This is a genomic window from Tsukamurella sp. 8F, assembly GCF_029167375.1.
Taxonomy (GTDB): domain Bacteria; phylum Actinomycetota; class Actinomycetes; order Mycobacteriales; family Mycobacteriaceae; genus Tsukamurella.
The window spans coordinates 57672-111799 of record NZ_JARFTP010000014.1 but is presented as its reverse complement, the minus strand read 5'-3'; the positions used below and the strand labels follow the sequence as shown (position 1 = coordinate 111799).

Sequence of the window (54128 nt, the reverse complement as noted above, 5' to 3'; positions counted from 1 at the left end):
GCACGTCTCGTTGTGGGGACGGGCCCGGTGGAGGTTTCGTCGGTGGCTGAGGTGCCGCCCGGCCTGCGCACTGCGGCCCCGGCGCTCGCATGTCCGCACTGCGGGGCCGCGCTCGAACCCGACGAAGCGACGCTCATCTGCGCGGCCGGCCACTCGTTCGACGTTGCGCGCCAGGGCTACGTGACGCTGCTGGGCGGTGGGGGTGCCGCTGTGGTGGCGGATGACGCCGCGATGATCGATGCGCGCGGTCGCTTCCTCGAGACCGGCCACTACTCGGCGTTCTTGTCGGCGGTCGCCGACGGGGCCGCGGCAGCGGAGGACGCCGCGGCCGGAGCCGGCTCGCCGTTGATCCTGGACTGCGGTGCGGGTGAGGGATCGTATCTTTCGGCCGCCGTCGAGCGCACCGGAGCCCGGGTGGGCATAGGCCTCGACCTCTCGAAGCCCGCCGCGCGCAGGCTCGCCCGCCGCGGCCCGCGTAGCTGCGGTGTCGTGGCCAACGGATGGGACCGGCTGCCGGTGGGCGACGGTGTCGTGTCCGCCGTGCTCTCCGTCTTCGCTCCGCGTAACGCCGCCGAGTTCGCGCGTGTGCTGGCGCCGGGCGGCGTGGTCGTCGCCCTGACACCCGGACCGCGGCACCTGCACGAGCTGGTCGGGCCGTTGGGCATGATCTCGGTCGAGGAGGGCAAGGTCGCGCGGCTCGACTCCGTGCTGGGTCGTCACCTCGAGCTGGTGGGCCGCGAGAGCCTGGACTGGGTAATGGATCTCGGGCCGGATGCCGCCTGCGACCTGGTGGCGATGGGCCCGAGCGCCCACCACACCGAACCCGAGGCGCGCAGACGCGCAGTCGAGGCGTTGCTCGGTGCGGATGACACGGTTCCGGTCTCGGCGTCGGGGTTGGTGAGCGTGTATCGCAAGGCGTGATCTGGCGTCCGCGAACCGCGGGCTCGTCGGGAGTACAGCGCAGACCGGGCGCGCGCGGCGTCAGCGCGTGGCGGCGACGAGCACCAGTACGTACGCCGCAACGATTATCGCCACACGGGCGTAGTGCAGGCGGTCCCATCGCCGCTGCTGTTCGCGCCAGTCCGCGGGGTGGTCGTCCGCCGTCCATTGCGCCGAACGGTTGTTGATGGGCACCAGCAGTGCGATCGACATCGCGACGCTGATCGCCAGCAGGATCGCCGCGGCCGCGGCTGCAGAGGTTCCGGCTCGATCGGCTACGGCCAGCGCGATCGTCAGCAGTAGGGAACCGAAGTACCAGAACGGCATCGCACGACCGAGCATCCGGGCGCCGTCGGCCCGCCCTTCGAGCGAGGGGCCCGCGGGCAGGCGCAGCAGGATCGGGTTGATGACGAACGCGACGGCGATCTCGACGCCGACCATCAGGCCGACGACGGTCGCGGTCGCGACGGCGAGAACAGAGACCATGACCCGACTCCTCAGAATCTAGCGTTGCTAGTACATCTAGCAACGCTAGACTAGAGCGCATGGCGGAACGAGGCAAGGGGAAGAGCGATTCGCGGGACCGTCGTATCGAGGAGCGTCGGCGTCGCATCCTCGATGTCGCGCGCGAGTATTCGGAATCGGAAGGGTGGGCAGCGGTGACCACGCGGCGGCTCGCCGACGCGATCGGGTACACCCAGCCCGTGCTCTACGGGCATTTCCCGGGCGGCAAGTCTGAGATCATGCGCACCGTTGCTCTGGAGGGCTTCGAAGAGCTGGCCCGGATGTGCCGCGCCAGCGCCGGAGGGGCGGGTGGGCGCCCAGTCCTGCAGGCGGTGTCTACGGCTTATCTCGACTTCGCCGAGCGGAATCCCGCACTCTACGAGGCCATGTTCCGGCTGCCCATCGACGCGCATTTCGCCGCGGACGACAGCGAGGTGGAGCTGCAGGCGGGCTTCAGCGCCCTTGCCGACGCGATCGGCGACGGCGGCGACGGGACCGCGACCGAGGTGCTCTGGGGTGCACTACACGGGCTCGCCGACCTCGCGCGGTCCGGGCGCGTGCGGCCGGAGCAGCGGGAGCGGCGGATCACCGAGATCGCAACGCGCTTCGGCGAGGGCGACGGGCGGGGGCGGGGCTAGGAGGCCCCGACCGAGCGGTAGACGTCCAGGGTCTGGGCGGCGATGGACTCCCATGAGAACTCGTCGATCGCGCGGGCCCTGCCGGCCGCGCCGTACGCCGTGGCGCGCGCTGGATCCGCGCACAGCGCGTTGACGCCGTCGGCGAGCGCCGCCTCGAACGTCTCAGGGTCGTTCTCGTCGTAGTGGACCAGCGTGCCGGTCACGCCGTCGTCCACCACCTCGGGGATCCCGCCCACGTCCGAGGCGACGACCGCGACCTCGCACGCCATCGCTTCGAGGTTGACGATCCCTAATGGCTCGTATACGGAGGGGCATACAAAAACCGTTGCGGCGGACAGGATCTCGCGTACCTGATCGGTCGGCAGCATGTCCTGCACCCAGAACACGCCGGAGCGCTCCTGAGACAGGGCCGCCACGGCGGCCTCGGTCTCGGCCGCGATCTCCGGTGTGTCGGGCGCGCCGGCACACAGCACCACCTGGACATCGGGGTCGAATCGGTGGGCCGCGGCCACGAGGTGCTTCACGCCCTTCTGCCGCGTGATACGGCCGACGAACGCGGCGATCGGCCGGCCCGGATCCACGCCGATACGGCTGAGCGTGCTGCCCTCGCCGAACACGTCGACGGGATGCCATGCCTGCGTGTCGATCCCGTTGCGCACCACGTGGACCCGTTCGGGGGCGAGGTTCGGGTAGCACGCGAGGACGTCGTCGGCCATACCCCGGCTGACGGCGATCACGGCGTCGGCGTACTCGACCGCGTTGCGCTCGATCCAGGACGACAGCCGGTAACCGCCGCCCAGTTGCTCGGCCTTCCACGGGCGACGCGGCTCGAGCGAATGCGCGGTCAGGACGTGTGGGACGCCGTACAGCTGCCCCGCTACGTGGCCCGCGAGGCCGGTGTACCAGGTGTGGCTGTGGATCACGTCGACGCCCGCGGCGGCGTGCGCCATGCGCAGGTCGGTCGACATCATCGACAGAGCCGTATTCGCATCTGCGAGAGCCGGATCGGGTCCGGTGACGGTGACGCCCTCGGCGTCCGGACGGGGCACGCCCATGCAGTACACGTCGACGGCGCACAGGTCGCGCAGGCGGGCGACCAGCTCGGTCACGTGAACGCCTGCGCCCCCGTAGACCTCCGGCGGATACTCCCTGGTCATCATTGCGACGCGCATAGCACCAAACCTAGATCGTCGCTGGGGTGGACGCATCATCTTCGTCAAGGCTGGATACCCCACCACCTTTGCGGCTAGCGTGGGCGGTGTGAAGAGCCAGCCACGAGTATTGGGATTGGTCCTGGCCGGGGGCGAGGGCAAGCGGCTGTACCCACTGTCGGCGGACCGGGCGAAACCCGCGGTGCCCTTCGGCGGGTCCTATCGGCTGATCGATTTCGTGCTGTCGAACCTGGTGAACGCCGGGTACCAGCGACTCGCCGTTCTGACCCAGTACAAGTCGCACTCGCTCGATCGTCACATCAGCCAGGTGTGGCGCGTGGCCGGCTTCCGTGGCGAGTACATCACCCCCGTGCCCGCGCAACAGCGCCTCGGTAAGCGCTGGTACACCGGGAGCGCGGACGCGATCCTCCAGTCCATGAATCTCGTCTACGACGACGATCCCGACTACATCGTGGTGTTCGGCGCCGATCACGTCTACCGCATGGATCCGTCCCAGATGGTGGAGGCGCATATCGCATCCGGCGCGGGGGTCACTGTCGCCGGCATCCGCGTCCCGCGGCGCGAGGCGAGCGCGTTCGGCTGCATCGACGCCGACGAGTCGGGACGCATCACGCGCTTCCTGGAGAAGCCGTCCGAGCCGCCCGCCACCGCCGACGATCCCGAGTCCACCTTCGCGTCGATGGGCAACTACGTCTTCACCACCAAGGCGCTCATCGACGCGATCACCGCAGACGCCGAGAACCCGGATTCGGACCACGACATGGGCGGAGACATCATCCCGGCCCTCGTCGAGCGCGGCGAGGCGGCGGTCTACGACTTCAAGGACAACGAGGTGCCGGGCGCGACGCCGCGGGACGCCGGCTACTGGCGGGACGTCGGCACCATCGACGCCTTCTACGACGCGCATATGGATCTGGTGTCGGTGCACCCGATCTTCAATCTGTACAACCGCCAGTGGCCCATCCGCTGCGAGAACGACAATCTGCCGCCTGCCAAGTTCGCGAAGGGCGGTCTCGCGCAGGAGTCCATGGTGGGCGCCGGCAGCATCGTCTCCGCTGCGACCGTGCGGAATTCGGTGATCGCGGCGGGGGTGTCGATCGGCGACGGCGCTACCGTCGAGGGCAGCATCCTGATGCCCGGCGTGCGCGTCGAGCCGGGGGCCGTCGTACGGCACGCGATCCTGGACAAGAACGTCCAGGTCGCGCGTGGCGAGATCATCGGAGTCGACCTCGACCGCGAGCGCCAGCGCTTCAACGTCTCCGCGGGCGGCGTCGTGACCGTCGGGAAGGGCGTACGCGTCGGAGGCTTCTAGTCCCCCCGCCGGACGGGACGCACCGTCCGGGTTCCGTGGCCGCCGTGCCGAGCGCAGCCGCGATGGAGGGCGACTTCAGGAGCGGGCGAGCGCGGCGCGTACCTGGTGCGCGACGGTGGTGCGCTCGGCGGAGTCCGGGAGCGCGTCGACAGGCCACCAGCGCAGGTCGTTGGACTCGTCGCTGATCGCCAGATCGGGGAGCACGCGCCCCCCGGCGACGGCGAGGAAGCGCAGGTCCAGATGCCGCGTCGGAACGCCGAGCGAACAGGTTATGGGGTGCGTGTGCAGCGTCAGCAGGTCGTCCGACACCTCGATGTCGTCGAGGCCGGACTCCTCTCGGGCCTCGCGTAGGGCCGCGCCGGCGATCGTGGAGTCGACGTCCTCGCAGTGACCGCCCAGCTGCAGCCATTCGCCGACGCGCGGATGGTGCGTGAGCGCGACGTGTGTGCGGGCGGCGTTCAGCAGCACGACCGACGCAGTGATGTGCCCGGGCACATTGGCGCGTGCACACGCGTTCGGCTGCGCGTCGAGGAACGCGAGCACGGTGTGGCGCAGGGAGTCGTCGGCGTCGGTGCGGGCATCGAAGCGAGCGAGGGCGTCGACTGCGGTCGTGTGCAGGGTCGTGAAGGACACGGTTACCTCTCGATGAGCATGTCGCCGGGCGCGAGCGGTTCGCGCGGCGCCGAGGGCGCGAGCGGGTATCCGACGGCGATCGACCCCGCGGGCCGGTAGTCGTCGGGCAGGTCGAGGTTCGCGCGCACCACGTCGGGCGCGAAGATCGTCGAACCGATCCAGCAACTGCCCACGCCGCGCACGGCCAGCGCCACCAGCAGCGACTGCACCGCCGCGCCGACGGCGACGGTGAACATGGCCTCCTCGGCGGCGGTGCGGGCGTCGTCGGGATAGGTGTGGGCACCGTCGGGAACCATGAACGGCAGGATCAGTTCGGGCGCGTCGTACAGCAGCCGGCCGCGCGCGATCCTCTTCGCGATGGATCCGGGCGAGCGTCCGTCGCCTGCGAGGTCGCGCTCCCACCGCTCCTTCATGGCGTCCAGCAGCGCGAGCCGGCGCTCGTTGTCGCGCACCCAGACGAAGCGGATCGGGTGCGTGTGATGCGGCGCGGGCGCTGTCAGCGCCTCGGCGACCGACGCGGTGATCAACTCGGCGGGCACGGGATCGGGCGCGAACTCGCGGACGGAGCGGCGTAGCAGCAGCGCCTGCCGCCGTGCCTCGTCGACGCCGGTGTGGAACAGGTCGTCCTCGCCCGGGCGGACGAGCCCGCGCGCGGTCGCGAGCGGTGAGCCCGGTTCGGGCGGCTGGACTGTGAAGCCGCGCACGACCGCGACGGGAGTCTGTCCGAGCTTGCCCTTGACGAGATCCGCGGCGGCGGCGAGCTCGTCCGCGACGGCGATCTCGGTGACGACCAGGTCGTTGCCGTACGCGTCGACGGCCCCGCCGTAGCCGTGCAGCACCGACATGCCTGCCGCGCCGATCGCGGCGTCCGTCTGCCCCGTGCGCCACGCGCGCCCCATCGTGTCGGTGACGAGGACGGCTACGTCTACGCCCAGCCGTTCGGCCAGCCCGGCCCGGACGGCGGCGGCGCTGCCGTCGGGGTCCTCGGGGAGCAGGGCGATGGAGTCCGATGCGATGTTCGACGCGTCCACGCCCGACGCGGCCTGCACGACGCCGAGGCGGTTCTCCGTGATCCACGTGCGCCCCCTGGTGGCGAGGATCCGGACGGACTCGTCGGCGACGAGGCGCCGCCGGAGCGCGTCCCGCTCGTCCGCATCCGACGGTGCCGGGACGACGCGGCCCTCTGCCTTGGAGAAGATCTTCGACGTGGCGACCACGATGTCGCCGTCGGCGAGCCAGGGGGCGGCCCCGGCGAGCACGGCGGCGATGTCGGTGCCCTCGGTGATCTCGCCGATGCCCGTCACTGGCAGCACTTCGAGGCGAGCGGCGCCGTGGTCGACGGTACCTCCGGCGGTGTAGGTGATCTCGGGGGCGATCGGTTCCCCGCCGCCGTGTCGACCCGGCTCGCTCGTGCGCGGGGCCGTCATGCGAGACCCACCAGCTCTAGCCCGGCGTCGATCATCGCGGCGGTGTGCGTGGGCGTGGTCATCAGCAGCGGGACGGCGGCGACGGGTACACCGTCGACGGCTGTGTCCGCGTCCTCCTCGGCGACGAGCCAACCGTCCAGGAGGCCGTTGCCGGAGCGCGCGCCGAAGTGTGCGCCGATGGCCTGGGCGGAGGTCTCGAGCCCGACGACGTCGAGGCACCGGTCGGCCATGCCGCGCAGCGGTGCGCCGCCGATGACGGGGGAGACCCCGACGACCTTCGCCGAAGTCCGCCTCAGCGCGCCGCGGATACCTCCCACGGATAGCACGGCGCCGACCGAGACGATGGGATTCGACGGTGCCAGGAACACGACGTCGGCCTCCTCGATCGCGCTGAGGACCGCGGGTGTCGCCTCGGCCCGCCCGGTTCCGTCGGGCCCGGAGCCCACTTGTGCGAAGCCGAAGGTCGGGACATCCGCGCGATAGCGGACCCACCACTCCTCGAAATGAATTGCACGCTTGCGGATTCCATCTCCCGCCGCGTCGCCCGCCCTGTCTCCGTCGTCGTCGGCGATCACCACGTGCGTCTCGTGCCGCGTGTCCGACGCGGGTAGCAGGCGCACGCCGGGACGCCACCGGTTGCACAGCGCGGCGGTGACCTCGGTCAGCGGGTAGCCGGCCGCGAGCATCTGCGTGCGGATGAGATGCGTTGCCAGGTCGCGGTCGCCCAGCCCGAACCAGTCCGGATCGGCGCCGTAGGCCGCGAGCTCCTCCTTGGCGTGCCAGGTCTCGCCGGCGCGGCCCCAGCCCCGTTCGGGGTCGATGCCGCCACCGAGGGTGTACATGCAGGTGTCCAGGTCGGGACAGATACGGACGCCGTGCATCCATGCGTCGTCGCCCACGTTCACCACCGCGGTCACGGAGTGCTCGCCGGGGTCGCCGGTAGCCTCGGGGAAGGGCGTGGATCCGAAGCGCTCTCGCGCGCCCTGCAGGAACTTCGCTCCGCCGACGCCGCCTACGAGGACTGTCACCTTCACCGTGACGAGCCTAGTCATCACCGCGGTGTGACACGGATTACAGCTCGAGTTCGTGTCGAGACCGGGTGCACGGTCTGGGGAGTGGTAATAGGCGATTTGCTCTACGGCTTGACCTGGCGGCCTTTCACGTGTGTAATCACAACTGTGTCATTAACTGCGACGCGGATTCGACATCACGAACTTCCTTGTCGCGACGGGGCACTCGACGACCACCGACCACCACGAATGACTGCACAGGATGAGGGAGGCGGGGCCCGATGACAATCGACCATCATCGTGATCCCTTCACAGACTTCACCGGCGGTGCAGGACGCGGCGTCCTCTCCGATGTGGGGGACTCGTCCCCGGCGGAGGACGGGCAGCGTGCTCACCTGAGCCTGGTGGCCACTGAGTTCGACGACCTCTTCGAGGCGGTCGAGGAACAGTGGCAGGACCGTGCGCTCTGCGCCCAGACCGATCCCGAGGCGTTCTTCCCCGAGAAGGGCGGCTCGACCCGCGAAGCCAAGCGCATCTGCCTCGGATGCGAGGTGCGTAACGAATGTCTCGAGTACGCGCTCGCGCACGATGAGCGCTTCGGCATCTGGGGCGGTCTGTCCGAGCGTGAACGGCGGAAGCTCAAGCGCGGCATCATCTGAGCGCCGGAGGCGGCGAACCGGCAATCACGCGAGCGACCGACACTCACCGCTCCACCCGAACCTCTCGGGTGGAGCGGTGAGTGTTTTGAGGGGCGGCCACTGCGCGCCGAGCCGCTACAACGCGTCCGGCCCCTCGGTGAGGATGTCCTCGGTGACGCCCAGGTAATCCGCGATCTGGTGGATGAGGATCTCCAGCACGAGCTCGATCAGCTCCGCGTCCGACTTCGACCTCTTGAGCAGGGGCCGCCGGAACAGCACGAGCCGCGCTCGGGTGTGGTCGCCGCGCCTGTCGATGCCGGCCGGGATGAGCCGCGCCAGGGGGATCGGGCCCTCGGCCACGATCTCGTCGGGCCACGTCGTCACCGAGGCGTCCTTGGGCAGGATGCCGGGCACATCATCGACTGCGATGTCGAGCTCCGACAGACGGGAGTGCCACATCGCGTCGATCTCCGCGTACGCGTCGAGGACGATCTCGTCGAACTCCTGCGTGCGGGTGCGGTGAGCGGGCACGCTCCGCGGCACGAGCGGCCCGCGCATACCGCGCTCCCGGCGGTCACGCGCCGCGCGCCGCCGCCTCGTTCCGGGGTCCATCGCCCGCCGCTTGCTCATCGCCATCGCCTCGCCAGTGTAGGGGCGGGGGAGCGTGCAAGGCGCGACGCGCTCGGTGTGTCCCGTCCCGGGGCGAGGCGATGGCACGTTAGTCTTCTCGTGTGAATCCCCTACGTCAGTGCTGCCGCCCCGGCTGCCGCAACAGCGCAGTCGCCACGCTGACGTTCGACTACTCGGAGTCCACCGCTGTCCTCGGCCCGTTGGGGCTGACCAGCGAGCCGCACTCCTGGGATCTGTGCGAGTTCCACGCTGGCCGGATGACCGCCCCGCGCGGTTGGGAGATGCTGCGCAACGTGCCGGCGTTCGCGGCGCCCGCGGCAGCCGTGGGTGGCGGGCTCGACGATGATCTCACGGCGCTCGCCGACACCGTCCGCGAGCGCGAGCAGCCGATGGGGGCTCTCCCGCGCATCCGCCCGGTCGGGGCCGCGCGGCGCCCACGGTTCGAGCCCGGTCCCGCGTTCACCGACCATCCCGATCCGGTGGCGCCGCCGACGCGAGGTGCGCACTCCCGACCCGATGGCACGCCCCCCGCGGCACCGCCCGGGCAGGGAGGCGAGACGTCGAGCAGAGGGCCCAAGCACGCCGCACCGACCCGGCGCGGCCACCTTCGGGTCCTCCCGGACCCGGTCGACTGACCGATCCCACCGGCGTTTTCCATGCGCTAACGTAGTCGGCTGCTGTCCGAGATTCACCATCGAAGGGGAGAGGCCGTGCGGTCACTCGAGTCGGTCCAGTCCGTGATCAAGGCATACGACGTCCGCGGGCTCGTAGGCGAGCAGCTCGACGAAGCGTTCGTCGCCGATGTGGGCGCGGCGTTCGCTGCCCTCGTACGCGAGGAGGGCGCGGGTGCATCGGGTGTGCGGATCGTGATCGGGCACGACATGCGCGACTCGTCGCCCGCGCTGTCTTCCGCGTTCGCGGAGGGAGTCTGCGCCCAGGGCGTCGACGTGGTTCTGATCGGCCTCGCGTCCACCGACGAGCTGTACTTCGCGTCGGGGATCCTGGACTGCCCTGGCGCCATGTTCACGGCCTCGCACAACCCCGCCGCCTACAACGGCATCAAGCTGTGCCGCGCGGGCGCGAAACCCGTTGGGCAGGACACCGGGCTACGGCGCATCACCGAGCAGGTCGCGGCGGGCGTCCCGGCATGGGGCGGCACGGAGCTCGATGAGCCCGTTCGCTCCGCTCCCGGTGCCAGGGGCACCGTGTCCGAGCGCGACGTGCTCGCCGAGTACGGCCAGTACCTGCGAGAGCTGGTCGACCTGTCCGGCGTCCGCGAGATGAAGGTCGCCGTCGACGCCGGGAACGGGATGGGCGGGCATACGGTACCCAGCGTGCTCGGCCCCGTCTCAGCGCTCACGGTCGAGCCACTGTACTTCGAGCTGGACGGCACGTTCCCCAATCATGAGGCCAACCCTCTGGACCCGAAGAACCTGGTCGATCTGCAGAAGCACGTCGTGGCCACGGGTGCCGATATCGGCCTGGCCTTCGACGGGGACGCCGACCGCTGCTTCGTGGTCGACGAGCGTGGCGAGCCGGTGTCGCCCTCGGCCGTGACCGCCCTGGTCGCGGAGCGCGAGCTCGCCAAGAACCCGGGCGGGACCGTGATCCACAACCTGATCACATCGAAGGCGGTGCCGGAGATCATCGTCGAGAGCGGCGGGATCCCGGTCCGGACGCGCGTGGGGCACTCGTTCATCAAGACGACGATGGCCGAGACCGGTGCGGTATTCGGCGGTGAGCACTCGGCGCACTACTACTTCCGCGACTTCTGGGGCGCCGACTCCGGCATGCTCGCGGCCATGCACGTCCTCGCCGCGCTCGGGGAGCAGGACCTCCCGCTGTCGCAGCTGATGGCCCGGTACGACCGGTACGCGGCCTCGGGCGAGATCAATTCGACTGTGGCGGACCAGGAGGAACGCGCGAACGCGGTCCTGGACGCGTTCGGTACCGAGATCGTGACCACCGATCGGCTCGACGGTGTGACGGTAGAGTTGGCGTCCGGAGCCTGGTTCAACCTGCGGGCGTCGAACACCGAGCCACTGCTGCGCCTGAACGTGGAGGCGAGGACGGGCGACGAGGTTGCAGAGCTCACGGACAAGATCCTGGCGGTGGTTCGCGGATAGCGGAGGTGGTTCGGCTGTGACCAATGGGACGGTCGACTTCGACGATCCGGGCGGCCTGGTCGCCGCCGACCTGGGCGGACACCTGAGATCCGCCGCCCTCGCCGGCGCGCAGGCCCGGGCAGTCGCGTCCATGGTCGACGAGGGCGTGCTGGCGCCGATAGAGGGTGTGACGCCCAGAGCGGTCGTCGTGGTGTGCGGCGCCGGTCCCGCCGAGGCGGCAGCCGAGTTCGTGGAGGCGCTGTCCGCCGGTCGCCTCGATGTTCCCCTCGTTCGCACCACGCAGCTTCCGCCGTGGGTGGGCGCGCTCGACGTCGTGGTCGTGTGCGGCTTCGACGCGGGTGACCGCGTCCTTGCGCAGGCCGTGTCCGTGGCCGCCCGAAGGGGAGCATCCGTCGCCGTAGCGGTGCCCTTCGAAGGGCCGATCGCCGAGGCCGCCGCCGGCCGCGGCATCGAGCTCGCCCCGCGTCTGCACGTGCCCGAGCGATTCGGCTTCACCGGTATCGCGGTCGCGCTGCTTGCGGTGCTGGGCGTGCTCGGGCACACCGGCGACGACGACCCCCGGCGCGACGTCGCGGGGTTCCTCTTCGACCTCGCCGACCATCTGGACGCCGAGGCCGTGCGCGGGCACCCCGACCGGGAGCTGGACGGTAACCCGGCGAAGCGGCTCGCTGCGCGGATGCTCGGCCACCGGGCGGTGTTCACTGCCGATACGGTCCCCGGGCTCGCCATAGCGGGTCACGCCGCGGCACAGGCCCTGGCGCTCGGCGGCCAGGTCGCCGCCGCCGTCGGCATGGCCGAGATCGTGCTGGCCCTGCCCGAGTTCGAGTCCGGTCCCGTCGGGGGCGCGGTCGCCGCGGAACCCGTCGATCCGCTCTTCCACGACCCCTTTCTGGACGGACCCCCGCCACAGACGCCTATGCGGGTGTTCGCGGTGACGGCCGCGCCGCGCAGTGCGCAGACCGCGGCCCGGCTGCGCGCCGTCGGCGACGTGGACCTGCTGGTGGTCGACGAGGATCTGCCCCGGATACCCGCGGATCGGGGCGAGGCCGCGCCGCAGCGGGAGCCCTCCGTGCGGATGGAGGCGACGGAACTCTTGGGGCTGGCCGTGCGATGCGACCTGGCCATGGTCTACCGACGGCTGTCGGGGGAGGCGTAGATGCGAGCGGTCGAGGGTGTGATCCGCCCCTATGCGTGGGGTTCGCGCACGGTGCTGGCGGCGATGCAGAAACGGGAGGTCCCGTCCCCGCATCCCGAGGCCGAGCTGTGGTTCGGCGCTCATCCGGGCGACCCGGCGCGGCTCGTCGGCCCCGGTGCGCCCGACTGTACGGACCTACTGAGCGCCATCACCGCGGACCCGGAGGGTGAGCTCGGCGCGCAATGCGTCGAGGAGTTCGGCTCGGGGCTGCCCTATCTGGTGAAGGTGCTCGCCGCCGAGGAGCCGCTGTCGCTGCAGGCGCACCCGTCCCGCGAGCAGGCGCGGGAGGGCTTCGCGCGCGAGAACGCCGCGGGTATCGACGTCGGCGCGTCCGAGCGGAACTACCGCGACCCCAACCACAAGCCCGAGGTCGTCATCGCGCTCGGCAGGTTCGAAGCCCTCGCGGGGTTCCGGGCGCCGTCGGAGACTATCGAGCTGCTGCGCGCGCTCCAGGTGCCCCAGCTGGATCCGTATCTGGGAATGCTTGTGGGGCAGCCGGATTCGGGCGGTCTGCGCGCGGTCTTCACAACCTGGATCACCCTGCCGCAGCCGGCGCTCGCGCAGCTCGTGCCCGCGGTTCTCGCGGGATGCGTGCAGTACCTGGAGCGCGGTGAGGACGAGTACCGCGGGGAGGCGGAACTCGCACTCACCCTCGGGGAGCGATACACCGACGACGCCGGAGTGCTGGCCGCGCTGCTTCTGAACCGGCTCGTGCTCAGTCCGGGTGAGGCGCTCTACCTCCCCGCCGGAAACCTGCACGCCTACGTCAACGGCGCCGGAGTGGAGGTGATGGCCAACTCCGACAACGTGCTGCGCGGCGGCCTCACCCCCAAACACGTCGACGTCCCGGAGTTGCTGCGCGTCATAGACTTCGAGCCGCGCACGCCGTCGGATCTCAAGCCGGAGGTGCGGACGGTCGGCAACGAGCTGGTGTACCTCACCCCGGCGCCCGAGTTCCGGGTGTCCAAAGTGACGCTCGACGGGACGGCGATGTTGCGCTCCAATGTGATCGAGCTGGACGCACGCGGCCCTCAGATGCTGGTGGTGACGTCCGGTGCGGTGACGGTGCGTGACCGCAGTGGGACCGTCGACATCCCTGCCGGGCGCGGGGTGTGGATGGCGGCGTCCGATCCGGGTGTGGTCGTCACCGCCCACTCACCGCGCGCGGAGTTCTTCCGCACGCTGGTGGCGAGCCACTGATACCGCTCCCCGGGAGCGACTACGGGGCTGCGCGGCCGGGCCGGGCGCTTTAGGCTAGTTTCGACCCGTGAGCGCAGAGGGGTCGAAGAAGGCGATCGTCGCGGCGATGTCCGCGAACGGTGGCATCGCGGTGCTGAAGTTCATCGGATTCCTGGTGACGGGCTCGTCGTCGATGATCGCGGAGGCAGTGCACTCCGTTGCGGACACCGCGAACCAGGGGCTGCTGCTGGTGGGGCAGCAGCAGGCGAAGCGGAACGCGGACGGGCTGCATCCCTTCGGTTACGGTCGCGCGCGCTACTTCTACTCGTTCGTGGTGGCGCTGGTGATCTTCGCACTCGGCTCGCTGTTCGCCGTCTACGAGGGCGTGCACAAGATCGCCCACCCCGAGCACATGGAGTCGCCGATCGTCGCGGTGCTCATCCTGCTGGGCGCCATGTGCCTGGAGGGATACTCGTTCCTCACCGCCATGCGTGAATCCCGCTCGCTCAAGGGGGACGTGTCCTGGTGGCGGTTCATCCGCCGTTCGCGGAATCCCGAGCTGCCGGTCGTGCTGCTGGAGGACACGGGCGCGCTCATCGGCCTGGCGTTGGCGCTGCTCGGCGTCGGCCTCGCATGGGGGTTGGACATGCCGGTGTTCGACGGGATCGGCACCCTCGCCATCGGCATCCTGCTGGGCGTCATCGCGATCGTGCTGATCGTGGAGATGCAGTCGTTGCTCATAGGCGAGGGCGCTACGGAGGAGGAGTCGGCTGCCATCCTGCGGGCGCTCGAGGGCTCTCCCGCGGTGCAGCGGGTGATCCACTGCAAGACGCAGTACCTGGGCCCCGACGAGATGCTGGTGGCGGCGAAGATAGCGATCGGCGAGGCGTCGAGTGCCGCTGAGATCGCGCAGGGGATCGACACGGCCGAGGCGGCTCTGCGCGCGGCGGTGCCGAACGCGCGCGTCGTCTACCTCGAGCCGGATCTCGACCGGAGCCGCTGAAGCTCGGCCCCGGTCGCGGCGGTCCGCCTCGGGTCAGACGCCGGGCAGATTGTCGTAGAACGTCTCGGGAATGTCGAAGGTCTGCATCGACGAGATGGCCTGCGGCGCGGGGATCGCGGCGGACAGGACGGCCAGTGGCCGCCCGTCGCGCGTGATCAGCACGTCGTCCCCGCCCTCGACGATCTTGAGGAGTTCGGCGACGGTCTGGTCTGTCGTGTGAGTGAACGTCTTGGTCATGTCGCCGACCGTATGCCCTACCCGCGGGTACGTCGACCTGCGGAAACAAGTTACCCGCGAGTGTTCTCGCGTACAGGGACCTCCCAGTCTCGGGTCAGGGTCGGATCAGCGGGCGGGCGCATCGTAGGTCTCGACCACATGAGGGATCCGGGCCGTAACACCGGCAGTCGTATCCGCGAAGAGAGAGGCGACCATAATGGCGCAGAACCGTAGGAACACCCCGAAGCCCGCCCCGCGCAGGCGCGTCCGTCAGTGGGACGCCCGCAATCGGCGCTGGACGTACGTCTGGCGTTGATCCCACGATCGTGACGGGGCGGGGTCGGCCACGGGCCGGCCCCGCCCCCGCGTAGGTGGAGCCGATACGAAGGGACCCAGTGAGGAGTACGGAGATGCAGCCGACGAACGGCCCGGTGCCGGGCGGTGCGGTGCCCGGGGTGGGCGCTCTCGGGCCTGATGGTGTGCCGGGGGACGATGCGCAGCAGTGGCGCAGCATGGGGCAGAACGCGATGCTGCGGTTGCTGTGGCGGTTCGCTCGCCCGCACCGTCGGTCGCTCGTCGTAGGCCTGCTGCTGCTGTGCCTCGCGGCCACCGTCGACGTGGTGTCCGTGCTGGTGATGGCCGACGTGCTGAACGCGGTGCTGGAGGCTTCGTCGAAAGGCGCGATGGTACGCAGCATCGGGGCGTGGGTCGCGGTCACCGCGGTAGGTGCGGTCCTCACCTACTTCGGCACCATCGCCTGCGCGAAGGCCAGCGAGGGGATCGTGCTGGCGCTCCGTGACGCGATGTTCGCGCGCGTCCAGAAGGTGCCGCTCGACCGCCTCAAGCAATGGTCCGTCGGCGACGTCGTCGTGCGGCTCACCGAGGACGTGGTCGTCCTCGAAACCGCCCTCAGCTCGTCGGTCGTGCAGGGCGTCATCGCCGCGCTGACGACCGTCGGACTCGTGATCGTCGCCGGCATCATGAGCTGGAAGCTGACGATCATCGCGCTGATCGCGGTGCCGATCCTGATGGGCGTCGCCCGCGCGTTCCGCCATGCGCAGGAGCGCGTCACTCTCGCCGAGCGCAAGGCACACAGCGGCCTCGCCGGCACGCTCAACGAGATCGTATCGACGCATGAGCACGTCCGTCTGCACAATATGGAACCGGCCGAGGGCTCGGCGGTACACGGCCGCGGCCGAACGCTGTTCCGCGCCCGCATGCGCGAGGCTAGGGTCGAGGCACTGTTCGGCGGAGTACTGGGCACGGCGGAGGCGCTCACGCTGATCGTGGTGACCGTCGGTGGCGTCCTGCTCGTCCGGTGGGGAGAGCTCACCGTCGGATCCCTGCTCGCCCTGTCGGGCTACCTCGCCTATCTGTACCCCCGTATCCAGGAGATCAGCGAGACGCGCCTCGCCCTCGTCGGTGCGGCGGTGAGTGCCGATCGCATCCTGGAGGTGGTCGGCGACCTCGAGCCCGACGTCGGTGCCGCCCACCCGCCGCGCGAGGCCGATCCCGTCGCCGTCACCGCGGCGGGGGTCACGTTCACGCGGTCGGAGAGCTTCACGCTGCGTGTCGATGCGTTCGCGGCCGCGCCCGGAACGGTCACGGCCATAACCGGACCGAGCGGCAGCGGCAAGTCCACGTTCGGCGCGCTCGTCTCGGGGATGGAACGGCCCGACGCCGGGCACATCCTCCTGGGTGGCCGCGACGAGTCGACGATGAGCGGCGCGCAGGTGCGCGCCGCCGTGACGATGGTGCCGCAGCGCGCGGTCATCCGCTCAGGGACGATCGAATCCAACATCCGCTACGGCACCGACGACGGTGCCGACCTCGCCTCCGCTGCCCGGCTCGCGCGGGCAGACGAGTTCGTCCACGAACTCCCGGCCGGCTACGGCACGCCGACCACGCTGGGCGGCCCCGAACTGTCCGGCGGGCAGAGGCAGCGTGTCGCCCTCGCGCGAGCGGTCGCGCGCGACACCCCGGTCGTCGTGTTCGACGAGCCGTCGACGGGTCTGGACAAGCAGAACACCGAGTACCTGGCGCGCTCGCTGCGGGCGCTGGCGCAGCGCAAGACGGTCGTCGTGATCACGCACGACCCCATCCTGGTCGCCGCGGCGGACTCGGTGTACGAGGCCGAGCGGGGGGTCATCGCGCCGGCGCGCGCCGGCGAACCGCCGACGGTGGCGATTCCCGCCTCAGGCACTGTCGGGGCGCCGCGTGCGCTGCCCCGGTCCCCGGCGATCCGTGAGCCCAAGCTGCCGGGTGTCCCCGCGGACGGGCTGCGGCACCGGATCCGCCGCCGCTGAACGCCTACGCGTCGAACACGGCTGCTCAGGCACCTTCGAACGCGGCGACGGTCGCATCGACCAGTGGCGTGATCCATTCCTCACCCGAGCGGTACACCGCGCGCGTGACCAGCGGCGGGATGTCGTCGTTGACCGGGTGCACCGCGAATTCGGCCGGGTCGACTGCGCGAACGAGGTCGGCGCCCGCAGGCACCATGGTGAACCGCCGTCGCCCGCTCAGCACGAGAAGCATCCCGCCTACGTCGGTGTAGCCCGGCGACGGGTCCAGTCGGACGCCCGCGCCCAGCAGGCGTGCGCGCTCCGCCTCGGACCGCAGGTCCCAGTGCGCCGGTCCGCCGACCAGCGTGAAGCCGTTCAGATCGGCGGGCCGTAACACGGCTCCGGGTGGAAAGTGCGTCGCATCGCAGATCACCGCCAGCGGCTGCGTCGACACGATGGTCTCCGCGAGTGCGGGATGCGTGGCGGGGATCCTGCTGAACGCGAGATCGACGGCCCTGTGCACAAGTGCCTGCGCGACGTCGAGGGATGCGACCTGACGGACCTCGATCTCATAGCTGTCGGCCTGCTCGTCGAGGAGGCGGGCGATCGTGCGTCGCTGTCCGGTGTCGAGCGCGTCGGGGACGGCCATCCTGGCGTGCGGGCGGGCCTGCGGGGCCCGGACGGTCTCGGGGATGCGGTCGACATCCGCCACGATCCGGCCCGCGAGCGGGACGAGTCGCTCGCCGGCGTCGGTCAGCCGGGTGTGGTGGGTCGAGCGATCGAAGAGGGGGCAGCCCAGCTCGGCCTCGAGGGACCGGATCCGTTGCGACAGAGGGGGAACGGTCATGTGTAAGGACGCCGCGGCCCGCGTGAAGTTGAGTTCCCGCGCTACGGCGAGGAAGTACCGCAGATGGTGGACGTCCATCGCTGTTTTATCGCATCGATAACGCCGGAGCGCAACCTTTCGACATTCCATAACCAGTGCTAACTACCTACTGTGAGTAGGGAAGAGAAGGGAAGCGACGAAGATGACGACATCGCAGATCGAGTTGGGCGCCCCACCGACCGGACCGCTCGCGGGCGTGCGCATCGTGGACCTGTCCACGGTGGTCATGGGACCGATGGCCACTCAGGTCCTCGGCGACATGGGCGCCGACGTGGTGCGCGTGGAACCCCCGTTCGACACCGCGCGGAACGCCCCGGCCAACACAGGCCGTAACCCGGGCATGGCGCCGCTCTACATGCAGGTCAATCGCAACAAGCGCAGCGTCGCCCTGAACCTCAAGACCGACGACGGCCACGCAGCGCTGATGGGCCTGCTGGCCGATGCCGACGTCCTCGTCACCAACATGCGCGCAGGCGCGCTCGAGCGCCTCGGCATCGCCTACGACCAGATCGCACAGGAATTCCCGAAGCTCGTCTACGCCCACGCACAGGGCTTCAACGCGGCGTCCGAAGAGCGCAACCGGCCGGCGTACGACGAAGTCGTGCAGGCGGTTTCGGGACTGGTGGATCTGCAGCGCCGCGCTTCCGGATCCCTGCAGTTCGTCCCGACCTACATCGCCGACAAGACTGCGTCGCTGTACCTCGTGAGCGGTGTCCTGGGCGCCCTGTACGAGCGCGAGCGCAGCGGCGAGGGGCAACTCGTCTCCCTTGCGATGGCGGACGCGCTGATCGCCTTCAACACCGTCGAGCACATGGCCGGCGAGGTCTTCGCCCCGGCCGCGGGCGACGTGGGCAACCCGCTGAGCTTCGCGGAGACCCACGCCGCGATGGCGACCGCGGACGGGCGCGCGATAGCCGCGGTGCCGTACACCAACGACGACGTGCGGCGCCTACTCGTCGCGGTCGGCGCCGACGACCTGGCCGCCGACCCACGCTTTCTCGACCCTGTGATCGACAGGGAATTCTTCTATGCGGGGGTGCAGGCGGTGCACGACCGCTCCGATCGCCTCACCCTCGCCGAGTGGGAGGAGTACCTCACCGCGAACGACATGCCGTACGGGCGCGTCGTCGACATCGCCGAGCTCCCCGGCGATCCATACGTCCGCGAGATGCAACTGATCACGGAGGTCGACCACCCGACCGAAGGCCGGATCCGGGTGTCCCGCAATCCGTTGGGCTACTCGCGGACCCCGGTCAACATCCGTCGTCTGCCCGAACGTGCAGGCGAGAGCACCGAATCCGTCCTGGGCGAACGCCGGGCGGCTGGAGAACGAGGAGGACACTAGAAATGGCTGTTGTGACCGTCATCGGTGCCGGGGTCATCGGCGTCTCGTGGGCCCGGCTGTTCGCCGACGCCGGATGGGAGGTGCGGGTCTCGGATCCGCGCCCGGACCTCGACGAGGTGCTGGAGGGTACGGCCGCCACAGCGGTGCCCGATCTCGCGGAAGCCCTGCGCGGCGCGGACTTCGTCCAGGAGAACGGACCCGAACGGGTCGAGGTCAAGCGTGAGCTGTTCGCCACGGCCGCCCAGCACACCGCCGACGGAGTCGTCCTGGCTTCTTCCTCGTCGACGTTGCTGCCCTCGGTGTTCGCGGCGGACAACCCGGCCGCCGATCGCATCGTCGTCGGCCATCCGTTCAACCCGCCGGAACTGATGCCGCTGGTCGAGGTCGTCCCGTCGCCGTCCACGGCGGCCTCGACCGTAGACCGCGCCGTGGAGGTCTATCGGCAGCTGGGAAAGCTGCCGATCCGGCTCAACAAGGAGATCGCGGGATTCGTCGGCAACCGCCTGCAGCGTGTCTTCAACGAGCAGGCCACCTACCTGGTGCAGCAGGGCGTCATCGACCCCGCCGAGCTGGATGTCCTCGTGCGTGCCTCGCTCGGGCTGCGCTGGTCCACGATCGGACCGTTCGAGTCCCGTCACCTGGGAGGCGGCCCCGGCGGGATCCGGCACCTCGCCGCACATGTGGGCGCGGCGATGACTTTCGACGTCGGCGCGCCCGATCCCGCGCGGAACGACGAGGTCTACGCGGCCGTCGAGGCGGCCTACGGCACCGGCGAGGAGGCCTACCAGAGGCTCGTCGACCAACGCGATCGGAGAACGCGTGCGGTCCTCGAGGCTCTCGCGCGGACCGACCACCCCGATGGGACCGCCGATACGGAGGCCGTGCGATGACCGACCCGACGACCCGGCTGAACGATCAGACCGAACGCCTGCAGCAGGCCCCCGCGACCGATGACGGCTACGACCTCCACGCCGCGCTCGACGATCTGCTGTCCACCGTCGGCCTCGCGGCCTCCGATTCGGGCGGTGCGATCGACTTCGTCGGAGCCGATCCCGTGTTGCCGGGCACCTTGCGCCTGGCCGGTGCGACATCCCTGGCCCTGGTCGCGAAGTCTGTCGCCGTCGCCGCGATCTGGCGGATGCGCGGCGGACGCGCCCAGGACATCGCGATGGACCTGCGGGTCGCACCGCACCGGCTGTGCCCGTTCTACGACCGCAGGTGGGAACTGCTCAACGGGTACCCGATGGTGGACACGGTGCGCGTCTCCGACGCTTTCGCAACGGACCGCTTCTATCGCACGGCCGACGACCGCTGGGTGCACCCGATGGGGCCGTACCCACGACTGCGCAACGACACCGCCGCGCTGCTAGACGTGCCCGAGGTGGAATCCCGCGTGGCCGAGGCGATCTCCAAGTGGAAGGCTGAGGATCTCGAGACCGCGGGCGAGGAGGCCGGCATCATCATGCCGATGTGCCGGACCGTCGGCGAGATCATCGCGTCCGATCAGTACCAGCAGGTGCTGGGCCCGATGAATCCGGTCGTCATCGAGAAGGTGGGGGACAGCGATCCCGAGCCTCTCCCCGAGGGAGGAACCATGCCCCTGTCGGGTGTGCGGGCGCTCGGGCGGGCCCACATCATCGCCGGCGCCGGCTGCGGCCGCGCGCTCGCATTGCACGGCGCCGACGTGCTCAACGTGTGGGATCCGTACGAGTGGGAGATGCCGCTGCTGTACGGGACGTCCAACGTCGGGATGCGCTCGACGACACTGGATCTGAAGACCGGCGCGGGGTCCGAGACCATGCTCGGTCTGCTGCGCGGGGCGGACGTGTTCTTCGCCAACCGCCGGCCGGGCTACCTCCGGCGCCGCGGACTGGACGTCGACTCCGCGGTTGCGCAGCGCCCCGGCCTCATCCATGCGACCGTGAACCTCAACGGGGAGACCGGTCTGTGGGCAGGCCGGGTGGGCTTCGATCAGACCGCCGGTGCGCTTGCGGGCGTGATGCTCTCAGAAGGTGAGAACGGCGTGCCGGCCCTGCCCGCCCTGCCCGTCGTGAACGACTACATCACGTCCTGGCTGCTCGAGCTCGGCGTACTGCGCGCGTTGATGCTGCGCGCGGAACAGGGCGGCTCGTACAAGGTGACGGTCTCGTTGACTCGTACCGCACTGTGGCTGCTCAGCCTGGGCACGTTCGACAAGGCGTACGCGGCCGGCGTGGCGGGGAGCGCACCGGGACACGAATACCTCGATCCGCAGACCTTCACCGCGGACACTTCTCTGGGGCGGTACCAGGGCATCGCAGAACAGGTACGGATGTCCCAGACCCCCGGTTACTACACCAATCCATTGGTCCCGCGCGGCGCGGGACTGCCGATCTGGCGTCAGGGGTAGCGCATGACTTCGCTTTTGGCACTGCTGATCCGCGGTAACGCGATCGTGCGCATCGATCCGGCGACCGCGCGGGTAGAGCGCCTGACCCCGGACGCAGGCGACGCGCCCGACGGAATCGTGGTCGTCGACGGGGTCGTGTACTGGACGACCATGGGCGCACCGATCGTCGACCCGGACGTCGCCGGGGAGGCCGGGCGCGACTACTCGCCCCGCAACGGCGGTCTGCATGCGCTGGCGCTGGGCGGGGCATCGGCCGAGCCCCGGGACGTCCTTCCGGCCGGGGCGATCACCACGGGCAAGCAACTCGCCACCGACGGGGCCCGGCTCTACTGGAGTGACCGGGAGGGATTCCGGGTGTCGAGTTGCCGGCTCGACGGCTCGGACCCGGCGGACCACATCGTCAACGCCGGGCACGGGAAGCTCGACGAGTGCGTCGGCGTGGCGGTGGACCCCGACGGTGGCTGGCTGTACTGGACGCAGAAGGGACCCGTGAAGGGCGGACGTGGGCGGATTCTGCGTGCTCCCTTAGCCGTTCCAGAAGATCCGTACGGCCGTACCGATATCGAGGTCCTCTGGGACGGGCTGCCGGAGCCCATCGATCTGGAGATCGCGGGCCGCGACCTCTACTGGACCGACCGCGGGGCGGAGCCGGACGGCAACACGCTCAACCGAGCGCCCGTCCCGCTCCCCGGCGAGAGCGGCCGTCGGCCCGAGATCCTCGCGCGCGGCTTCCGGGAGGCGATCGGCCTCGCGGTCGACGACACGAACTCCGTCGCGTACGTCTCGGACCTCGGCGGATCCATACGCGCGGTCCCGCTTGCGGATTGGGCCGGCGCCGAGCGTACGATCGTGACCTTCGAAGGGCCGGTGAGCGGCATCGTCGTGACCGACGCGTTCTGACCTACGGGCCGATCGGAGCCTCATGGCCGGGAAGTGCGGGCGTCGGATCGGCGAGTGCGGTTTGATGGAGGCCCCAGACGGCCACGAGCTACGAAGGAAGCGCCATGTCGAACCCACTGCTGCGCACGAAATCCGTGGAGCAGTCGATCGCCGACACCGAGGTGGTCGGCACCCGCCTGAAGAAGCAACTCACAGCGTGGGACCTGACGATCTTCGGTGTCGCCGTCGTGATCGGCGCCGGCATCTTCACGGTCACGGCCCAGACGGCGGGCGACAACGCGGGCCCGGCGGTGTCCGTCGCCTTCGTCATCGCCGCGATCGCCTGCGGTCTCGCCGCCCTCTGCTATGCGGAGTTCGCGTCGACGGTGCCGGTCGCCGGATCGGCGTACACGTTCTCCTACGCGACCTTCGGCGAGTTCGTCGCCTGGATCATCGGCTGGGATCTGATCCTCGAGTTCTCGCTCGCCGCCGCGGCCGTCGCGAGCGGCTGGTCGAGCTACCTGGGTACGGTCCTCGGAGTCGAGTCGACGACGGTGCACATCGGCGGCGTCAAGGTGGACTGGGGCGCCGTCCTCATCGTCGCGGTCCTGACGGTGCTGCTGTTGTTCGGGGCGAAGATCGGCTCGCGGGTCTCGGCGGTCATAACCGCCATAAAGGTGGCGGTGGTGCTGCTGGTCATCGTCGTCGGGGCGTTCTACATCAAGGCCTCCAACTACTCGCCGTTCATCCCTGCATCGAAGCCCGGCGACAGCGCATCGCGCTGGCAGGACTCCACGTTCTTCCAGGTGCTCACGGGCGGCGGGATGTCGACCTACGGCTGGTACGGCGTGCTCGCCGGCGCCTCCGTCGTCTTCTTCTCATTCATCGGCTTCGACATCGTCGCCACCTCGGCGGAGGAGACCAAGAACCCTCAGCGTGACGTCCCGCGCGGCATCCTCGGCTCGCTCGGGATCGTCACGGTGCTGTACGTCGCGGTCACCGTCGTCCTGACCGGCATGGTGAGCTACACCCAGCTCGCGACGGTGGACGGCAAGGGGAAGAACCTCGCCGACGCGTTCTCTATCAACGGCGTGGACTGGGCGTCGAACGTGATCTCCGTCGGCGCGCTCGCCGGCCTGACCACCGTCGTCATGGTGCTGCTCATGGGGCAGCACCGTGCGCTCTTCGCGATGTCGCGGGACGGCCTGCTGCCGAGATCGCTCGCCAAGACCTCGGACCGCGGTGTCCCGGTGCGGATCACCGTCATCGTCGGCATCGTAGTGGCCGTGTTCGCGGCACTGGTGCCGCTGGACGAACTCGCCAAGCTGATCAATATCGGCACCCTCTTCGCCTTCGTTCTGGTCTCCATCGGCGTCGTCGTCCTGCGGCGCAAGCGCCCCGACCTGCCACGCGGATTCCGCACCCCCCTCGTGCCGCTCGTGCCGATCCTCGCGGTGGTGGCCTGCGTCTGGCTGATGATCAACCTCACGCTCGAGACGTGGTTCCGGTTCGTGATCTGGATGATCGCCGGCGTGGTGGTGTACGGGATCTACGGTTACCGGCACTCGATACTCGGTAAGCGCGACCGCGGCGAAGTCGAATAGCTCTCGAACCGCGGGCCATGCATGCGGTCCGGATGCCCGGATACGCCACAGAAAGCGCCCGCGGGTTCCGGTCTCGGCATGTCCGGTTAGCCTTGACTTCGTGACTGACACATCGTTGACCGCCGATTCGGCGAATGGAATCGACTTCAAGGTCGCGGACCTGTCCCTGGCGGACTCGGGCCGCAAGCAGCTCCGTCTGGCGGAGCACGAGATGCCGGGGCTGATGGCGCTGCGCCGCGAGTACGCGGACGTGTTGCCGCTCAAAGGTGCCCGGATCTCGGGTTCGCTGCATATGACGGTGCAGACCGCGGTGCTGATCGAGACCCTCGTCGCGCTCGGTGCGGAGGTCCGTTGGGCCTCGTGCAACATCTTCTCGACGCAGGACGAGGCGGCGGCCGCGGTCGTCGTCGGGCCGAACGGTTCGCCGGAGAAGCCCGAGGGTGTGCCTGTGTTCGCTTGGAAGGGCGAGTCGCTGGAGGAGTACTGGTGGTGCGCGGAGCAGATGCTCACGTGGCCCAATCCCGACGAGCCCGCGAACATGATCCTCGACGACGGTGGCGACGCGACGATGATGGTGCTGCGCGGTGCGCAGTACGAGAGGGCGGGCGTCGTCCCGCCGACCGAGGACGACGATCCGGAGGAGTGGAAGGTCTTCCTGTCGGTGCTGCGCAGCCGCTTCGAGCAGGACAAGACCAAGTGGTCGACGATCTCGGACTCGGTCAAGGGTGTGACAGAGGAGACGACGACGGGTGTGCTGCGGCTGTACCAGTTCGCGGCGGCGGGTGAGCTCAAGTTCCCGGCGATCAACGTCAACGACTCGGTCACCAAGAGCAAGTTCGACAACAAGTACGGCACCCGGCACTCGCTGATCGACGGCATCAACCGCGGCACGGACGTGCTGATCGGCGGCAAGAAGGTGCTGATCTGCGGGTACGGCGATGTGGGTAAGGGCTGCGCCGAGTCGCTCGCCGGGCAGGGTGCCCGCGTGCAGGTCACCGAGATCGACCCGATCAACGCGTTGCAGGCGCTGATGGACGGGTTCGACGTGGTCACGGTCGAGGACGCGATCGCCGATGCCGACATCGTCATCACGTCGACGGGCAACAAGGACATCATCGGCCTCGATCACATGAAGGCGATGAAGGACCAGGCGATCCTCGGCAACATCGGTCACTTCGACAACGAGATCGACATGGCCGGCCTGGAGCGCAGCGGCGCGGTGCGCACGATCATCAAGCCGCAGGTGGACCTGTGGAGCTTCGGCGATTCGGGCAAGGCCATCATCGTGCTCTCGGAGGGCCGCCTGCTCAACCTGGGCAACGCCACCGGTCATCCGTCGTTCGTGATGTCCAACAGCTTCAGTAACCAGGTGATCGCGCAGATCGAGCTGTTCACCAAGCCGCAGGAGTACGACAACGAGGTCTACCGCCTGCCCAAGCACCTGGACGAGAAGGTCGCGAAGATCCACGTCGAGGCGCTCGGCGGCAAGCTGACGAAGCTCACCAAGGACCAGGCGGAGTACATCGGCGTCGACGTCGAGGGCCCCTACAAGCCGGAGCACTACCGCTACTGAGCCCCAGTCCCTAGTAGAAAGCCGCCTCCCACCTGGAATCTCAGGTGGGAGGCGGCTTTCTACTAGGGAGGTCAGCGGCCGGTCGACAGGCAGAGCTTCCAGGTGCCGGACTCCCTGCGCAGCCGGACGATGTCCGTCACGGTCATGGGCTCCGTCGCGTCGCTGGTTGCGCCGACGTGCGGGGTGGCGACCTCGGTCGCGGTCGCCGTGCCGGCTTGCGCATCGACGGCGATGTCGGAGACCGCCACCTCCCATCGCCCGTCCGCGCCGATCCGGGCGTCGACGGACGCCGCGAACGTGTCCTGCGTGTAGCGCAGGCGGTATGCCGAGACGTCGGCGGCGCAGTGCGTCGCGAGCATCGCGGTGAAGTCCCGGTCGTTGTAGGCGTCGTTCTCCGCGGTGATCACCGAGCGCACCGCGTCGGAGTCCGAGGACTCGCGGCCGGCGCGCACGAACAGCACCACGACGGTGGCCAGCACGATGATGAGCACAACGGTGGCCGTCGTCATCGCAACGATGAGGCCCGTCGACGGTCCCCGGCGCTCCGGCTCGGGTGCCTGCCAGACGGGTTGCATCGTCGCGTTCGGTTCGGGCGGGCCTGCCGGACCGGGCGCGACGACCGGACCGGGCGCGACGACCGGACCGGGAGCCGGCGCGGCCGCGACTCCGACATGTGTCTGCACGTCGTATCCGGCGTACGGCGAGCGTGTTCCGAATAGCACGGGCGTGCCGCGGGCGGGAGCGTCGGCCGCATCCGCCACACCCGACGGGAGGGGGATTCCCAAGCGCCGGTACATGTCCGGCGGGAGGACGGGGTACTGGCGAACGCCGGTCACCGTTCGGCGTCCCGGGTCTGCAACGCTGCGGCGAGCGCGTCGAGCTTCTCGTGGATCTCGTCTAGCTCGCGGCGCAGGTAGTCGCGGCTGGCGACGTCGCCCACGGCGAGGCGTACGGAGGCCAGCTCACGCGCGAGGAACTCGGTGTCCGCCTTGGTCTGGGCTGCGCGCTGCCGGTCCTCGTCGAGAGCGACGCGGTCACGGCTCTCCTGCCGGTTCTGCGCGAGCAGGATCAGCGGCGCCGCGTATGCGGCCTGCGTCGAGAACGCGAGGTTGAGCAGGATGAACGGGTACGGGTCGAAGCGCAGCGCCACCCACGTGATGTTGAGCAGCACCCAGACGACCACGATGATGGTCTGGATCGCGAGGTAGCGGCCGGTGCCGAGGAAGCGCGCAACGCGCTCGCTGGCCTGACCGATGAGGTCCTCGCCCAGGTTCAGCGAGACGCGCCGGGTCCCGACGCGAGGGGTGTCGAGCCGGGAACGGTTGTGGTCCGTCATCGGGGCATGTCCTCCTCTTCGCGCCAGTCGTCGGGTAGCAGGTGATCGAGGACGTCGTCGACGGTGACGGCACCGAGCAGGTGCCGCTCGGCGTCGACCACGGGCCCGCACACCAGGTTGTACGCCGCGAAGTAGCGGGTGACGGCACCGAGCGGGTCCTCGGGGCTCAGTTGGGGGAGGTCGGTGTCGACCAGCCCGCCGACGAGGTCCGCAGGCGGCTCGCGCAGCAGCTTCTGCAGATGCACGCAGCCCAGGTAACGGCCGGTCGGGGTCGCAGTCGGGGGGCGCACGACGAAGACCAGCGATGCGGCGGCGGGGGTGATGTCCGGGTTGCGGGCACGCGCGAGGGCCTCGGCCACGGTCGTCGACGGGTCGACCACGATCGGCTCGGGTGTCATCATGCCGCCCGCCGTGTCGGGGGAGTAGGTGAGCAGGGTCCGGACGGTGCCCGAGTCCTCGGGATCCATGACCGCGAGGAGCTCCTCGCGCTGGATCCGGGGCAGCTCGCCCAGCAGATCGGCGGCATCGTCGGGATCCATCGCCCCGATCACGTCGGCCGCGCGGCCTATGGGCAGTGACGCGATGACCTCGGCCTGGTCGTCGTCGGGGAGCTCCTGCACGATGTCGGCGAGCCGCTCGTCGTCGAACGCGGCCGCGAGCTTCAGCCTGCGCGCGGCGGGGAGCTCGCGCAACGCGCTGGCCACCTCGTTGGCGCGCATGTCCTCGTACTGCGCCATCGCGAGGGCGACGTCCTGGTCCGGGCCCGTCAGCGCACCGGCGGTGAAGTCGGAGACGCCGGACATGTCGACGACCTCGGTGCCGCCCCGTCGGCCCAGCCGCCCGCTGCGCATCCGCACGGCGAGCCGATGTACCACCCAGTCGCGGGTGCGGGTCTGCTCGATCCCGACGTCGACCACGGTCGCCTCGGCGCCGTCGTGCTGGGGCAGGTCGGGATCGCTGATCCGGACCCGTGTGCCGACCAGCTGGCCCAGGACCAGCGCCTCCCCCGGGCGGACGTGCAGCCGTCGCAGGCTCACCGAACCGGTGTTCAGCGTGATCGCGCCCGCCTCGACGGACGTGACCCGCAGCATCGGCACGAAGATCCGGCGGCGGTTGAACAGCTCGACGACGAGGCCCAGCACGCGCGGCAGGCGCGGACCGCCGCGCAGCACGATGACCGCATCACGCACCCGGCCGATCGACTCGCCGTCGGGTCCGTAGACGAGAAGGCCCGCGAGCCGGGCGACGAATACTCTGGAGGCGACTGCCATAGCGTCGAGGGTAGTTTTCCGTGCCAGGTCCGATGCGAGGAGGCTCGATATGACCAGTCCCATTCCGGGGGGTTCACCCAATGCGCGCAATACGGCACGGGGCCTGCCGACGCCGCCGCGGGGGTGGCCGATCGGCTCGTACGGCACGTATGCCGAGGCACAGCGGGCCGTCGACTACCTGTCCGACGAGCAGTTCCCGGTCGAAGACGTGACCATCGTGGGCGTAGACCTGATGCAGGTGGAGAAGGTCACCGGTCGGCTGACGTGGGGCCGCGTGCTCGGCGCGGGTGTCGCGTCGGGCGCCTGGCTCGGCCTGTTCTTCGGCCTGCTGGTCGGCCTCTTCACAGGACACGCACTCGGGTCGCTCATCGCGGGCCTTGCGGGCGGAATTGTGTTCGGCGTGATCTCAACGGCGATTCCGTACGCGGCGACGCGTGGAACGCGCGACTTCTCGTCCACGATGCAGCTGGTAGCGGGCCGTTACGACGTGATCTGCGAGCCGCGTTCGGCGGAGCGCGCCCGGGACATGCTCGCCCGGTTGAATATCGATTGACCCTGACCCCTTCGGGTATCCGGGGTACCTTGTCCCAGCGTCTAGACACCACCGACGGGGCGGAGGGCCTTGCACATGGGACATTTCCTGCACGGCCTCTGGAACTTCCTACACGGCCGCGGCAGTGAGCTGCTGTTCCTGACCGTTCAGCACCTCTCGCTCGTGGTGCAGACGGTGATCGTCGGCGTGATCGTCGCGCTGGCGATAGCGGTGCTCGTGTACCGCAGCCCGGTCGCCGCGGCCCTCACGACCGCGTTGGCCGGGATCGGGCTCACGATCCCGTCTCTCGCACTTCTCGCGCTGCTGCTGATCCCGTTCGGGCTCGGCGTCAAACCGTCGGTGGTCATGCTCGCGTTCTACGCCGCGCTGCCGGTCCTCACCTCGGCTGTGGTGGGACTGCGATCCGTGCCGGCGGCGGCGATCGAGGCTGCTCGCGGCATCGGCTTCCCCAGGTGGCGCGTTCTGCTGTCGGTGGAGTTCCCGTTCGCCTGGCCGGTGATCCTCACCGGCGTGCGCGTGAGCACGCAGATGGTGGTCGGCGTGGCCGCAGTCGTCGCCTACGTACTCGGCCCCGGGGTCGGCTCGCTCATCTTCTCCGGCCTGTCCCGGCTCGGCGGTGCGGGCGCTCTGGAGTCGGCGCTCACCGGCACCGTCCTGATCGTCCTGATCGCGCTGGTGCTCGACGGTCTCCTCGTCCTGCTGGGGCGGCTCACCATATCGAAGGGACTTGCATGACGGATCGGACCACCGGTGTCGCCATCGAGCTCGACGGCGTCTCCAAGAGCTACCCGGGGCAGGCCGCGCCCGCCGTGGAACGTCTCGACCTCACCATCGGGGCGGGGGAGATCGTCGCGTTCGTCGGTCCCTCCGGCTGCGGCAAGACCACCACGCTCAAGATGATCAACAGGCTGATCGAGCCCAGCTCCGGGCGCATCCTCATCGACGGACGGAACGCGCTCGAAGCCAATGCGGACGAGCTGCGCAGGAGCATCGGCTACGTCATCCAGTCCGGCGGCCTGTTCCCGCACTGGACGACGGAGAAGAACATCGGTGCCGTGCCCAGGATGCTCGGGTGGGACGCGAAGCGGATCGAGGCCCGCACCGAGGAACTGCTCGACCTGGTGGGCCTGGATCCCAAGGACTTCCGCAAGCGCTTCCCCAAGGACATGTCCGGAGGACAGCAGCAGCGCGTCGGCGTCGCCCGCGCTCTCGCGGCCGACCCGCCCGTGTTGCTGATGGACGAGCCGTTCGGTGCCGTCGACCCGATCACCCGGGTCCGGCTGCAGGACAGTCTGCTGGACATCCACGAGGAACTGGGCAAGACCATCGCCATCGTCACGCACGACATCGAGGAGGCGATCAAGCTCGGCGACCGGGTCCTGATCCTCTCCGAGGGAGGGCACGTCGAGCAGTACGCGACTCCCGACGAGATCCTGTCCGCCCCCGCAACTCCGTTCGTCGAGGAGTTCGTCGGCTCGGGCGCGACGCTGCGCCACCTCTCGCTCTCGACGGTGTCCGAGCTGACGCCGCAGTCGGTGGTGGAGGTGCGGCCGGGGGACTCGTCGTCGGAGGTCCTGGAGCGGGCGAGGGCCGCGGGCCGCAGCTGGGTCGTCGTCGTCGACCGCGCCGGACGCCCGCAGGCTTGGCCCACGCTCAAGGAGGTCGCCTCCGGCCCCACAGTGACCGACTTCGTGGACCGCAGGCTCCCGACGGTGCAGTCCAGCGCAACCCTCGCGGACGCGCTGGACATCATGTTGGCGGCGAGCCAGGGCGGCGTCCTCGTGCTCGACAGGACCCGCCTGGTCGGGTCCATCACCATCGAGGCCGTCATGGAGCGGATCCGCGACGTGCAGGCGCAAGCCCACCCGGACCTGGCCGCGGACACCTACGCCGCCTCGCAGCACGGCGGAGCCGCCGCGGTCGACGAACCGGGAGACGTCGGGTGAGTGCCGTCGGCCGACTCAGGCGGGTCCCGTTCGACCTCTGGCTCGAGCCGCTGGTGATCGTGACGGGTTCGATCGCCTTCGTGATCTGGCACGCGAACGCCACGTTCAGCGAGACCGAGGCGCCCCAGCTGCAGTGGAGCACGCTGGGCAAGACCATTGCGCGGCACACCGAGCTCACCGTGCTGGCCACCCTCATCGTGCTCGTCATCGCGATCCCGCTGGGCATCCTGGTGACCCGTCCGGGGCTCACCGCGATCGCCCCGATCATCGTGAACATCGCCAACATCGGCCAGGCGGCCCCGGCGCTGGGCGTGGTGGTGTTGTTCCTCATGTGGTGGCAGCACACACCCTTCCTGGCGGCGATCGCTGCACTCGTGGTGTACGCGGTTCTGCCCATCCTGCAGAACACGATCACGGGTCTACGCGGCGTGGACCAGAAGACCGTCGAGGCCGCGCGCGGCATCGGCTTCTCGAACGGCCGGACCCTCGTGCAGGTCGAGCTGCCCCTGGCGCTCCCGGTCATCCTCAACGGTGTGCGCACGGCACTCGTGCTCCTGGTCGGCACCGCCACCCTGGGCACGTTCATCGGCGCCGGCGGGCTGGGTGTGCTCATCACGACGGGAACGACGCTCTTCCTGCCGAAGGTGCTCGCGGCCGGCGCCGTACTGGTCGCGCTGCTCGCGGTGGCCATCGACTGGCTGGCCCGGCTGGTGGAGTACTTCTTCACCCCGCGGGGCCTCCGCGCCGAAGGGGCGATCGCATGATGCGCCGCAGTTCACGCGCCGCGGTGGCGATCGTGCTGGCCGCCGTGCTCGCGACGACGGGCGCATGCGGTCTGCACAGCTCGGCGGGACGCTACGTCGAGGCCGAGTCCGCGGATGGGAAGCGCCCGCTCGAGGGAGCGCACATCACGGTCACCTCGAAGGTGTTCACCGAGGGCGTGATCCTGGGCAAGATGACGGTGACCCTGCTCGCCGCCGCAGGCGCGAAGGTCGACGACCTCACGGGCGCGCCCGGATCGATGTCGGCGCGCAAGGCACAGACATCGGGCCGGGCCGATGTGCAATGGGAGTACACCGGAACCGGGTGGGTCGAGTATCTCAAGCAGACGTCGGTGATCGCGGACCCGAAGCAGCTCTGGCAGCAGGTGCACGACAAGGAACTCGCGAACGGCCTCACGTGGCTCGAGCCCGCGAATTTCAACGACACGTACGCGTTCGCGATGAACGACGCGGAGTGGCGCCGCACCGGCATCCGCAAGATGTCAGACATCGCGAAACTACCTCCGGCCCAGCGCACCTGGTGCATCGACGCGGAGTTCTTCTCGCGCCCGGACGGGTTCAAGCCCATGCTCACCAAATACGGTATGCCGCTCGGGGCCCCGAACGGCGTCCCCCAGAACGCGGTGAACACGATGGATTCCGGCGTCGTCTACACGGCGACGGCCGCCGGACGCTGCCTCTTCGGCGAGGTGTACACGACGGACGGGCGTATCAAGAACCTGAATCTCCATGTGCTGGAGGACGACCGGAAGTACTTCCTGCCGTACTCGGGTACGCCGGTCGTGAACACCGCCGTACTGAAGAAATACCCGCAGATCGAGCCTGTTCTGCGTGAGATCTCGTCGCGGCTCTCCGACTCGATCATGCAGGATCTCAACGGCAAGGTCGACATCGACGGCGAGGACCCCGCCACCGTCGCCGCCGACTGGCTGCGCTCCGAACACCTGATCCGCTGACCTGTAGCCCACCCCGCCGTCCGCAAAAATGGGACGTGTATGCAGAATGTGGTTCACCTCACCCGGGTGGTCCGATAGCGTTCCGTCACGGGGAGTGGGCTACTAGGAGGCGGTGTGTCCGTGAGAGACAGGGTGCCCGGGAGGGGCGGTGTGCGCAGGTCGTGGCGCACGCGCTCCGGGGCGGCGGCGCTGGCCGCGGTTATGGGTGCGACGCTGGTCGCATGCGGGAGCGGAGGCGGGCGGCCGACGCTGAGTGTGTACGCCCCCGCCGACGGCGCATCGACCATCGCGGACGTCGCGCCGAAATGCACGACCCCGCAGTACGACCTGAGGGTCTACGCGTTGCCGAAGGACGCCGACGGCCAGCGACTCCAGCTGGCGCGCCGAGTCACGGGTAACGACAAGACGCTCGACATCATGGGCATGGACGTCACCTGGACGGCCGAGTTCGCCGAAGCCGGCTGGGCACGGCAGGCACCCGACGACGTGGCCGCGCACATCAAGGACAAGGTCCTTCCCGGCCCGCTCAAGACGGCGATGTGGCAGGATAAGCTCTACGCCGTTCCGGCGTGGACCAACACCCAGCTGCTCTGGTACCGCAAGGACTCGCTCGAGAAGGTCCTCGGCAAGAAGATCACCAAACCGCCCCAGCTGACCTGGGATCAGATCCTCGACTACGCGCAGAAGAGCCGTGCGATCGGCGGTCCCGCGCAGATCGAGTCGCAGGCCGCGCAGTACGAGGGCCTGGTCGTGTGGTTCAACACGCTGCTCGAGAGTGCCGGCGGCAAGATGGTGGCCGACGACGGCAAGACCGTCACGCTCACCGACACCCCCGAGCATCGGGCCGCGACCGTCAAGGCGCTCACGATCATGAAGCAGGTTGCGACGGCTCCGGGCCACGACCCGTCGTTCACTCAGCTCAAAGAGAACGACGGCCGTCTGGCGATGGAGGCCGGCAAGGCGCTCTTCCAGGTGAACTGGCCGTTCGTGTTCGCCGGCATCCGCGAGAATGCGGCGGGCGGCGCGGTGCCGTTCCTGCCGGAGCTGAAGAAGTACGCGGCGTCGGTCAAGGAGCCGTCGGATGCGCAGCTGCGCGAGATGAACGCGCTCATCCAGAAGAAGTTCGACTTCGCGCCGTACCCGTCGGTGCAGGCGGGTAAGCCCGCCAAGAACACCATCGGCGGCGTCAACTTCGCGGTGTCGTCCACGAGCCGCTACCCGGACTTCGCGTTCGCCGCGATCGACTGCCTGACCAATACGGCGGCCGAGAAGCAGTACGCGCTGTCGGGCGGCACGCCGCCGGTCCTGCCGTCGCTGTACGACGACCCGGACTTCGTCAAGGCCTACCCGATGGCGGGCATCATCAAGGCGCAGCTGCAGGACGACACGGCCGCGGTGCGGTCACCGACACCGCTCTACCAGGCGATGTCGACGTTGCTGCAGGCCAAACTCAGTCCCGTCGGCAGTTGGGACCCCTCGGCGTTGGCGAACACGCTCAGCGATGCCGCCGAGAAGGCGCTGAGCCAGAAGGGACTGATCCCATGAGCGACTCAGGCGGCCGGCACGCCATGCCGGATCCCTCGGACGACGTGACTCGCCGGATGCCGGCGCAGCCGAGCGTTCCGGAGCCTGCGGTACCGCCCGGCCCGCGACCGTCCGGGACCGGGCTCGCGCCGTCGGCTTCGGGTGTCGGGACGGCGACCGCGGTCGCGCCCGCGAAGCGCGGCAAGGTTCCGAAAGCCGCGCTGTCGGAGGGCAAGCGGGCCGAGCGGAAGTTGGGGCTGCTGCTCATAGCGCCCGCCGCGATCGTCATGCTGCTGGTAACCGCTTACCCGATCGTCTACGCGTTCTGGCTGAGCCTGCACAAGTCGTCGCTGGCCTACCCGGGCAGGGACGAGCTGGTCTGGTTCTCCAACTACTCGACGGTGCTCACCGACGGATACTGGTGGACGGCGTTCGGCGTGACGATGTTCATCACCGTCGTGTCGGTGGTGATCGAGTTCGTGCTCGGCCTCGCCATAGCCCTGGTGATGCACCGGTCGCTGGTCGGCAGGGGCCTGGTGCGCACCGTTGTGCTGATCCCCTACGGCATCGTCACCGTGGTCGCGGCGTTCTCCTGGTTCTACGCGTGGACGCCGGGGACGGGGTACCTCGCGAACCTGCTACCCGACGGCAACGCGCCGCTCACGCAGCAGTGGCCCTCGCTCTTCATCGTCATCCTCGCGGAGGTGTGGAAGACGACGCCGTTCATGGCGCTGCTGCTGCTCTCGGGCCTCGCGTTGGTGCCGGACGACCTGCTGAAGGCGGCTGCGATGGACGGCGCCGGGGCCTGGACGCGCCTGGTCAAGATCATCCTGCCGCTCATGAAGCCGGCGATCCTGGTGGCGCTGCTGTTCCGCACGCTCGACGCGTTCCGGATCTTCGACAATATCTACATCCTCACCAACGGCAGCAACAAGACCGGCTCGGTATCGATCCTCGGCTACGACAACCTGTTCAAGGCCTTCAATCTCGGTATGGGATCGGCGATCTCGGTTCTCATCTTCGTGTGTGTCGCGATCATCGCGTTCATATTCGTCAAGGCCTTCGGCACCGCCGTGCCGGGCGCCGACTCGGAAGAGAGGCGGTAGGCAGGTGGCAACCACAGGACGCAAAATCGCATGGAGCGTCGTCGACCTGCTAGTGGTGATCTACGCGCTGTTCCCGGTGCTGTGGATCCTTTCGCTGTCGTTCAAGACGACCGCAACAGTCGGCGACGGCTCGCTGATCCCCAAGGCGTTCACACTCGACAACTACTCGGCGATCTTCTCCGGGACCGGTTTCGTGCGGCCGCTGATCAACTCGATCGGTATCGCCCTCATCTCCACCGCGATCGCGGTGCTGATCGGGACATTCGCCGCGTACGCCGTTGCACGCCTGGACTTCCCGGGCAAGAAGCTGTTCGTCGGCGCCGCGCTGCTGATCGCTATGTTCCCGCAGGTCTCCCTGATCACGCCGCTGTTCAACCTGGAGCGGAAGCTGCACCTGTTCGACACGTGGCCCGGGCTGATCCTGCCTTACATCACGTTCGCGCTGCCGCTCACGGTGTACACACTGTCGGCGTTCTTCCGTGAGATCCCGTGGGAGCTGGAGAAGGCGGCGAAGATGGACGGCGCCACGCCGGCGCAGGCGTTCCGCAAGGTGATCGCCCCGCTGGCCGCTCCCGGCGTCGTCACCGCCGCGATCCTGGTGTTCATCTTCGCCTGGAACGACCTACTGTTCGCGTTGTCGCTGACGTCCACGGACGCCGCGACGACGGCACCCGTCGCCATCGCGAACTTCACCGGCAGCTCGCAGTTCGAGCAACCCGCCGGATCGATCTCCGCGGCCGCGGTGATCGTCACCATTCCCATCATCGTCTTCGTCCTGATCTTCCAGCGACGCATCGTGGCCGGGCTGACGTCCGGTGCGGTCAAGGGCTGATCCGCTTACAAGGAGCAATCGACATGGCAGACATCGTCCTCGACCACGTGAGCAAGACGTATCCCGACGGCTCGCACGCGGTGAACGACATAGACATCCAGATCGCAGACGGGGAGTTCATCATCCTCGTCGGGCCCTCCGGCTGCGGTAAGTCCACGACCCTCAACATGATCGCCGGGCTGGAGGACATCAGCTCCGGCGAGCTGCGCATCGCCGGCGAGCGGGTCAACGACCGTGCGCCCAAGGACCGCGACATCGCGATGGTCTTCCAGTCCTACGCGCTGTACCCGCACATGAGCGTGCGCGAGAACATCGCGTTCCCGCTCAAGCTGGCCAAGGTGCCATCGGCGGAGGTCGCGGCCAAGGTGGAGGACGCGGCGCGCACCCTCGACCTGACCGCGCACCTCGACCGCAAGCCCAGCCAACTGTCCGGAGGCCAGCGGCAGCGCGTCGCGATGGGCCGCGCGATCGTCCGCAGCCCCAAGGCGTTCCTGATGGACGAGCCCTTGTCCAACCTCGACGCCAAGCTCCGCGTGCAGATGCGCACCGAGGTCTCGCGGCTCCAGAAGCGCCTCGGGACCACCATGGTGTACGTCACGCACGACCAGACCGAGGCCATGACGCTGGGCGACCGCGTAGTGGTACTGCGCGGCGGCGTCGTTCAGCAGATCGGCGCTCCGCAGGAGCTGTACGACCGGCCGCTGAACCTCTTCGTGGCGGGGTTCATCGGCTCGCCGTCGATGAACTTCCTACCCGGACGGCTCACAGGGAACGGGATCGCCACGGCGATCGGCGAGATCCCGCTGGCCACCGCGGCGGCACTGGGGCAGCGGGCCTCCGAGGCGGGTAACAAGACGGGCGAGGTCATCGTCGGCATCCGCCCCGAGCACTTCGAGGACGCGCGCCTGCTCGAGCCGCACCAGCGGACCTCCGGCCTGACGTTCCCCGCGCGGGTGGACGTTCTGGAGTCGATGGGCTCGGACAAGTACGTGCACTTCGCTCTCGACGGTGCAGGTGCCGGCGCGTCGGCCGAGGCGCTCAACGAGATCGCCGCGGATACCGGTTCGGACTTCTCGACCGACGAGGTGGTTGCCCGTCTCTCGGCGGAGTCCGGGGCGACCCGCGGCGGTCAGGTGGACCTCTACTACGACCCCTCCAAGATCTCGGTGTTCGACCAGCACTCGGGCGCGAATCTGGCTGTGTAGGTTGGCGGTACGGGTGCTGGCGGTCAGCGACGAAGAGGTCGTGTCGCTGACGGCGGGCACCTGTCGCCTGCAACCGGACGTGATACTGGGTGCCGGCGATCTTCCGGCGGGGTACCTCGAGGCACTGGTCGATCGGTACTCGGTTCCGCTTGTGTACGTGCCCGGCAACCACGATCCCGATATGAGCGGGTACCGCTGGACCGCAAGAGGTTTCGTTCGGGCCGGGATGCCGGCTGAGCCGCCCGGACCGCGCGGCGGCATCTCCGCCGACGGTGCCGTCGTGCGGGTCGCGGGCCTGACCGTTGCGGGGCTCGGCGGCTGCATCCGCTACAGCGGTGGGCCGAATCAGTGGACGGAGGCGGCCCAGGCGCGCCGCGCGTGGCGATTGCGTGCGCGTGCCGCCCGTCGTGGTCCCGTAGACGTCGTCCTGACGCACGCGCCGGCCGCCGGGGTGGGCGATGGTCCCGACGCCCCGCACCTGGGGTTCGCCTGTGTGGGAAAGCTCGTCGCGCGGCTGCGCCCGCAGGTGTTCGTCCACGGTCACGTGCACCCACACGGCCGGCGGCCGGCAGACCTCGCTGTGCCGGTGCCGGGCGGCGAGGTGCCGGTGCTGAACACGGTGGGGTACACGTACTTCGATGTCACGCCGGGTGGCGACACGTCGGGGGTATCGGTTCAGGAGCGCAGATATGGCGCGTGACACGGGTTTTCCCGATGCGGACGCGCGCGCCGACTTCGACCGGGCGCGGCGCCGGGCGTCGCTGGCGCGGCTGGCCGCGTGGATCATGCGGCAGCCGGGCGACGTCGCGGAGGTGCTCCCCTACGACGAGGTGATCGCGGCGCTGGGGCTGGTGTCCGAGCGGAACCTCGGCCTACAGGTGATCGAGGTGGCGTCGATCGTCGGGAGCGTGGACCGCACGGGTGATTTCGATCGCTATTTCCGGCCGATCAATCCTGCGCTCCGCGCGCGCTGGCTGCGGCTCGCCGCAGCGCAGCGGCGCGGGGAGTCGATGCCGCCGATCGTCGTGAAGCGGGTGGGGGACATGCATTTCGTGGTGGACGGGCACCACCGGGTGTCCATCGCGTTCGCGCGGCATTTCGAGACCATCGATGCGTACGTCACCGAGGTGGTCACGCGCGTATCCGCCACGGGTGTGAACGCGCGCTCGGACCTCCTCGTCAAAGACCATCGGAGACTGTTCCTCTCGCGGGTGCCGCTCGACGGTGCGCAGCGTGACGCCGTGCGGATGAGCGACGGGTGGGACTACAGCAGGCTTGCGGAATCCGTGGAGGCTTGGGGATTCCGGCTCATGCAGGAGACCGGCGAGTTCGCCGGGAGGCCCGAGGTCGCGCGACGCTGGTTCGGTGAGGAGTTCCTGCCGGTCGTGCGTATGGCCCGCGCGGCGGAGATTCTGCCCGAGGCCACGGATGCGGAGCTGTATCTCTTCGTCGCGTGTGAGCGGTACCGGCTGGTGCGGCGCCACGCGTGGAGCGAGGAGATCATGGACGCCGTGTCCGAGCAGGCACGCGCCCACGGATGGGCGCCGGGGCGGTTCTTCTGACGCTGCGCTCACTCGGCGCGGACGATCGCGGCGACCAGTGGGGAGCCGGGCGCGAGGCCGTTACGGCGTGACAGCCAGTGCGGCGACGATCCGGGTAGCGAGGTCGTGGTCACCCACGACCGCGAAGCGGTCCATGGGCACCTCGCGTCGGCCGCCCGCACGAAGGATGAACGACTCGCGGTCGGTGGTGATCCGCAGGCCCCCAGCAGGCGGCTCGGGAAGCAGGCGTCCACGCCCGGCGTCGTCGACCGTGGCGGTGGTGACGTGCCCATCGACGTCGAGGGTCACCGTCGTGCCCGGGGTGAGGTCACATTTCTTGCCGAGTACGAAGCCCAGGCTCTCCGAGAGGTATTCGACGACGTGCCGGGCCGGGGGAGTGTCCATTCCTCCGGGGCGACCGACCGCGCGCCGGATGTCCTGTTCGTGCATCCAGACGTCGAGCGGGCGGTTGCGCAGCAGGGTGCGCATAGACCAGCCGAGCGCGCCGAAGACGCCGGGCGCCGGCGCGTCGGGATCGCCGGGTGGATCGGCGAGGAGGGCCGCGTGCCGACGCGCGGTGATCTCGCCTATCTCTCTGGCGATCTCGGCGCCCGTGTGGTCCCTGCGGTTGAGCACGCCGATTTCGGTGAACGCCGACATCGGGCCGGTGATGTGCGGGGCGCTCGGCACGTCGGCGGTCTCGTGCGGACCGCCCACGAGGATCGACTCGAGGTGGGCGACGTGCCCGGCGACGGCGCGGACGTCCCACCCCGCGAGATCGGTGGGGCGGGCGAAGTCGGACTCGGGGAGGTCGTCGAGCAGTGCGACAAGATCCTGGGCGCTGCGCCACCAGGTCTCGACGAGGGCGGACAGCTCGGTCGAGGGCATTGCCCGACCCTATAGGGTCGGTTGGCGTGAGCACCGTGGACCGGGTCCGAGAGCACCTCCTGGAGTACCAGGCGCAGCGTGGCTTCGACGCGCCGGTGTCGGCATCGCTGACGTTCCTCGGTGTCGAGCCCGTCGAGGTGATGCGCTGGGCCGGCGTCGTCGAGGGGGTGCCGACCATCGTGTTCGCCTCCGTCGGCTGCTCCCGCCACGCGATGACCGATCCGTCGGACTTCGCGCCGTCCGACGACGGGCCGCGCGCCGAGGTACTGCTCGAGCTGACGCCACGCACTCCGGACCAGGCCGAACTGCGGGGCGCGCACCGCACGGTCGCCCTACTCGCGGCGTCACCGGCCGTCGAGGGGCTGGTGCTGGGTCCCGATGCGCTCGTCGACCTCTCGGCGCCGCTGTGGGAGGGTGCGCCGTTCACGGCGGTGTTGCTCGCGGAGTCGGACGTGCCGGACCTCTCGATTCCCGCGGGATCGCAGGTGTGCTTCCTCCGCGCCGTGCCGATCACCGCGAACGAGGCGGCATGGGTGCGTCTCAAGGGCGCGGATGCCCTCCGTGAGGCGTGGGCCGAGGCGTCCATCGATCCGGCCGACCCGGCCCGCGCCGCGGCGAATCAGGTATAGCGCGGGGGCGCGACCTAGACGCGTGGGCAAGCGGTGCCCCGGTCTCGCGCCGGGACACGGCACAATAGTGGGATGCGCTTCCGTCGTTTCGTCGCCATCGGCGACAGTCAGACCGAGGGCCTCTGGGATGGTGACGACGGCAGCGGGTTGCGCGGCTGGGCGGATCGGCTCGCCGAGCGCCTCGCCGTCGACGATCCGGGCATCGAGTACGCCAACCTGGCGGTGCGTTCTCGACGGATCGCGGAGATCCACGATGAGCAGTTCGCCGCGGCGCTGGCTATGGAGCCAGACCTCGTGGGCGTCTGCGTCGGCATGAACGATGCAACGGCGCTGACCACCGACATGGGTCCCGCATTGGATCTCATGGATGCGATGTACCGACGGCTCGCCGAGACCGGTGCGACGGTACTGACCACCACATTCCCGAACATCCGCGAGATCATCCCGGCGGCCCGCTTCTTCGCCGGCCGGGTCGAGGCGCTCAACGCGCGCATCCGCCGCGCGGCGGACGAGTACGGCCTGCACCTGGTCGACCTGTACTCGGCTCCGTCGATGGTGGACCTACGGATGTGGAGTCCCGACCGCCTACACGGATCGGCTCTGGGACATGAGCGGTTCGCTCTGGCCGCGGCCGAGGCGTTGGGGCTCGAAGGTGCCGACGATGCGTGGACGCATCCGCTGCCCGGCGCGGTCCCGACGTCCGGTTCGGCGCGCCTGCTCGCCGATATCGATTGGGTGGCCGTGGTTCTCGGTCCGTGGGTGCTGCGCCGACTGCGCGGGGTGTCCACCGGCGATGGCCGCACGGCCAAGCGTCCGCAGCCGCTCCCGTTCGGGCAGGCTTCACCGTCGCCGCTCGATTCTGGCGCGTGAGTTACAGCCACTTCACCTTGCGGAAGACGGTGTAGAGCCCGACGCAGGCGACCAGCATGAGCGCGAGAACCGCGTAATAGCTGTAGTGCCAATGGAGTTCGGGCATGTTGTCGAAGTTCATGCCGTAGACGCCGGCGATCATGGTCGGTACGGCGACGATGCCCACCCACGCCGAGATCCGGCGCATATCGTTGTTCTGCTGCATACTGATCCGCGCCAGCGCCGCGTCTATGAGCGAGCTGAGGACGTCGTTGTACGTCTCGATGTGATCGGAGACCAGCGCCTGGTGGTCCAGCACGTCGGAGAAGTAGCGCTCGATCTCGGACGGCACCAGGTCGCCGAACTCGGTGGTGAGGCGGCGCAGCGCAGAGGACAGGGGCGCGATGCCGCGGCGCAGCTCGACGACATCGCGCTTGAGCTGGTAGATCTCGTCGATCTGCGGGCTGCTGCCTGCGCGGAACACCTCCTCCTCGAGGTTGTCGATGTCGTCCTCGATGAGATCGGAGACGGCCACGTAGCTATCGACCACATGGTCTGTGACGGCGTGCATGACGGCGGTCGGGCCGAGCGCGAGCATGTCCGCGCGCCCCTCCATCGAGCGTCGGACGCGGCGCAGGCTCCCGTGCTCGCCGTGCCGAACCGTGATCACGTAATCGGGGCCGACGAGCACCATCACCTCGCCGGTCTCCACGATCCGCCCCATCGGGTCGGATCTGTTGTGCCCCACGTAGTTCACGGTCTTGACGATGAGGAACATCGTGTCGTCGAAGCGATCCACCTTGGGGCGGCTGTGCGTGACGAGGGTGTCCTCGACGGTCAGCGGGTGCACGCCGAAAACGCGTGACACCTCGTCCATCTGGTGCTGATCGGGATCGAGCAGGCCGACCCAGACGTAGCCCTGGCCGCGCTTGCGGACCTCTTCTATGGCCTCGGCATAGCCGAAGCGGCCGGGTAGGCGGACACCGTCGACGTACACGCCGCAGTCCACCACGGCTCGCGCCACCGGGACGCGGATCGCGGGGACGGCATCGGCTTCGCGGCGGATCCCGGGCCGAGGGAGCGAGGGCATGGCTGCATCATAACCGCGCCCGCCGGGTCCGCCCGTCGCGCCGGACGGTAGAAATGGGGCGTGAGAAGAAGCGTCCCGTACCACCGCGGTATCGCCGCAGCGGCGGCGGCAGTGTGCGTGGTCGCCGTCGCCGCGGGCTGTTCAGACGTCGGGGACGCGTCCGATCTGGGCACGCCTCCTCCCGCTCCGAACATCGTGATCGGGGCCGGGCCGTCGCCCGTCGACCGCATAGCCGCGCGGCTCTACGCGGGAGCTCTGGGCGGCAGCGGGGGGAGGGTGACGGTGCGGGACCTGACCGGCGCAGCCGACGCCGGCGTCTCGGCGGTGGAGGCGGGTTCGGTCTCGGTGACGCCGGCGGCTTCGGCGGACCTGTTGCGTCGCTACCTCGGTCGTGGCGGCGCGGACCCGGCGTCGCTCCCGACGGTGACAGGGGAGTGGGACGGGCAGTACGTGCGGCTCGCCGGCGTGCTGCCCGACGGCCTGGGCGCAGGCGACCCGACGCCGGCCGTCGACCAGCCGATGCTGTACGCCCGACCGGGTGGGGCGTCGAAGCTCGCGGACTGCGCGCAGATGCGCGGCGCGGTGGCCGTGCCCGGCGGAGCGAAGGTGTCGGCGGTCGACGGTGCCTTCGGCTGCGGGTTCTCGTCGGTGCTGACGGTCGCCACGGCGGATGACGCGGCGCGGGCGGTGCTCGAAGGACGCGCGGACGCTGCTCGACTGGGTAGCCTCCAGGCCCCGTCGAGCGTGAGCATGCTCTCGGACGACGAGGGCCGGCTGCCCGCGAACCGCATCCTCCCGCTGTTCCGGCGGTCCGGGGTCAACACGACGCAGGCGCGAGCGCTCAATGCCGTCGCGGGCGAACTGACGACGAGCGACCTCGCTGCCATGACGGTCCGCGTCGCCGCCGGACAGTCGAGACCCGGCGACGAGGCGGCCGCGTGGCTGCAGGCGCACCCGCTGAGGTAGCTATCCCAGGCGGCTGGCGAGCCGCTTGTCGACGATCGCGCTGCCCCGCTCGTATGCGGATCCGCCGATGCGGACGATCGCGTCGAGGACGCGTGCGTCGGGACCGATCAGGACCCGGCCGCGGTTCCGCTTCACGCCCTTGAGGATGGTCTCGGCGGCGGACTCGGCCGACGTCCGCGCGAGGTACTTGTCGAAGAAGGCGGCGAAGCCGGCCTGGTTGGCGCCCTCGGCGACCGTTGCGTTGCGTGCGATCGCGGTCTTGATGCCGCCGGGATGCACGCACGTGACGCCGACGTGCGGGTGCGTGCTCAGCATCTCGATGCGCAGCGACTCGGTGAAGCCGCGCACCGCGAACTTGGCGGCGTTGTAGGCGCTCTGGCCGCCCACCCCGAGGAGGCCGAACAGCGACGACGTATTGATGATGTGCGCGTCGCCAGACGCGATCAGATGCGGAAGGAACGCCTTGGTGCCGTTGACGACGCCCCAGAAGTCGATGTCCAGGACGCGGTCGTAGTCCTTGAACGACGTCTGCTCGACAGGTGCGTGGTGCGCGATGCCGGCGTTGTTGAACACCAGGTTGACGGTGCCGTAGTGCGCGACGACCTCGTCGGCGTATGCGAGGACCTGCTCGCGCTCTGCGACGTTCACGACCTTGGTGTGGACCTCGGCGCCGGCGGCGCGGGCGAGCTCGGCGGTCTGCTCGAGACCCGTGGGGTCGTAGTCGCACAGCGACAGTTTGGCGCCGTCCTTCGCGAGCGCCACGGCGAGCTCGCGGCCCATTCCGGAGGCCGCACCGGTGATCACGGCGACCTTGCCGCGGAAGTCCTTCATTTCGATGTACTTCTCTCTGTCGAGACCGAGGGTTGTGGGCCCACACTATGGAGCGCAATCCTCGGATGTCAACGAGCTATTGAGTAGGATTCAGTAGGTGACGAGGAAGACGGTGGCCGGTGCCCTACGGCGCAAGCGGACCCGGATGAGTCCGGAGGCCCGGCGGCAACAGTTCATCGACCTGGGGCTCGCGCGGCTCAAGAACGTCGCGCTCGAGCAGGTGTCGGTCGAGGAGATCGCCGCCGAGGCGGGCGTGTCGGCCGGGCTGCTGTTCCACTACTTCGATTCCAAACTCGACTTCCAGGTCGCCCTCGTCGAGGAGCAGGCCCGCATCGTCGGCGAGGTCGCGACGCCGTCCCGGCAGCCCGAGGACCTCTCCGAGGTGATGCCCATCCTCACCGACACGCTCGGCGCGTACGTCGACCATATCGTGGAGAACAGGCAGTCGCTGTTGCCGATGCTCGCGGGCGTCAGCTGGTCCGAGCCGCGCATCCGCGGCGCCGTCAAGGGCGTCCGCGAGCAGATCGTCGCTCAGTTCCTGACGATCGCGGACGAGATCGGCGTCCTGCGGTCGCGGCGGTTCGTGCTGGCGATCCACGGCTGGATCGCGGTCGTGGAGGAGACGATGGTGCACTGGCTCGACGAGGGCTCCGACTTCGCCGGGATGAGCCGCGACGAGATCGTCGATCACCTGGCCACAGTCTTCATGGCCATCGCCGGCGCGGTCGGGCTGGACCTCGATGCGGCCGAGGACACCGTCGCCGGCTGACCGGCTGAGCCGGCTGAGCCGGGTCGGCCCCGGAACCGCACGGTTCCGGGGCCGATACGTCGATCGCGCGACTACTGCGTGAACGCCTCGTCGATGATCTGCGCCTGCTCGACGGCGTGCACCTTCGACGAGCCCGAGCACGGGGCCGACATGGGGCGCCGCGAGATCCGCTTCAGGCGGCCCAGACGGTCGGGCAGCAGCTCGGGCAGCGCGAGGCCGAACGTGGGCCACGCGCCCTGGTTGGCCGGCTCCTCCTGCACCCAGCTGATGTCCTTCGCGTTCGGGTACAGGTCCAGCGTCGCCGGCAGGCGGCGGGTCGGCAGCGGGTAGAGCTGCTCGAGGCGGACGATGGCGACGTCCTCGCGGCCGTCTTTGGCGCGCCGCGCGGCCAGCTCCCAGTACAGCTTGCCGGAGACCAGCAGCAGCTTGGTGACCTTGCTGCGATCGCCGCCGGCCTGCTCGAACTGCGGGTCGTCGAGCACCGAACGGAACTTGCCGTCGGTGAACTCGTGCAGCGGCGACACGACGGCCTTGTTGCGCAGCATGGACTTCGGCGTGAACACCACCATCGGGCGTCGCACACCGTCGAGGGCGTGGCGGCGCAGCAGGTGGAAGTACGACGCCGGCGTGGACGGCATCGCGACCGTCATCGAGCCCTCGGCGCACAGCTGCAGGAACCGCTCGATGCGGCCCGACGTGTGGTCGGGGCCCTGACCCTCGTGGCCGTGCGGTAGGAGCAGCGTCACGTTGGACAGCTGGCCCCACTTGGCCTCGCCGGAGCTGATGAACTCGTCGATCATCGACTGTGCACCGTTGACGAAGTCGCCGAACTGCGCCTCCCAGCACACGAGCGCCTGCGGGTCGCCCACGGAGTAGCCGTACTCGAAGCCGAGCCCCGCGTACTCGGTCAGCGCCGAGTCGTAGACCTCGAACTTGCCCTTCGACGGGCCGCTGTCGGGTCCGAGATGGTCGAGCGGCGTGTACTCGTGGCCGTCGGAGCGGTCGATCAGGACGGAGTGCCGCTGGCTGAACGTGCCGCGGCGGCTGTCCTGGCCGGCGAGGCGCACAGTGCGGCCCTCCTCGACGAGCGAACCGAACGCGAGCAGTTCGCCGAACGCCCAGTCGACGCCACCCTCGCGAGACATCTCCTTACGGCGTTTGGTCACCGGGGCGACGCGCGGATGCACCGTGAAGCCGTCCGGAACTTCGACGAAGGCGTCGCCGATCCGGGCGATGTCCTCCTTGGTGATCGCCGTGACGAGGCGGGTCGGCAGTTCCTGGTCCTCTAGGATCGTCGGCGACGGTTCGGCCTGGTACTTCTCCAGCTCGCGCACCTCGTTGAACACGCGCTCCAGCTGCCCCTGGTAGTCGCGCATCGCGTCCTCGGCCTCCTTGGTCGAGATGTCGCCGCGACCGATCAGCGCCTCGGTGTAGGACTTGCGGACTCCGCGCTTGGTATCGATCACGTCGTACATGCCCGGCTGAGTCATCGACGGGTCGTCGCCCTCGTTGTGGCCGCGGCGCCGGTAGCACACGAGGTCGATGACGACGTCCTTGCCGAACTGCTGACGGAAGTCGACCGCCAGCTTGGCCACCCACACGCACGCCTCGGGATCGTCGCCGTTGACGTGGAAGATCGGCGCACCGATCATCTTCGCGACGTCGGTGCAGTACTGCGAGCTGCGCGAGTTCTCCGGCGCCGTGGTGAAGCCGACCTGGTTGTTGACGACGATGTGGATCGTGCCGCCGTTGTCGAAGCCCGCCAGGTTCGCCATGTTCAGCGTCTCGGCAACCACACCCTGGCCGGCGAACGCGGCGTCACCGTGCAACATCAGCGGCAGAACCGGATGCTCGCCCTCGGGGGGCGCGAGGAGGTCCTGCTTGGCGTGCACGATGCCCTCGAGGACCGGGTCGACGGCCTCCAGGTGCGAGGGATTCGCGACAAGCGAGACCTTGATCTCGTTCTCGCCGAACATCTGGTAGTAGGTGCCCTCGGCCCCGAGGTGGTATTTCACGTCGCCGGACCCGTGCGCCTGTGCCGGGTTCAGGTTGCCCTCGAACTCGGTGAAGATCTTGCTGTACGGCTTGCCGACGATGTTCGCCAGAACGTTCAGGCGGCCGCGGTGCGGCATGCCGATGACGACCTCGTTGAGCACGTGCTCGGCGGACTGGTCGATCACGCCGTCCATCATGGGGATGACGGACTCGGCGCCCTCCAACGAGAACCGCTTCTGGCCGACGTACTTCGTCGCGAGGAAGGTCTCGAAGGCCTCGGCCGCGTTCAGCTTGCTCAGCAGGTACTTCTGCTCGGCGACGGTCGGCTTGATCGCCTTGTTCTCGACGCGCTCCTGCAGCCACTTCTGCTGCTCGGGCTCGAGGATGTGGGTGTACTCGACGCCCACGTGGCGGCAGTACGCGTCGCGCAGCACGGACAGCACCTCGCGGAGCTTCATCCGCTCCTTGCCGTGGAAGCCGCCGACGTTGAACGTACGGTCCAGGTCCCAGAGGGTGAGCTCGTACGTGAGCACGTTGAGGTCGGGGTGCGATTCGAGGCTGTCGTTGTTGTAGCGCAGCGGGTCGACGTCGGCCATCAAGTGGCCGCGGTTACGGTACGCCGCGATCAGCTCGAGGACGCGCGCGTCCTTGTCGACGCCGTGGCTCGGGATGTCCTGGCGCCAGCGGATCGGCTCGTACGGGATGTGCAGGGCGCGGAAGATCTCGTCCCAGAACTCGTCCGAGAGCATCATCTGGTGGATGTGCCGGAGGAAGTCTCCGGACTCGGCGCCCTGGATTATGCGGTGGTCGTAGGTCGAGGTCAGTGTGGTGAGCTTGCCCACGGCGTTCTTGGCGAGCGTCTCCTCGCTCGCGCCCTGGAACTCGGCCGGGTACTCCATCGCGCCCACGCCGATGATGGCGCCCTGCCCCTTCATGAGGCGGGGGACGGAGTGCACGGTGCCGATGCCGCCGGGGTTGGTCAGCGAGATCGTCACCCCTGCGAAGTCCTCGGCCGTCAACTTGGCGTCGCGTGCTCGCCGGACGATGTCCTCGTACGCGGCTACGAACTCCCCGAAGCCCATCTCCTCGGTGGCCTTGATGGCGGCGACGACCAGGCTGCGGGAACCGTTCTTCCCCGCGAGGTCTATCGCCAGGCCCAGGTTCACATGGGGCGGCGTGACGGCGTTGGGCTTGCCGTCGACCTCGGCGAAGTGCCGGTTCATGTTCGGGAACGCCTTGACCGCCTGGACGATCGCGTAACCGATGATGTGCGTGAAGCTGATCTTGCCGCCGCGGGTGCGGGCGAGGTGGTTGTTGATGACGACGCGGTTGTCGAACATGACCTTGACCGGTATCGAGCGCACCGACGTCGCCGTCGGGACCTCGAGGCTGATGTTCATGTTCTTGACCACGGCCGCGGCCGGGCCCCGGAGGATCTTCTTCTCCTCCTCGGCGGGGAACTCCTCGGTCTTGGCTGCTGCCTTCGGCTTCGCGTCCGCGGTCGGCTTGGGCGTAGCGGCCGCTGCGGGCCCCGGGGCCGCCGTCTGGGTGGACTTCGGCGCGGTCTTGGGCGCGGGCGCCTGCGATGCCTTGGGCGCGGGCGCCTGCGACGTAGTGGGCGCCTGCGATGCCTTCGCCGCCGGCGGGGCAGCCTTCGGTGCGCTCGTGGTGGTGGGCTCGGAGGCGGGGGCTGCGCCGTTCGAGGAGGCGCTCGCGGCGGCTCCGTCTTCACCGGGAGGGCTGTAGTTCGCGAGGAAGTCGTGCCAGCTCGGGTCGACCGTGGATGGGTCGGCCTTGAACCGCTCGTACATCTCCTCGACCAACCACTCGTTCTGGCCGAATTCCCCTACAGAGCTGCTGCTCACGGCAGTGTCTCGCCTCGATTCCACTTCGCTCATCCATTGCACGCCACAACAGACGTCGGTGTGACGCTTCCGCTTGTTCAGCGTAGTGCACTTCGCTTGCGGCGTGTCAGATCCATCCACATTCCCGGGCGGGTGGTCGACGCATGCCCGAGCGAGGGCACCGAGTCATTCAACGAGCCGGCGGAGCGCGGTGTTCCCAAGGTCAACCCGCGTTGCCTCCGAGCGCCGGACCGCGGTCCGATCCGGTGGTGTCGCCGGGGGGCGTGTGGACGACGGCACCGTCCACCGTCGTGCCCGTCCAGACGGCGGGGGCCGGACCGAACGCCTCGCGGGTGTTGCGGATCACGGCCTTACCCAGGGCTCGGTTACCGCCGGCGCCGACCACCAGTCCGATGCCGGCCGGCAGCAGCGTTCCGAGCATCAGCGGCGCACGCTTCGCGAGGAATCGCTTGGTGAACATCTTCATGAGCTGCTGATTGAGGTTGTTCAGCGTCGGGATCTGAAGCGGGTTCTTCTTGAGGTTCATCAGGTTCGCGTTCTTCGCGCCGACCGTGCGGCGCAGGGCGCCCAGCCCCGATTCGCCCAGCACCGACGTGAGGACCAGGGCCTTGCGTAGTTCGCGCTCGTCGATCGGGATGCCGTGCACCTCCGCGACCGCCAGCGAGTACAGCGCCGACGCCTCCATGAACACGACGGTCTCGGCGCCCACCGTGCCCAGCGCGGCGATGGTGCCGACGCCGGGGACCGCGGCGGTGGCTCCGGCGGCACCGCCCGTGCCCGTGACGGTGAGCAGGAACCGCTTCTCCAGGCGGGTGATGATCTGGGCGGGCGACTCGTCCGGGTGGGACTCGCGGAGCTTGGCGACGTACTTCGCTACAGCGGGCGCCTGTAGGCGCGCGGCGTTGTCGACGAGCGCTCCGGCGGCGCCGCCGGTCGGGGCGGTGGCCTGGACCGGCAGGCGGGTGGGCTGCGCTATCGCGTCGGATTCGGTGATCGCGGGTGAACGGTCGCGGTTGCGACGGGCGGCCATGGCGACTCCTGTGTGTTGTGGGCGGGCTGTCCGCCTCGTGTCCTCCTTGGTACCACCGTGCGGAGCCGGGTTCCCCGCGATCCGGGCACGTGGTGAGCTCGGGGCCGCAGCGCCGTGCCGCGGAATCGAAGTCGAATCCTGTCGGTCCGCCGCGCTACGGTTCCAACCATGCCGCAGCCCACACCGGTCCCGTACTCGCTCGAGATACCCACGCGCTGGAAGGACAACGACGTATACGGGCACGTCAACAATGTCGAGTACTACAGCTTCTTCGACACGGTGATCAACAGCTTCCTGATCAAGCAGGGCGGACTCGACATCCACCGGGGAGCCGTGATCGGGCTGTGTGTGGAGTCTCACTGCCGTTACGACGGGCCGCTCGCGTTCCCCGAGACGGTGACGGCGCGGCTCGAGGTCGTGCGGCTCGGTTCGTCCAGTGTCACGTACGCGGTCACGCTGTTCGGCGAGGCTTCCGGGCAGAACCCGGCGGCGGAGGGCTGGTTCGTGCACGTCTTCGTCGACCGTGAGACGCGACGCCCGGTGCCTATCCCCGACCCCATCCGCTCGGCGCTGGGTCCATTGCTGCGGGCGGAGGGGTAGTCGTGGCCTACGCACGCGACATCGGTCCAGTCCTGCTGACGGGCGAGCTGGTGCGCCTCGAGCCCCTCGCGGCCGCGCATGCCGACGGCCTGCGCGAAGCCGTCGCGGACGGGCGTATGTGGGACCGCTGGTACACGTCGATCCCGCGGCCCGACGGTATGGACGCCGAGATCGAGGGCCGTCTCGCACGGCGGGAACGCGGCGAGATGATCCCGTTCACCACCGTCGCGGCGGACGGCACGGTGCTCGGCATGACCACCTACTACGACTTCGACCCCGACGTGCCGAGGCTCGAGATCGGCTACACGTGGAACCGCCAGTCCGCGCACGGCACGGGCACCAACGCGGAGTCCAAGCTGCTCCTGCTCACCCACGCATTCGAGGAACTCGGGTGCGAGTGTGTGGGCTTCCGCACCCAGTGGGTCAACCATCAGTCGCGCGACGCCATCGCTCGCCTGGGTGCGAAGCAGGACGGCGTACTCCGCGCCCATCGCCGCGTCGCGGACGGAACGCTGATCGACGTCGTCCTCTTCTCCATCCTGCGATCGGAGTGGCCGGCGGTGCGCGCGCATCTGCGGCACCGATTGCGCCGACGGGCCGCGGCCTACTCTGAAGCACAGTGACTCAGGCGCTCACAGAGGACGATGTGCACCGCGCGGCCGACCGGCTCGCGGGGCGGATCGTACGTACGCCCACGATCGACGTCCCGGGCGAGCGCGCGCTCCTCAGCCTCGAGTTCCTCCAGCTCGCGGGCACGGTCAAGTACCGGAGTGCCCTCAACCGGATCCTCGCAGCGTCCGAGACCCGCAGGGTGCGCGGCGTCGTCGCGGCATCGGGCGGTAACGCGGCGGTGGCGGCGGCATACGCGGCGCGCACCATGGGCCTGTCGTCCAAGGTCTTCGTCCCCCCGTTCATCACCACCGAGAAGGTGCTTCGGCTCGCGAAGCTGGACGCCGAGGTCGTGCAGACGGGCTCCGACTACCAGGACGCCGAAGACGAGGCGCTCGCGGAGGCCGACGCCGCCGGGGCGTTGTTCATCCATCCGTACGACGGGATCGATGTGTGCGCGGGCCTCGGCACGCTCGCATTCGACCTGGTGGCGAGCGGCATCGGATTCGATACCGTCCTCGTCCCGGTATCGGGCGGCGGGCTGCTGGCCGGGCTCGCGGTCGCTCTGCGGGCGGCCGGCCGGAGTGATGCCCGGGTCGTGGGGGTCGAGACGTCCGGGTGCGCAGCATTCGCCGCAGCGCTCGCCGCGGGCGAGATCGTCGACGTGCCCGTGAGCGGCATCGCGGTCGACGGGCTCGGCGCGCCGCGAGCGGGTGCGGTCCCGTTCGAGGTGGCGACGCGCCTGGGGCTGCGCAGCATCGTGGTGGGAGACGGCGACGCCCTCGCCGCCCGGGACGAGTTGTTCGCCGAGCGTCGCATCCTCGTCGAGCTGAGCGCGGCCGTGGCGTACGCGCCGCTGATGTCGGGCGCGTACGTGCCCGAGCCCGACGAACGGGTTCTGGTGGTCCTCGCGTCCGCGAACGCATCGCGCGGATGACGGTGCACGCACTCTGGCGCCCCGGCGCCGGTCTGACGCTGTGGTTCGAGGGCCCGGGTGGCGATCCCACCGACGACCCCGATCCTGCTGGACTGCCCGCACCGGTCGCCGAGCTCGTGAAGGCGAGACGGCCGCAGCGGCCCGTCGCCGTCGTAGGTCGGGCTGGGCGGACGACGGTGCCCGCTGTCACCGTCGGGCCGGCGCGGGCGGCGGATCTTCTGCTGACGCTGGCGCCGGGCGATGGTGCGGGCGACCTCGACTACCTGCGCTGGGTCGCGGCGTCGGTCGAGCGGTTCGTCGCGGCCGGATCGGTGGCTCCAGCGCTGGTCCGCGCCGACGACGAGTGGTTGCTGCGCTGGGCGCCGCTTGCGACCCTGGCCTGGCGGACATGGACGCGTGCGGCCGAGACGGCTGCTCCGGAGTCGTTGCGTCGCAACGGCGAACTGGCTGCGGTCCTCGACCTCGCCACGGAGTTGACCGACCAGCTGTGCCGGCGCCGGCTCGGCGACGGGCCATGGGACTGGATCGGCTCGCCCGCGCTCCGGGCGCTTGCGGGCGGCCACGCGGTGAGCACGGGGGACGGCGTCGCAGCGGCGTCGGCGTGGGCGGAATGGGCCGGGACGGTCCGCACGACCGAGACCGCGCTGGTCCTGCGGCTCGTCGAACCCGATGCCCCGGGCGCGAGCCGGATGGCCGTACTCGAGCGGGACGAGCAGGCGGCCCTGTGGCGGCTGCAGGTGTGCCGGCGGGTCGACGGTGCGCCCCCCGAGCGGGTCGACGTGGGACGTATCGCCGCCGGCGAGCTGGACGACCTCACGGGCGAGCTGGCGCGTGCCCTCGCTGCCTATCCGCCGCTGCGGACCGCCCACCACGACGAGTTCTCGCTGGACTTCCTGCTGACCACGCCCGAGACGGAGGAGATGCTCGTCGAAGGCGCACAGCGCCTCACCGACGCGGGTTTCGAGGTACTGCTGCCCACGGCGATCGCGAAAGCCCGTGCGGCCCTCAGCCTGAAGGGTCGCGAACAGCCCGGCGCGACGTCCCTCACCGTACAGGCCGGGCTGGCCGAGATCCGGGAGTTCGTGTGGCAGCTGGCGCTCGGCGACGAGGTGCTCACCGCCGACGAACTCGCTGCGCTCTCGGATGCGAGTTCGGGCCTGGTGAAGCTGCGCGGACGATGGGTGCGCGCGGACCGTTCGACGCTCACACATGCCGCGCGCTTCGTCGCGCAACAGCGCGCGGCCGCTGAGTCGGGCAGATCGGCCGACCTGGGCACTCTGCTGGCGCTCATCGCCGATCCGGAGGCGCTGCCCGCGCCGCTCACCTCCGTCGACGGGCTGGGCTGGCTCGACACCGTCTACCGTGGCGGCGCGATCACGCCGGAGGAGGTACCGTCGCCACGCACCCTCCGGGCAGACCTGCGCCCCTATCAGCTTCGCGGTCTGGGCTGGCTGGCGACGCTGGCGCGCAACGGGATCGGTGCCGTTCTCGCGGACGATATGGGGCTGGGCAAGACGGTGCAGGTACTGGCGCTCATGTGCGCGGAGCGCGAGGCGGATCCCGAGTCGGCGCCGACGCTGCTGGTATGCCCGATGTCGGTGGTGGGCAACTGGGCCGCCGAGACCGAGCGGTTCGCGCCGCATCTGAGGGTGCTGGTGCACCACGGCGCCGACCGACGCAGGGGAGCCGCATTCGACGCCGCCGCCGCGGCTTCCGATCTCGTGGTCACCACGTTCGCGCTGGCCGGGCGCGACCGTGACCTGCTTGCCGGACGCACCTGGGGCCGCGTCGTCGTGGACGAGGCGCAACATCTGAAGAACGTGAACACCGTTGCCGCCCGCGCGATCCGCGCCGTTCCGGCGCGCCACCGCGTCGCCCTGACAGGCACGCCCGTCGAGAACCGCCTCGAGGATCTACGCGCTGTCATCGACCTGGTGAACCCCGGCCTGCTCGGCGGCCCCCGGACCTTCCGTAATCGTTATGCTCTGCCGATCGAACGCGATCGAGATCCGTATGCTGCGCAGCGCCTTTCGACTCTCACATCGCCCTTCGTGTTGCGACGCACCAAGACCGACCCCGCCATCGTTCCCGACCTGCCCGCGAAGGACGAGTTCGTCGTGCGTGCCAATCTCACAGCCGAGCAGGCGGGGTTGTACCAGGCGGTGCTCGACAGGCTCGCCGAGGAGCTCGCGGAGGCGGACGGAATGCCGCGCCGCGGCCTCGTCCTGGCCGCGTTGACGAGACTCAAACAGGTGTGCAACCACCCCGCGCACTACCTCGACGACGGGTCGGCGGTGCTGCGCAGGGGATCCCACCGCTCCGGCAAGGTGGAGCTGCTGGCGGACATCGTGGAGACGGTGGCCGCCGACGGCGAGCGGGCGCTCCTCTTCACGCAGTACGCCGCGTTCGCGCGCATGCTCGCGCCGTGGCTGGGA

The 54128-nt window shown here is 69.5% G+C and carries 51 protein-coding genes (1 of these 51 only partly in view); 35 read left to right on the top strand and 16 right to left on the bottom strand.

Going from position 1 to position 54128, the window contains the following annotated elements; genetic code table 11:
* A partial coding sequence (locus P0W64_RS12945; protein ID WP_343232856.1) for a putative RNA methyltransferase occupies positions 1 to 921 on the top strand: 921 nt, incomplete at its 5' end.
* Positions 922 to 981: 60 nt separating this feature from the next.
* Here the strand turns inward: P0W64_RS12945 and P0W64_RS12940 are convergent.
* Positions 982 to 1425: a DUF1772 domain-containing protein gene (locus P0W64_RS12940; protein ID WP_275480536.1), complete on the bottom strand. Its 444-nt coding sequence runs from the start codon at positions 1423 to 1425 to the stop codon at positions 982 to 984.
* A gap of 59 nt (positions 1426 to 1484) precedes the next feature.
* Here P0W64_RS12940 and P0W64_RS12935 point away from each other — a divergent pair, with 59 nt between their 5' ends.
* Entirely contained in the window at positions 1485 to 2081 is a 597-nt protein-coding gene (locus P0W64_RS12935) for a TetR/AcrR family transcriptional regulator (RefSeq protein WP_275480535.1), read from the top strand.
* Here P0W64_RS12935 and glgA read toward each other — a convergent pair.
* Entirely contained in the window at positions 2078 to 3253 is a 1176-nt protein-coding gene (gene glgA, locus P0W64_RS12930; protein ID WP_275480534.1) for a glycogen synthase, read from the bottom strand. The genes P0W64_RS12935 and glgA overlap by 4 nt on opposite strands.
* Positions 3254 to 3341: 88 nt before the next feature.
* Between glgA and glgC the strand changes: the two genes are divergently transcribed.
* On the top strand, positions 3342 to 4565 hold the full coding sequence (glgC, locus tag P0W64_RS12925) for a glucose-1-phosphate adenylyltransferase (RefSeq protein ID WP_275480533.1): 1224 nt from the start codon (positions 3342 to 3344) through the stop codon (positions 4563 to 4565).
* Between the two features lie 75 nt (positions 4566 to 4640).
* On the opposite strand, the gene P0W64_RS12920 is transcribed toward glgC, so the two are convergent.
* Genes P0W64_RS12920 through cofD form a run of 3 tightly spaced genes read right to left on the bottom strand, consistent with a single transcriptional unit; the run spans position 4641 to position 7659 of the window.
* Positions 4641 to 5198, bottom strand: coding sequence for an NUDIX domain-containing protein (locus tag P0W64_RS12920; RefSeq protein WP_275480532.1), 558 nt, complete (start codon positions 5196 to 5198; stop codon positions 4641 to 4643).
* 2 nt (positions 5199 to 5200) lie between these two features.
* Positions 5201 to 6625, bottom strand: a complete 1425-nt coding sequence (locus P0W64_RS12915; RefSeq protein ID WP_275480531.1) for a coenzyme F420-0:L-glutamate ligase — start codon at positions 6623 to 6625, stop codon at positions 5201 to 5203.
* Positions 6622 to 7659, bottom strand: coding sequence for a 2-phospho-L-lactate transferase (cofD, locus tag P0W64_RS12910; RefSeq protein WP_275480530.1), 1038 nt, complete (start codon positions 7657 to 7659; stop codon positions 6622 to 6624). Before cofD ends, P0W64_RS12915 begins: the two co-directional genes overlap by 4 nt.
* A 371-nt stretch (positions 7660 to 8030) precedes the next feature.
* On the opposite strand from cofD, the gene P0W64_RS12905 reads away from it, so the two are divergent.
* Positions 8031 to 8294: a WhiB family transcriptional regulator gene (locus P0W64_RS12905; protein ID WP_275480542.1), complete on the top strand. Its 264-nt coding sequence runs from the start codon at positions 8031 to 8033 to the stop codon at positions 8292 to 8294.
* 114 nt (positions 8295 to 8408) lie between these two features.
* Here the strand turns inward: P0W64_RS12905 and P0W64_RS12900 are convergent, their stop codons facing one another.
* On the bottom strand, positions 8409 to 8903 hold the full coding sequence (locus P0W64_RS12900) for a metallopeptidase family protein (RefSeq protein WP_275480529.1): 495 nt from the start codon (positions 8901 to 8903) through the stop codon (positions 8409 to 8411).
* 101 nt (positions 8904 to 9004) lie between these two features.
* Here P0W64_RS12900 and P0W64_RS12895 point away from each other — a divergent pair, with 101 nt between their 5' ends.
* The 5 genes from P0W64_RS12895 to P0W64_RS12875 all read left to right on the top strand — a co-directional run bounded on the left by P0W64_RS12895 (position 9005) and on the right by P0W64_RS12875 (position 14406).
* A complete protein-coding gene (locus P0W64_RS12895; RefSeq protein WP_275480528.1) occupies positions 9005 to 9538 on the top strand; it encodes a DUF3499 domain-containing protein in 534 nt (177 codons plus the stop codon).
* Between the two features lie 75 nt (positions 9539 to 9613).
* Complete coding sequence (locus P0W64_RS12890; protein ID WP_275480527.1) at positions 9614 to 11029, top strand: phosphomannomutase/phosphoglucomutase; 1416 nt, start codon at positions 9614 to 9616, stop codon at positions 11027 to 11029.
* 16 nt (positions 11030 to 11045) lie between these two features.
* Positions 11046 to 12185 (top strand): hypothetical protein, encoded by a 1140-nt coding sequence (locus P0W64_RS12885; protein WP_275480526.1) that lies wholly within the window; start codon positions 11046 to 11048, stop codon positions 12183 to 12185.
* On the top strand, positions 12186 to 13424 hold the full coding sequence (gene manA, locus P0W64_RS12880) for a mannose-6-phosphate isomerase, class I (RefSeq protein ID WP_275480525.1): 1239 nt from the start codon (positions 12186 to 12188) through the stop codon (positions 13422 to 13424).
* A 67-nt stretch (positions 13425 to 13491) separates the two neighbouring features.
* Complete coding sequence (locus P0W64_RS12875; protein WP_275480524.1) at positions 13492 to 14406, top strand: cation diffusion facilitator family transporter; 915 nt, start codon at positions 13492 to 13494, stop codon at positions 14404 to 14406.
* A 33-nt stretch (positions 14407 to 14439) separates the two neighbouring features.
* On the opposite strand, the gene P0W64_RS12870 is transcribed toward P0W64_RS12875, so the two are convergent.
* Entirely contained in the window at positions 14440 to 14643 is a 204-nt protein-coding gene (locus P0W64_RS12870; protein WP_275480523.1) for a type II toxin-antitoxin system prevent-host-death family antitoxin, read from the bottom strand.
* Between the two features lie 389 nt (positions 14644 to 15032).
* Between P0W64_RS12870 and P0W64_RS12865 the strand changes: the two genes are divergently transcribed.
* Complete coding sequence (locus P0W64_RS12865; protein WP_275480522.1) at positions 15033 to 16928, top strand: ABC transporter ATP-binding protein; 1896 nt, start codon at positions 15033 to 15035, stop codon at positions 16926 to 16928.
* Positions 16929 to 16953: 25 nt separating this feature from the next.
* Here P0W64_RS12865 and P0W64_RS12860 read toward each other — a convergent pair whose 3' ends face one another.
* The gene (locus tag P0W64_RS12860) at positions 16954 to 17832 is read right to left on the bottom strand and encodes a LysR family transcriptional regulator (protein ID WP_275480521.1); all 879 of its coding nucleotides are present in this window, start codon (positions 17830 to 17832) and stop codon (positions 16954 to 16956) included.
* Positions 17833 to 17935: 103 nt separating this feature from the next.
* Between P0W64_RS12860 and P0W64_RS12855 the strand changes: the two genes are divergently transcribed.
* From P0W64_RS12855 to ahcY, 6 genes are all read left to right on the top strand, one after another.
* Entirely contained in the window at positions 17936 to 19138 is a 1203-nt protein-coding gene (locus tag P0W64_RS12855; RefSeq protein WP_275480520.1) for a CoA transferase, read from the top strand.
* A 2-nt stretch (positions 19139 to 19140) separates the two neighbouring features.
* The gene (locus P0W64_RS12850) at positions 19141 to 20028 is read left to right on the top strand and encodes a 3-hydroxyacyl-CoA dehydrogenase NAD-binding domain-containing protein (protein WP_275480519.1); all 888 of its coding nucleotides are present in this window, start codon (positions 19141 to 19143) and stop codon (positions 20026 to 20028) included.
* Positions 20025 to 21527, top strand: coding sequence for a CoA transferase (locus P0W64_RS12845; RefSeq protein ID WP_275480518.1), 1503 nt, complete (start codon positions 20025 to 20027; stop codon positions 21525 to 21527). Before P0W64_RS12850 ends, P0W64_RS12845 begins: the two co-directional genes overlap by 4 nt.
* A gap of 3 nt (positions 21528 to 21530) precedes the next feature.
* The gene (locus tag P0W64_RS12840; protein ID WP_275480517.1) at positions 21531 to 22427 is read left to right on the top strand and encodes a hypothetical protein; all 897 of its coding nucleotides are present in this window, start codon (positions 21531 to 21533) and stop codon (positions 22425 to 22427) included.
* Positions 22428 to 22531: 104 nt separating this feature from the next.
* Positions 22532 to 24010, top strand: coding sequence for an amino acid permease (locus tag P0W64_RS12835; RefSeq protein WP_275480516.1), 1479 nt, complete (start codon positions 22532 to 22534; stop codon positions 24008 to 24010).
* A gap of 100 nt (positions 24011 to 24110) precedes the next feature.
* The gene (gene ahcY / locus P0W64_RS12830) at positions 24111 to 25583 is read left to right on the top strand and encodes an adenosylhomocysteinase (protein WP_275480515.1); all 1473 of its coding nucleotides are present in this window, start codon (positions 24111 to 24113) and stop codon (positions 25581 to 25583) included.
* A gap of 71 nt (positions 25584 to 25654) precedes the next feature.
* Here the strand turns inward: ahcY and P0W64_RS12825 are convergent, their stop codons facing one another.
* Genes P0W64_RS12825 through P0W64_RS12815 form a run of 3 tightly spaced genes read right to left on the bottom strand, consistent with a single transcriptional unit; the run spans position 25655 to position 28190 of the window.
* Entirely contained in the window at positions 25655 to 26419 is a 765-nt protein-coding gene (locus P0W64_RS12825; protein WP_275480514.1) for a hypothetical protein, read from the bottom strand.
* Positions 26416 to 26919 (bottom strand): DUF1003 domain-containing protein, encoded by a 504-nt coding sequence (locus P0W64_RS12820; RefSeq protein ID WP_275480513.1) that lies wholly within the window; start codon positions 26917 to 26919, stop codon positions 26416 to 26418. Before P0W64_RS12820 ends, P0W64_RS12825 begins: the two co-directional genes overlap by 4 nt.
* Positions 26916 to 28190: a CBS domain-containing protein gene (locus P0W64_RS12815; protein WP_275480512.1), complete on the bottom strand. Its 1275-nt coding sequence runs from the start codon at positions 28188 to 28190 to the stop codon at positions 26916 to 26918. The genes P0W64_RS12820 and P0W64_RS12815 overlap by 4 nt, the downstream gene beginning before the upstream one ends.
* A 49-nt stretch (positions 28191 to 28239) precedes the next feature.
* Between P0W64_RS12815 and P0W64_RS12810 the strand changes: the two genes are divergently transcribed.
* From P0W64_RS12810 to P0W64_RS12760, 11 genes are all read left to right on the top strand, one after another.
* A complete protein-coding gene (locus P0W64_RS12810; protein ID WP_275480511.1) occupies positions 28240 to 28743 on the top strand; it encodes a general stress protein in 504 nt (167 codons plus the stop codon).
* Between the two features lie 75 nt (positions 28744 to 28818).
* Positions 28819 to 29478 (top strand): ABC transporter permease subunit, encoded by a 660-nt coding sequence (locus tag P0W64_RS12805; protein WP_275480510.1) that lies wholly within the window; start codon positions 28819 to 28821, stop codon positions 29476 to 29478.
* Complete coding sequence (locus tag P0W64_RS12800) at positions 29475 to 30689, top strand: ABC transporter ATP-binding protein (protein ID WP_275480509.1); 1215 nt, start codon at positions 29475 to 29477, stop codon at positions 30687 to 30689. Before P0W64_RS12805 ends, P0W64_RS12800 begins: the two co-directional genes overlap by 4 nt.
* Positions 30686 to 31453 carry an ABC transporter permease gene (locus tag P0W64_RS12795; protein ID WP_275480508.1) on the top strand — a complete coding sequence of 256 codons (768 nt, stop codon included), beginning with the start codon at positions 30686 to 30688 and terminating at the stop codon, positions 31451 to 31453. The genes P0W64_RS12800 and P0W64_RS12795 overlap by 4 nt, the downstream gene beginning before the upstream one ends.
* Entirely contained in the window at positions 31450 to 32427 is a 978-nt protein-coding gene (locus tag P0W64_RS12790; RefSeq protein ID WP_275480507.1) for a glycine betaine ABC transporter substrate-binding protein, read from the top strand. Before P0W64_RS12795 ends, P0W64_RS12790 begins: the two co-directional genes overlap by 4 nt.
* A 114-nt stretch (positions 32428 to 32541) precedes the next feature.
* Entirely contained in the window at positions 32542 to 33972 is a 1431-nt protein-coding gene (locus P0W64_RS12785; RefSeq protein ID WP_275480506.1) for an extracellular solute-binding protein, read from the top strand.
* A complete protein-coding gene (locus P0W64_RS12780) occupies positions 33969 to 35057 on the top strand; it encodes an ABC transporter permease subunit (RefSeq protein ID WP_275480505.1) in 1089 nt (362 codons plus the stop codon). Before P0W64_RS12785 ends, P0W64_RS12780 begins: the two co-directional genes overlap by 4 nt.
* Positions 35058 to 35061: 4 nt before the next feature.
* Complete coding sequence (locus P0W64_RS12775; RefSeq protein WP_275480504.1) at positions 35062 to 35889, top strand: carbohydrate ABC transporter permease; 828 nt, start codon at positions 35062 to 35064, stop codon at positions 35887 to 35889.
* Between the two features lie 23 nt (positions 35890 to 35912).
* Complete coding sequence (ugpC, locus tag P0W64_RS12770; RefSeq protein ID WP_275480503.1) at positions 35913 to 37094, top strand: sn-glycerol-3-phosphate ABC transporter ATP-binding protein UgpC; 1182 nt, start codon at positions 35913 to 35915, stop codon at positions 37092 to 37094.
* A gap of 13 nt (positions 37095 to 37107) precedes the next feature.
* On the top strand, positions 37108 to 37794 hold the full coding sequence (locus P0W64_RS12765; RefSeq protein ID WP_275480502.1) for a metallophosphoesterase: 687 nt from the start codon (positions 37108 to 37110) through the stop codon (positions 37792 to 37794).
* The gene (locus tag P0W64_RS12760; protein ID WP_275480501.1) at positions 37784 to 38656 is read left to right on the top strand and encodes a chromosome partitioning protein ParB; all 873 of its coding nucleotides are present in this window, start codon (positions 37784 to 37786) and stop codon (positions 38654 to 38656) included. Before P0W64_RS12765 ends, P0W64_RS12760 begins: the two co-directional genes overlap by 11 nt.
* A 60-nt stretch (positions 38657 to 38716) precedes the next feature.
* Here P0W64_RS12760 and P0W64_RS12755 read toward each other — a convergent pair whose 3' ends face one another.
* Positions 38717 to 39523 carry a maleylpyruvate isomerase family mycothiol-dependent enzyme gene (locus tag P0W64_RS12755; protein WP_275480500.1) on the bottom strand — a complete coding sequence of 269 codons (807 nt, stop codon included), beginning with the start codon at positions 39521 to 39523 and terminating at the stop codon, positions 38717 to 38719.
* Positions 39524 to 39549: 26 nt separating this feature from the next.
* On the opposite strand from P0W64_RS12755, the gene P0W64_RS12750 reads away from it, so the two are divergent.
* Positions 39550 to 40152: a suppressor of fused domain protein gene (locus P0W64_RS12750; protein WP_343232855.1), complete on the top strand. Its 603-nt coding sequence runs from the start codon at positions 39550 to 39552 to the stop codon at positions 40150 to 40152.
* Positions 40153 to 40224: 72 nt separating this feature from the next.
* Entirely contained in the window at positions 40225 to 41022 is a 798-nt protein-coding gene (locus P0W64_RS12745) for an SGNH/GDSL hydrolase family protein (protein ID WP_275480499.1), read from the top strand.
* A 1-nt stretch (position 41023) separates the two neighbouring features.
* Here the strand turns inward: P0W64_RS12745 and corA are convergent, their stop codons facing one another.
* Positions 41024 to 42091 (bottom strand): magnesium/cobalt transporter CorA, encoded by a 1068-nt coding sequence (gene corA, locus P0W64_RS12740; protein WP_275480498.1) that lies wholly within the window; start codon positions 42089 to 42091, stop codon positions 41024 to 41026.
* A 60-nt stretch (positions 42092 to 42151) separates the two neighbouring features.
* On the opposite strand from corA, the gene P0W64_RS12735 reads away from it, so the two are divergent.
* Positions 42152 to 43057 carry a hypothetical protein gene (locus P0W64_RS12735; RefSeq protein WP_275480497.1) on the top strand — a complete coding sequence of 302 codons (906 nt, stop codon included), beginning with the start codon at positions 42152 to 42154 and terminating at the stop codon, positions 43055 to 43057.
* Here P0W64_RS12735 and P0W64_RS12730 read toward each other — a convergent pair whose 3' ends face one another.
* A complete protein-coding gene (locus P0W64_RS12730; protein ID WP_275480496.1) occupies positions 43058 to 43888 on the bottom strand; it encodes an SDR family NAD(P)-dependent oxidoreductase in 831 nt (276 codons plus the stop codon). It abuts the gene before it with no gap.
* A gap of 97 nt (positions 43889 to 43985) precedes the next feature.
* On the opposite strand from P0W64_RS12730, the gene P0W64_RS12725 reads away from it, so the two are divergent.
* On the top strand, positions 43986 to 44657 hold the full coding sequence (locus tag P0W64_RS12725; protein ID WP_275480495.1) for a TetR/AcrR family transcriptional regulator: 672 nt from the start codon (positions 43986 to 43988) through the stop codon (positions 44655 to 44657).
* A gap of 71 nt (positions 44658 to 44728) precedes the next feature.
* Here the strand turns inward: P0W64_RS12725 and P0W64_RS12720 are convergent, their stop codons facing one another.
* Both P0W64_RS12720 and P0W64_RS12715 read right to left on the bottom strand, forming a co-directional pair.
* Positions 44729 to 48517: a multifunctional oxoglutarate decarboxylase/oxoglutarate dehydrogenase thiamine pyrophosphate-binding subunit/dihydrolipoyllysine-residue succinyltransferase subunit gene (locus P0W64_RS12720; RefSeq protein ID WP_275480494.1), complete on the bottom strand. Its 3789-nt coding sequence runs from the start codon at positions 48515 to 48517 to the stop codon at positions 44729 to 44731.
* Positions 48518 to 48719: 202 nt separating this feature from the next.
* Entirely contained in the window at positions 48720 to 49547 is an 828-nt protein-coding gene (locus P0W64_RS12715) for a hypothetical protein (protein WP_275480493.1), read from the bottom strand.
* Positions 49548 to 49715: 168 nt separating this feature from the next.
* On the opposite strand from P0W64_RS12715, the gene P0W64_RS12710 reads away from it, so the two are divergent.
* The 4 genes in view from P0W64_RS12710 to P0W64_RS12695 are tightly spaced (at most 2 nt apart) and all read left to right on the top strand, a layout consistent with a single transcriptional unit that may run on beyond the window.
* A complete protein-coding gene (locus tag P0W64_RS12710) occupies positions 49716 to 50147 on the top strand; it encodes a thioesterase family protein (protein WP_275480492.1) in 432 nt (143 codons plus the stop codon).
* A gap of 2 nt (positions 50148 to 50149) precedes the next feature.
* Entirely contained in the window at positions 50150 to 50770 is a 621-nt protein-coding gene (locus P0W64_RS12705; RefSeq protein WP_275480491.1) for a GNAT family protein, read from the top strand.
* Positions 50767 to 51693, top strand: coding sequence for a pyridoxal-phosphate dependent enzyme (locus P0W64_RS12700; RefSeq protein WP_275480490.1), 927 nt, complete (start codon positions 50767 to 50769; stop codon positions 51691 to 51693). The genes P0W64_RS12705 and P0W64_RS12700 overlap by 4 nt, the downstream gene beginning before the upstream one ends.
* A protein-coding gene (locus P0W64_RS12695) for a DEAD/DEAH box helicase (protein WP_275480489.1) crosses the window boundary here: on the top strand, positions 51690 to 54128 show its 5' portion. 423 nt of this gene lie beyond the right edge of the window; only the first 2439 of its 2862 coding nucleotides appear in the window; the start codon lies at positions 51690 to 51692; its stop codon lies beyond the right edge, outside the window. The genes P0W64_RS12700 and P0W64_RS12695 overlap by 4 nt, the downstream gene beginning before the upstream one ends.

Excerpts from the sequence above, each read along its gene's own strand:
- glgA (WP_275480534.1), bottom strand. The coding sequence starts at position 3,253 with ATGCGCGTCGCAATGATGACCAGGGAGTATCCGCCGGAGGTCTACGGG.
- P0W64_RS12800 (WP_275480509.1), top strand. The coding sequence starts at position 29,475 with ATGACGGATCGGACCACCGGTGTCGCCATCGAGCTCGACGGCGTCTCC.
- P0W64_RS12710 (WP_275480492.1), top strand. The coding sequence starts at position 49,716 with ATGCCGCAGCCCACACCGGTCCCGTACTCGCTCGAGATACCCACGCGC.
- P0W64_RS12790 (WP_275480507.1), top strand. The coding sequence starts at position 31,450 with ATGATGCGCCGCAGTTCACGCGCCGCGGTGGCGATCGTGCTGGCCGCC.
- P0W64_RS12860 (WP_275480521.1), bottom strand. The coding sequence starts at position 17,832 with ATGGACGTCCACCATCTGCGGTACTTCCTCGCCGTAGCGCGGGAACTC.
- P0W64_RS12940 (WP_275480536.1), bottom strand. The coding sequence starts at position 1,425 with ATGGTCTCTGTTCTCGCCGTCGCGACCGCGACCGTCGTCGGCCTGATG.
- P0W64_RS12730 (WP_275480496.1), bottom strand. The coding sequence starts at position 43,888 with ATGAAGGACTTCCGCGGCAAGGTCGCCGTGATCACCGGTGCGGCCTCC.
- P0W64_RS12760 (WP_275480501.1), top strand. The coding sequence starts at position 37,784 with ATGGCGCGTGACACGGGTTTTCCCGATGCGGACGCGCGCGCCGACTTC.
- P0W64_RS12835 (WP_275480516.1), top strand. The coding sequence starts at position 22,532 with ATGTCGAACCCACTGCTGCGCACGAAATCCGTGGAGCAGTCGATCGCC.
- P0W64_RS12840 (WP_275480517.1), top strand. The coding sequence starts at position 21,531 with ATGACTTCGCTTTTGGCACTGCTGATCCGCGGTAACGCGATCGTGCGC.
- P0W64_RS12755 (WP_275480500.1), bottom strand. The coding sequence starts at position 39,523 with ATGCCCTCGACCGAGCTGTCCGCCCTCGTCGAGACCTGGTGGCGCAGC.
- P0W64_RS12815 (WP_275480512.1), bottom strand. The coding sequence starts at position 28,190 with ATGGCAGTCGCCTCCAGAGTATTCGTCGCCCGGCTCGCGGGCCTTCTC.
- P0W64_RS12810 (WP_275480511.1), top strand. The coding sequence starts at position 28,240 with ATGACCAGTCCCATTCCGGGGGGTTCACCCAATGCGCGCAATACGGCA.
- P0W64_RS12855 (WP_275480520.1), top strand. The coding sequence starts at position 17,936 with ATGACGACATCGCAGATCGAGTTGGGCGCCCCACCGACCGGACCGCTC.
- P0W64_RS12805 (WP_275480510.1), top strand. The coding sequence starts at position 28,819 with ATGGGACATTTCCTGCACGGCCTCTGGAACTTCCTACACGGCCGCGGC.
- P0W64_RS12780 (WP_275480505.1), top strand. The coding sequence starts at position 33,969 with ATGAGCGACTCAGGCGGCCGGCACGCCATGCCGGATCCCTCGGACGAC.
- P0W64_RS12915 (WP_275480531.1), bottom strand. The coding sequence starts at position 6,625 with ATGACGGCCCCGCGCACGAGCGAGCCGGGTCGACACGGCGGCGGGGAA.
- manA (WP_275480525.1), top strand. The coding sequence starts at position 12,186 with ATGCGAGCGGTCGAGGGTGTGATCCGCCCCTATGCGTGGGGTTCGCGC.
- ugpC (WP_275480503.1), top strand. The coding sequence starts at position 35,913 with ATGGCAGACATCGTCCTCGACCACGTGAGCAAGACGTATCCCGACGGC.
- corA (WP_275480498.1), bottom strand. The coding sequence starts at position 42,091 with ATGCCCTCGCTCCCTCGGCCCGGGATCCGCCGCGAAGCCGATGCCGTC.
- P0W64_RS12900 (WP_275480529.1), bottom strand. The coding sequence starts at position 8,903 with ATGAGCAAGCGGCGGGCGATGGACCCCGGAACGAGGCGGCGGCGCGCG.
- P0W64_RS12850 (WP_275480519.1), top strand. The coding sequence starts at position 19,141 with ATGGCTGTTGTGACCGTCATCGGTGCCGGGGTCATCGGCGTCTCGTGG.
- P0W64_RS12935 (WP_275480535.1), top strand. The coding sequence starts at position 1,485 with ATGGCGGAACGAGGCAAGGGGAAGAGCGATTCGCGGGACCGTCGTATC.
- P0W64_RS12870 (WP_275480523.1), bottom strand. The coding sequence starts at position 14,643 with ATGACCAAGACGTTCACTCACACGACAGACCAGACCGTCGCCGAACTC.
- P0W64_RS12845 (WP_275480518.1), top strand. The coding sequence starts at position 20,025 with ATGACCGACCCGACGACCCGGCTGAACGATCAGACCGAACGCCTGCAG.
- P0W64_RS12865 (WP_275480522.1), top strand. The coding sequence starts at position 15,033 with ATGCAGCCGACGAACGGCCCGGTGCCGGGCGGTGCGGTGCCCGGGGTG.
- P0W64_RS12820 (WP_275480513.1), bottom strand. The coding sequence starts at position 26,919 with ATGACGGACCACAACCGTTCCCGGCTCGACACCCCTCGCGTCGGGACC.
- P0W64_RS12715 (WP_275480493.1), bottom strand. The coding sequence starts at position 49,547 with ATGGCCGCCCGTCGCAACCGCGACCGTTCACCCGCGATCACCGAATCC.
- P0W64_RS12745 (WP_275480499.1), top strand. The coding sequence starts at position 40,225 with ATGCGCTTCCGTCGTTTCGTCGCCATCGGCGACAGTCAGACCGAGGGC.